The organism is Chitinasiproducens palmae (genome assembly GCF_900095735.1).
Taxonomy (GTDB): Bacteria; Pseudomonadota; Gammaproteobacteria; order Burkholderiales; family Burkholderiaceae; genus Chitinasiproducens; species Chitinasiproducens palmae.
The window spans coordinates 85765-143435 of sequence record NZ_FNLO01000010.1; the positions used below are offsets into that span (position 1 = coordinate 85765).

The 57671-nt window shown below is 67.7% G+C and carries 42 protein-coding genes and 1 tRNA gene (2 of these 43 only partly in view); 21 read left to right on the top strand and 22 right to left on the bottom strand.

Annotated features, from left to right (window positions below):
- From purD to BLU54_RS16280, 8 genes are all read left to right on the top strand, one after another.
- On the top strand, positions 1-150 hold the 3' end of the coding sequence (gene purD / locus BLU54_RS16245) for a phosphoribosylamine--glycine ligase (RefSeq protein WP_091910714.1). Its footprint begins 1152 nt before the window's first position; only the last 150 of its 1302 coding nucleotides appear in the window; its start codon lies off the left edge, out of view; the stop codon is at positions 148-150.
- Positions 151-270: 120 nt separating this feature from the next.
- Positions 271-1197 (top strand): oxygen-dependent coproporphyrinogen oxidase, encoded by a 927-nt coding sequence (gene hemF, locus BLU54_RS16250; protein ID WP_091910716.1) that lies wholly within the window; start codon positions 271-273, stop codon positions 1195-1197.
- A 137-nt stretch (positions 1198-1334) separates the two neighbouring features.
- The gene (locus tag BLU54_RS16255) at positions 1335-1979 is read left to right on the top strand and encodes a nicotinate-nucleotide adenylyltransferase (RefSeq protein WP_407919436.1); all 645 of its coding nucleotides are present in this window, start codon (positions 1335-1337) and stop codon (positions 1977-1979) included.
- A gap of 1 nt (position 1980) precedes the next feature.
- Complete coding sequence (gene rsfS / locus BLU54_RS16260) at positions 1981-2433, top strand: ribosome silencing factor (RefSeq protein WP_091910718.1); 453 nt, start codon at positions 1981-1983, stop codon at positions 2431-2433.
- A gap of 12 nt (positions 2434-2445) precedes the next feature.
- Positions 2446-2916 carry a 23S rRNA (pseudouridine(1915)-N(3))-methyltransferase RlmH gene (rlmH, locus tag BLU54_RS16265; protein ID WP_091910720.1) on the top strand — a complete coding sequence of 157 codons (471 nt, stop codon included), beginning with the start codon at positions 2446-2448 and terminating at the stop codon, positions 2914-2916.
- Between the two features lie 353 nt (positions 2917-3269).
- On the top strand, positions 3270-4142 hold the full coding sequence (locus BLU54_RS16270) for a Maf family protein (protein ID WP_091910945.1): 873 nt from the start codon (positions 3270-3272) through the stop codon (positions 4140-4142).
- Between the two features lie 72 nt (positions 4143-4214).
- Positions 4215-5678, top strand: a complete 1464-nt coding sequence (gene rng, locus BLU54_RS16275; protein WP_091910723.1) for a ribonuclease G — start codon at positions 4215-4217, stop codon at positions 5676-5678.
- A gap of 232 nt (positions 5679-5910) precedes the next feature.
- Positions 5911-6171 carry a hypothetical protein gene (locus BLU54_RS16280; protein WP_139169727.1) on the top strand — a complete coding sequence of 87 codons (261 nt, stop codon included), beginning with the start codon at positions 5911-5913 and terminating at the stop codon, positions 6169-6171.
- 409 nt (positions 6172-6580) lie between these two features.
- Here the strand turns inward: BLU54_RS16280 and BLU54_RS23420 are convergent, their stop codons facing one another.
- The 4 genes from BLU54_RS23420 to msbA all read right to left on the bottom strand — a co-directional run bounded on the left by BLU54_RS23420 (position 6581) and on the right by msbA (position 9767).
- The gene (locus BLU54_RS23420; RefSeq protein ID WP_139169728.1) at positions 6581-6769 is read right to left on the bottom strand and encodes a hypothetical protein; all 189 of its coding nucleotides are present in this window, start codon (positions 6767-6769) and stop codon (positions 6581-6583) included.
- 72 nt (positions 6770-6841) lie between these two features.
- The gene (locus BLU54_RS24490; protein ID WP_091910727.1) at positions 6842-7156 is read right to left on the bottom strand and encodes a hypothetical protein; all 315 of its coding nucleotides are present in this window, start codon (positions 7154-7156) and stop codon (positions 6842-6844) included.
- 104 nt (positions 7157-7260) lie between these two features.
- The gene (locus BLU54_RS16290) at positions 7261-7623 is read right to left on the bottom strand and encodes a hypothetical protein (protein ID WP_091910729.1); all 363 of its coding nucleotides are present in this window, start codon (positions 7621-7623) and stop codon (positions 7261-7263) included.
- Between the two features lie 425 nt (positions 7624-8048).
- Positions 8049-9767, bottom strand: coding sequence for a lipid A export permease/ATP-binding protein MsbA (msbA, locus tag BLU54_RS16295; RefSeq protein ID WP_407919437.1), 1719 nt, complete (start codon positions 9765-9767; stop codon positions 8049-8051).
- 707 nt (positions 9768-10474) lie between these two features.
- On the opposite strand from msbA, the gene BLU54_RS16305 reads away from it, so the two are divergent.
- A complete protein-coding gene (locus BLU54_RS16305) occupies positions 10475-11584 on the top strand; it encodes a glycosyltransferase family 4 protein (RefSeq protein ID WP_091910735.1) in 1110 nt (369 codons plus the stop codon).
- A gap of 93 nt (positions 11585-11677) precedes the next feature.
- Here BLU54_RS16305 and BLU54_RS16310 read toward each other — a convergent pair whose 3' ends face one another.
- Positions 11678-13009: an O-antigen ligase family protein gene (locus BLU54_RS16310; protein ID WP_235837993.1), complete on the bottom strand. Its 1332-nt coding sequence runs from the start codon at positions 13007-13009 to the stop codon at positions 11678-11680.
- 505 nt (positions 13010-13514) lie between these two features.
- On the opposite strand from BLU54_RS16310, the gene BLU54_RS16315 reads away from it, so the two are divergent.
- The 4 genes from BLU54_RS16315 to BLU54_RS16330 all read left to right on the top strand — a co-directional run bounded on the left by BLU54_RS16315 (position 13515) and on the right by BLU54_RS16330 (position 17281).
- A complete protein-coding gene (locus tag BLU54_RS16315) occupies positions 13515-14531 on the top strand; it encodes a glycosyltransferase family 2 protein (protein ID WP_091910738.1) in 1017 nt (338 codons plus the stop codon).
- A complete protein-coding gene (locus BLU54_RS16320; protein WP_091910740.1) occupies positions 14528-15490 on the top strand; it encodes a glycosyltransferase family 9 protein in 963 nt (320 codons plus the stop codon). The genes BLU54_RS16315 and BLU54_RS16320 overlap by 4 nt, the downstream gene beginning before the upstream one ends.
- Positions 15491-15510: 20 nt before the next feature.
- The gene (locus tag BLU54_RS16325; RefSeq protein WP_091910948.1) at positions 15511-16329 is read left to right on the top strand and encodes a glycosyltransferase family 2 protein; all 819 of its coding nucleotides are present in this window, start codon (positions 15511-15513) and stop codon (positions 16327-16329) included.
- A gap of 118 nt (positions 16330-16447) precedes the next feature.
- Positions 16448-17281: a bestrophin-like domain gene (locus BLU54_RS16330; protein WP_091910743.1), complete on the top strand. Its 834-nt coding sequence runs from the start codon at positions 16448-16450 to the stop codon at positions 17279-17281.
- 55 nt (positions 17282-17336) lie between these two features.
- Here BLU54_RS16330 and dnaE read toward each other — a convergent pair whose 3' ends face one another.
- A complete protein-coding gene (gene dnaE, locus BLU54_RS16335; RefSeq protein WP_091910950.1) occupies positions 17337-20858 on the bottom strand; it encodes a DNA polymerase III subunit alpha in 3522 nt (1173 codons plus the stop codon).
- 657 nt (positions 20859-21515) lie between these two features.
- Here dnaE and BLU54_RS16345 point away from each other — a divergent pair.
- Positions 21516-22370, top strand: a complete 855-nt coding sequence (locus BLU54_RS16345; protein ID WP_091910748.1) for a sulfurtransferase — start codon at positions 21516-21518, stop codon at positions 22368-22370.
- Between the two features lie 66 nt (positions 22371-22436).
- Positions 22437-23363 (top strand): tRNA glutamyl-Q(34) synthetase GluQRS, encoded by a 927-nt coding sequence (gene gluQRS, locus BLU54_RS16350; RefSeq protein ID WP_091910953.1) that lies wholly within the window; start codon positions 22437-22439, stop codon positions 23361-23363.
- A gap of 128 nt (positions 23364-23491) precedes the next feature.
- Here the strand turns inward: gluQRS and BLU54_RS16355 are convergent, their stop codons facing one another.
- The 3 genes from BLU54_RS16355 to BLU54_RS16365 all read right to left on the bottom strand — a co-directional run bounded on the left by BLU54_RS16355 (position 23492) and on the right by BLU54_RS16365 (position 27579).
- Entirely contained in the window at positions 23492-24973 is a 1482-nt protein-coding gene (locus BLU54_RS16355) for a DEAD/DEAH box helicase (protein ID WP_091910955.1), read from the bottom strand.
- Positions 24974-25493: 520 nt separating this feature from the next.
- Positions 25494-26732, bottom strand: a complete 1239-nt coding sequence (gene purT, locus BLU54_RS16360; RefSeq protein WP_091910750.1) for a formate-dependent phosphoribosylglycinamide formyltransferase — start codon at positions 26730-26732, stop codon at positions 25494-25496.
- A 310-nt stretch (positions 26733-27042) separates the two neighbouring features.
- The gene (locus BLU54_RS16365) at positions 27043-27579 is read right to left on the bottom strand and encodes an MgtC/SapB family protein (RefSeq protein WP_091910958.1); all 537 of its coding nucleotides are present in this window, start codon (positions 27577-27579) and stop codon (positions 27043-27045) included.
- Positions 27580-27847: 268 nt separating this feature from the next.
- Between BLU54_RS16365 and BLU54_RS16370 the strand changes: the two genes are divergently transcribed.
- Complete coding sequence (locus tag BLU54_RS16370; RefSeq protein ID WP_091910751.1) at positions 27848-28972, top strand: transporter substrate-binding domain-containing protein; 1125 nt, start codon at positions 27848-27850, stop codon at positions 28970-28972.
- A gap of 83 nt (positions 28973-29055) precedes the next feature.
- Here the strand turns inward: BLU54_RS16370 and selD are convergent, their stop codons facing one another.
- Both selD and BLU54_RS16380 read right to left on the bottom strand, forming a co-directional pair.
- Entirely contained in the window at positions 29056-30141 is a 1086-nt protein-coding gene (gene selD, locus BLU54_RS16375; protein WP_091910753.1) for a selenide, water dikinase SelD, read from the bottom strand.
- 302 nt (positions 30142-30443) lie between these two features.
- On the bottom strand, positions 30444-30803 hold the full coding sequence (locus BLU54_RS16380) for a four-helix bundle copper-binding protein (RefSeq protein WP_091910960.1): 360 nt from the start codon (positions 30801-30803) through the stop codon (positions 30444-30446).
- A gap of 348 nt (positions 30804-31151) precedes the next feature.
- On the opposite strand from BLU54_RS16380, the gene BLU54_RS16385 reads away from it, so the two are divergent.
- The gene (locus BLU54_RS16385; protein ID WP_091910755.1) at positions 31152-32498 is read left to right on the top strand and encodes an exonuclease SbcCD subunit D; all 1347 of its coding nucleotides are present in this window, start codon (positions 31152-31154) and stop codon (positions 32496-32498) included.
- Entirely contained in the window at positions 32495-36901 is a 4407-nt protein-coding gene (locus tag BLU54_RS16390; protein WP_091910757.1) for an AAA family ATPase, read from the top strand. Before BLU54_RS16385 ends, BLU54_RS16390 begins: the two co-directional genes overlap by 4 nt.
- Before the next feature lie 463 nt (positions 36902-37364).
- On the opposite strand, the gene BLU54_RS16395 is transcribed toward BLU54_RS16390, so the two are convergent.
- Entirely contained in the window at positions 37365-37796 is a 432-nt protein-coding gene (locus BLU54_RS16395; protein ID WP_091910759.1) for an RcnB family protein, read from the bottom strand.
- 192 nt (positions 37797-37988) lie between these two features.
- Positions 37989-38492 (bottom strand): isochorismatase family protein, encoded by a 504-nt coding sequence (locus BLU54_RS16400; RefSeq protein ID WP_235837995.1) that lies wholly within the window; start codon positions 38490-38492, stop codon positions 37989-37991.
- A gap of 1057 nt (positions 38493-39549) precedes the next feature.
- Here BLU54_RS16400 and BLU54_RS16405 point away from each other — a divergent pair.
- Positions 39550-39978 carry a response regulator gene (locus BLU54_RS16405; protein WP_091910763.1) on the top strand — a complete coding sequence of 143 codons (429 nt, stop codon included), beginning with the start codon at positions 39550-39552 and terminating at the stop codon, positions 39976-39978.
- Here the strand turns inward: BLU54_RS16405 and BLU54_RS16410 are convergent.
- From BLU54_RS16410 to fdnG, 8 genes are all read right to left on the bottom strand, one after another.
- Positions 39972-41165 (bottom strand): sensor histidine kinase, encoded by a 1194-nt coding sequence (locus BLU54_RS16410; RefSeq protein ID WP_211435366.1) that lies wholly within the window; start codon positions 41163-41165, stop codon positions 39972-39974. The two genes, BLU54_RS16405 and BLU54_RS16410, sit on opposite strands and share 7 nt — an antisense overlap.
- A 558-nt stretch (positions 41166-41723) precedes the next feature.
- A tRNA-Sec gene (locus tag BLU54_RS16415) sits at positions 41724-41819 on the bottom strand.
- A gap of 22 nt (positions 41820-41841) precedes the next feature.
- On the bottom strand, positions 41842-43953 hold the full coding sequence (gene selB, locus BLU54_RS16420) for a selenocysteine-specific translation elongation factor (RefSeq protein ID WP_091910768.1): 2112 nt from the start codon (positions 43951-43953) through the stop codon (positions 41842-41844).
- Positions 43950-45455 (bottom strand): L-seryl-tRNA(Sec) selenium transferase, encoded by a 1506-nt coding sequence (gene selA, locus BLU54_RS16425; RefSeq protein ID WP_091910770.1) that lies wholly within the window; start codon positions 45453-45455, stop codon positions 43950-43952. Before selA ends, selB begins: the two co-directional genes overlap by 4 nt.
- Positions 45456-45840: 385 nt before the next feature.
- Entirely contained in the window at positions 45841-46836 is a 996-nt protein-coding gene (gene fdhE, locus BLU54_RS16430) for a formate dehydrogenase accessory protein FdhE (RefSeq protein ID WP_091910772.1), read from the bottom strand.
- Between the two features lie 363 nt (positions 46837-47199).
- On the bottom strand, positions 47200-47883 hold the full coding sequence (locus BLU54_RS16435) for a formate dehydrogenase subunit gamma (RefSeq protein WP_091910774.1): 684 nt from the start codon (positions 47881-47883) through the stop codon (positions 47200-47202).
- Positions 47880-48839, bottom strand: a complete 960-nt coding sequence (gene fdxH / locus BLU54_RS16440) for a formate dehydrogenase subunit beta (protein WP_091910777.1) — start codon at positions 48837-48839, stop codon at positions 47880-47882. The genes BLU54_RS16435 and fdxH overlap by 4 nt, the downstream gene beginning before the upstream one ends.
- Before the next feature lie 10 nt (positions 48840-48849).
- On the bottom strand, positions 48850-51921 hold the full coding sequence (gene fdnG, locus BLU54_RS16445) for a formate dehydrogenase-N subunit alpha (RefSeq protein ID WP_091910778.1): 3072 nt from the start codon (positions 51919-51921) through the stop codon (positions 48850-48852).
- 342 nt (positions 51922-52263) lie between these two features.
- Between fdnG and BLU54_RS16450 the strand changes: the two genes are divergently transcribed.
- Both BLU54_RS16450 and BLU54_RS16455 read left to right on the top strand, forming a co-directional pair.
- Entirely contained in the window at positions 52264-53472 is a 1209-nt protein-coding gene (locus BLU54_RS16450; protein ID WP_211435367.1) for a calcium:cation antiporter, read from the top strand.
- Positions 53473-54736: 1264 nt separating this feature from the next.
- Positions 54737-55918: an MBL fold metallo-hydrolase gene (locus BLU54_RS16455; RefSeq protein WP_211435368.1), complete on the top strand. Its 1182-nt coding sequence runs from the start codon at positions 54737-54739 to the stop codon at positions 55916-55918.
- Positions 55919-56002: 84 nt separating this feature from the next.
- Here BLU54_RS16455 and rpoD read toward each other — a convergent pair whose 3' ends face one another.
- A protein-coding gene (gene rpoD, locus BLU54_RS16460; protein WP_091910964.1) for an RNA polymerase sigma factor RpoD crosses the window boundary here: on the bottom strand, positions 56003-57671 show its 3' portion. The gene runs 386 nt beyond the window's last position; the window shows 1669 of its 2055 coding nt (coding positions 387-2055); its start codon lies beyond the right edge, outside the window; its stop codon occupies positions 56003-56005.

Sequence of the window (57671 nt, forward strand, 5' to 3'; positions counted from 1 at the left end):
ACCGGCGGCCGCGTGCTGTGCGTGGTCGGACTGTCGGATTCGGTACGCGGCGCGCAGGCCACCGTCTACGATACGATCAACCAGATCTCGTTCGAAGGCATGCAGTACCGCCGTGACATCGGCTATCGGGCGCTGAACCGCAAGCACTGACGCGCGCGGCGGGCGGGCCGGCGTGGCTTGCCGGCCGGTCAGGCCCGGCCACCCGGCGGCCCTCGCGCCGCGAGCGGTGCCGACTCTCCTTTTCCATCCCCGCACCGACGCGGGACTGCCATGACCGCTCCATTCGACACGGCGCCCGTGCGGGCCTACCTGACCGACCTGCAGCACCGGATCGCCGTCGCCCTGGGCGCGGCCGACGGTCAGGCGTTCGGCGTGGACGCCTGGCACAAACCCCCTGGCGCTCGGCTGGGTGGCGACGGCATCACCCGCATCCTGGAAGACGGCGCATTGATCGAGCGCGGCGGCGTGGGCTTTTCGCATGTACGCGGCGCCGCACTGCCGCCGTCGGCCAGCGCGGCGCGTCCCGAGTTGGCCGGCTGCGGCTTCGAGGCGCTGGGTGTGTCGCTCGTCATGCACCCGCGCAATCCGTACTGTCCGACCGTCCACATGAATGTGCGTTTCTTCGTGGCGACGCGCGACGGCGCCAGCGCCGCCATGTGGTTCGGCGGCGGCATGGACCTGACGCCGTACTACGGCTTCGAGGACGACGCCCGCCATTTCCACGGCGTTTGCCGCGATGCACTGGCGCCGCACGGGGACGCGCTCTACCCGCGTTTCAAGAAGTGGTGCGACGACTACTTCTATCTCAAGCACCGCGACGAGCCGCGCGGCATCGGCGGCATCTTCTACGATGACTTCAACGAAGCCGGTTTCGACGGCGGCTTCGCAATGATGCGCGACGTCGGCGACGCGTTCCTGGCCGCCTACCTGCCGATCATCGAACGCCGGCGCGCGCTGCCCTTCGGCGAACGCGAGCGGGCGTTCCAGGCCTATCGGCGCGGGCGCTATGTCGAGTTCAACCTCGTGCTGGATCGTGGCACCCACTTCGGCCTGCAAAGCGGCGGACGGACCGAATCGATCCTAATGTCGATGCCGCCGCGTGCCGAGTGGCGCTATGACTGGCACCCGGAACCGGACAGCGCCGAGGCCGCGCTGACACGCGACTTCCTGACCGCGCGCGACTGGCTGGCCGCATGACGATGCCAACCGAAGCGCCGAGCGGCGTGGCAGCGGAAGCGCCGACGCAGCAGCCGCCGCTCCAGTCGCCGCTCCAGTCGCCGCTCCAGTCGCCGCTGCGGGCGCCGCAAACGCAGCGGGCGACGCCCTGTGTCGCGATTCTCGGCGGGACCTTCGACCCGATCCATGCCGGCCACCTGGCGATCGCTCGACATTTCGCCGCCTTGCTGCACCTCGACACGCTGGTGCTGATGCCTGCCGGTCAGCCGTGGCAGAAACGCGGCGTCTCGGCTGCCGCACACCGGCTGGCGATGACACGGCTGGCCGCCGCCGAGCTCGATCTCGGTCCGACCCGTGTCGTGGTGGCGGACGACGAGATTCAGCGCGAGGGCGCCACCTACACGGTCGAGACGATGACCGACTGGCGCACGCGGCTCGGTCCCGCCGCTTCGCTGTCGCTGATCATCGGCGCCGACCAGTTACAGGGTTTCGCCACCTGGCGCGGCTGGCAAGACCTGTTGCACCTGGGCCATCTGTGCGTCGCCGCGCGGCCGGGCTTCGCGCCGCACAGTCCCGACCCCGCGTTGCGCGCCGAGATCGTGCGGCGCCGTCACGCCGCCGACTGGCTGGAACAGCATCCGGCCGGCGGCATCCTGATCGATGAACAACTCAAGGTCGAGCTGTCCGCAACCGACATCCGACACCGCATCCAGGCCGGCATCGCCGCCGCCGACGCGCATTGCGACGGTGTGCCCCGACCGGTTTGGCACTATATTCGACAGCATCACCTCTACCACACCTAATATGGATATCCGCAAGCTCCAGCGAGCGATCGTCGACGGACTCGAAGACGTGAAGGCGCAGGACATTACCGTCTTCAACACCACTCACCTGACCGCGCTGTTCGATCGCGTGGTCATTGCCTCGGGCACGTCCAACCGGCAGACCCGCGCACTGGCCTCGAGCGTCAGCGACAAGGTCAAGGCGGGCGGCGGCACCGTGATCAGCATCGAGGGCACCGACACCGGCGAATGGGTGCTGGTCGATTGCGGCGACGCGATCGTCCACATCATGCAACCCGCGCTGCGCCAGTACTACAACCTCGAGGAAATCTGGGGCGGCAAAACCGTGCGCGTCAAGCTGGGCGGCAAGGGTGGCGGCACGGATGGCGACGACGAAGGGGCCGACGACGGCGACGATGAGGACCTCGACGCGCGTCAGTCGCCCGCCCCGCGCGCGGTTCGGCCGCGCCGCTGATCCCGGTTACCGATGAAGCTGTCGATCGTCGCGGTCGGTCATCGCATGCCGGACTGGATCGCACGCGGCTTCGACGAATACGCGCGGCGCATGCCGGCCGAGCTGCGTCTGGAACTGCGCGAAATCAAACCGGAACTGCGCGGTGCCGGCCGCTCCGCCGAGCAGGTGATGGCCATCGAGCGCACGCGTATCGAGGCCGCCATTGCCGCGAAGACGCGTCTGGTCGCACTCGACGAACGCGGCGCGGACTGGACCAGTGTCAAGCTCGCGGACGCGCTCGGCACCTGGCAGCGCGATGCGCGCGATGTCGCGTTCGTGATCGGCGGCGCCGATGGCCTGGATCCCGGGCTGAAGGCGCGCGCCGACCAGTTGCTGCGCCTGTCCAGCATGACGCTGCCGCATGCGCTGGTGCGTGTCGTGCTCGCCGAGCAACTGTACCGCGCCTGGACCATCACGCAGAACCATCCCTACCACCGCGTGTAAGGCCGCTGCGGCGGCGCCGCGCACTCCGCTCGCATGACTCATGACGCATGACTCATGACTCGCCTGCGCGGTCCGCACTGCCCGCACCGCCCGCACTACCGCTGCGTGATCGCCTGACAGCCGTACCGCACGTCCTACCGCACCTCGGACGGCCGCCTCGCCCCTGCCGCTCCCGTCTGGCCGGGGAGGACGCAAGCGCCGGCCCACGGCCTGCGGCTGGACATGCTCCGCATGGCGACCGGGCGCCACGCAGCGCGGGCGGGATGGGCGCAGAAGGCCGCCGCGCGGCAGTATGCCCGGGATGGCCGCTGCGCGCGCCGATGTCTTCAGCCTTGCAACGACCGTTCGCCACCATGCCAAATCAGCCGAAACCCGCCGACGCCCCGCACTTCGTCTATCTTGCCTCGCAAAGCCCGCGACGGCGCGAACTGCTCGACCAGTTGGGCGTCGCCCACCGTCTGTTGCTGCCTGACGATGCCCAGGCGGCCGAGGCGTTGGAAGACGTCGCACCGGACGACACGCCGGCAAGCTATGTGATCCGCGTCACCCTCGCCAAGGGCTTTGCCGCGCGCGCCCGTCGCCAGGCGTCCGGACTGCCTGTGGCGCCGATTCTGGCCGCGGATACCACCGTCACGCTCGATGACGCGATCCTGGGCAAGCCGGCCGACGCGGCGCAGGCGACCCAGATGCTGACCAGCTTGTCGGGCCGGACGCACCGGGTCCTGACCGGCGTGGCGGTCTTCGACGGCAAGTCGGCCATTGGCCCACTCACTGGCTCATTCACTGGCCGGGCGACCGGCGCAGTGACCGGCGTAGTGACCCGTGTCGCTACCGGCACGGTGTCCGAGCGCGGCACGCACGCGGCAGACGGCACGGCTGCGTCCGACCCGCTCGCGTTGGCCCGCGCCGCGCAACACGCGTTCGACGAGGGCCTCGGCCGTGCAGCCAGCGGCGCGGCCGCGCTGCAACCTCCCGGCATCGGTTGGCAAGGCCCCGCCCTGCGGCTGGCGCTGTCGGTCTCGACGGTCAGGGTGCGGGTGCTGACAGCCGAGGACATTGCGCGGTACGTCGCGTCCGGCGAACCATTCGGCAAGGCCGGTGCCTACGGCATCCAGGGGCGCGGCGCGGAATTCATCGCGGAGCTGCACGGCAGCTATTCCGGCGTGATGGGCCTGCCACTATTCGAGACAGCGGCCGCCCTGCGCCAAAGCGGGCTCTCGTTCTAAAATCCGCGGCCTGACGTACGATAAGACCTGCGCGAGGCAACGGCCTCGCGCCCGACCGCCGCCGACCGCACCATGACCGAAGAAATCCTGATCAACGTCACGCCGCAGGAAACGCGGATCGCAATCGTCCAGCAGGGCGCCGTCGAGGAATTGCACGTCGAGCGTACCGTCTCGCGCGGCCGCGTCGGCAACATCTATCTCGGCAAGGTGGTGCGCGTCCTGCCGGGCATGCAATCGGCGTTCATCGACATCGGCCTGGAACGTGCCGCCTTCCTGCACGTTGCCGACATCTGGCACCCGCGCGCCGACGGTCACACGCAACCCGCGCCGCTGCCGATCGAGCGGACCGTGTTCGAGGGCCAGGCGCTGATGGTACAGGTGACGAAGGACCCGATCGGCACCAAGGGGGCGCGCCTGTCGACGCAGATCAGCATCGCGGGCCGGACCCTGGTCTATCTGCCGCAGGAACCGCATATCGGCGTCTCGCAGAAGATCGAAAGCGAGACCGAACGCGAAGCGATTCGCGCCCGGCTCGGCGCGGTGCTGCCACCCGACGAGAAAGGCGGCTACATCGTGCGCACCATCGCCGAGGATGCCAGCAGCGAGGAACTGGCCAACGACGTCGCCTATCTGCGCAAGGCATGGGCAACGATCCAGGCGCGCGCGCAACGCTCCCCGCCCGCGACCCTGCTGTTCCGCGACCTGGACCTGGCGCAGCGCGCGCTACGCGATTTCGCCGGCGAGCACACCATCCGCATCCAGGTCGATTCGCGCGAAACGTACGACAAGCTGGCCGCCTTCGCGGGCGAATACACGCCCGCGGTCGCGGGGCTGGTGCAGCACTATGCGGGCGAACGGCCGCTGTTCGACCTGTACCACGTCGAAAGCGAAATCGAGAAGGCGCTGTCGCGCCGCGTCGACCTCAAGTCGGGCGGCTATCTGATCATCGATCAGACCGAGGCGATGACGACGATCGACGTCAACACCGGCGGCTACGTGGGCGCACGCAATTTCGAGGAAACGATCTTCAAGACGAACCTCGAGGCCGCGCAGACCATCGCGCGGCAACTTCGCCTGCGCAACCTCGGCGGCATCATCATCATCGACTTCATCGACATGGAGGACCCGGTGCATCGGGACGCCGTGCTCGGCGAACTGCGCAAGGCGCTCGCGCGCGATCGCACACGCGTCACCGTGAACGGCTTCTCGCAGTTGGGTCTGGTCGAGATGACGCGCAAGCGCACCCGCGAGTCGCTGGCGCATATTCTCTGCGAGACCTGTCCGACCTGCCAGGCGCGCGGCCAGATCAAGACACCCCGCACGCTGTGTTACGAAATCTTGCGGGAGATCATGCGCGAGGCACGCCAGTTCAACCCCCGCGAGTTCCGCGTGGTGGCCTCGCAAGCGGTGATCGACCTGTTCCTGGAGGATGAGTCGGCCCATCTCGCGATGCTGTCGGATTTCATTGGCAAGCCGGTGTCGCTCCGTGTCGAACCCAGCTTCATCCAGGAGCAGTACGACATCGTGCTGATGTGACGCGCCGACACGGCGCCGCCCCGCCGCGTGGACGAGGTGCGCCAGCTGTCGAAGGCAGTGCTGCTGACGAACCGGCCGATCGGGGCAGGCCCCGCCGACGGCACGCCGGCAATGTACATTTGCTCACGCGCTGAAACCCACTGATACCCCTCTGCCGACGCCGCGTTGTTACCGTTCCTCTATGCAGATGCGATCCGCGATGCCTCACACCGCGGCGCAGAAGGAGACGGCGATGTCGATGAAACGAATTCTGATGGGTGCATGCGCAGCGGTGACACTGGGCATTGCACTGGCGCCCGCCACGGCGAACGCCGGGTGTCGGACCGTGTGGGCCTACGATCACTGGGAACGGCAGTGCTGGGCACCGGTGGTGCCGGCCTACTATCCGGGCTATGCACCGCCGCCGCCGCGCTGGCGGCCGCCGCCACCACGTTGGCGCCATCACCACCACCCGCGCTGGCATGGCGGCCCGCCGGGGCGCCCGCACTGGTAAGCGCGGCAGCGTATGCGGCGCCTGCAAGCGCTGCGCGCCGCGTGCGGCGTCCGAGAGCCCTCCGAAGTGCCTGGGCTCTTCGAGTTGGCAGCAAAGGCAGTCTTGGAATGTTGAGCAGTTGCGCCGCACGCAACGTGACGTTCAGGCGGCCGCTGCAAGCCTGAGCCTCGCGTCAGCCGGTGCGGGCGCGTGCTGCGCCCAAATGGCACGCGAGCAAGTTGGCTGCCCGCCTGACGCGCTTATCTTATTGAAATTCACCCGCCTGCCGCCAGCGTCGATTCCGGGCAGCGATGAGGCCATGGTTGGCGGCCCACCGACAGCACGATCGGCAGCTCAATCAACAGCGCCGCCGAGACTGAACGCATTGGCCGGCCGCGGCCAGCGGCAACGCGCATGGGCCGCCATCACGTCACTCGTCCCACCGTCCCGCCGCCCCACCCTGTCGGCGTGCGACCGCCAGCCAGACACCGGCCAGCGCCGGAACCCAAACGGCGGCCGCCTCATGCAGCACCCGCGCCATGTTGCGCGGGCCGGAAGGCACGAAACCGTGTTCCCCTCGCGGGACGAACACGGCTTCGGAGTCATCTGGACGTCGCACGGCTGTCGTCTGCTCGATCCGGCAGCAAGACTGCAACAGCCGCACCGGCGTCAACACGCCGTCAACACGACGTCAATACGGCGGCGGGGGCGGCGGACCGTAGTAGTACGCGCGTTGCGGGTACACCGGACGGCCATAGTAGTCGTACGCTACCGGCGCCGGGTAGTAGACCGGTGGCGGCGGCGGCGGTGCGTAGTACACCGGCGCTGGCGACGAATACACCACTGCGGGGCCACGGCCCCAGCCGGAACCGACTACCGCACCGAGCACCGCACCGCCGAGCAGGGCGCCGGCAATGGCGCCGCCGTGCGGGCCGCGCGCGTAGCTCGGCTGGACGGCGAGCGTCAGCGTTGCCGCCACCAGTGCGGCTGACAAGGCTTTACGCATGGAAGACCTCACTCAGGTCGTGATTGGATACGGCCAATTATCAGGCAACCATTCGGCTGCGGGTGCAACCGATGGTTACTTGCGAAACAATTACCGCTGAAGTATCAATGCCACCGGCCCGGGCCAGGACCCCAGCCGTCGGCGCGCGGGCCATGCCAGCCCGGGCCGCGCCACTGCGGCCCAGGGCCGCGCACGTAGACGGGTGCCGGCTCGACATAGGCTACCGGCGCGGCGTAGACCGGCGCAGGTTCGACATAGACCGGCGCCGGCGCGACATAAGCCTGCTGATACACCGGAGCCTGCTGATAGACCGGACCCGAGTTCGCCACTGCCGTGCCTACCAGCGCACCGACGACCGCGCCGCCCAGCGCCCAGCCGAGCGCATCACCCGGGCCATGTGCCGAAGCCTGCTGAATACCACCGGCCATGCCAGCCACAATCAGTCCGGTTGCAATCCACTTCTTCATCACTCCTCCTTCGCGCCGGGCACGGCGACTCTGCTTTCGCGGCCTTGGTCGACCGCACGAATGCATTATGGAATTTAGTGAAAAGTCAGTTGCAACCGTTGTTTACAGCACATTTCAAGCGTGTCGCCGCGGCTCTACCGAAGGCCGTCGCAGGCCCGCCGGTCGGCCCTGCCGGACCGTGGCGCCCTTTCGGTGGAAGCAATTGCTTACAAAGTGTCGGGCCTAGCACACCCACCCGGACGGGTTAGTGGGCGCGACGAACGTCATCCAGGGGCGGCCGGGAGGCCATGGCGGCTGGGGCCAGTCGAGCGACGCGCGACAGGCGCGCTGGCCACCGTGCGGAATACACCGCGGGTCGTTGCGCGGACCACTGCGCGGGGCACGGCGCGCCTGCGAGCCATGGCACGCTTTGCCGCGCAAACCCGTCACCGCTGGAACTGGATGCGGTGCAGATTCGCGTAGAGGCCGCCCTTGTCGAGCAGTTCGTGGTGGGTGCCCGCCTCGACGATGCGGCCCGCATCGAGGACCAGGATACGATTGGCGCGCTCGATGGTCGACAGCCGGTGGGCGATGACCAGCGTCGTGCGGCCGCGCATCAGGCGCTCCAGGGCCGCCTGGACATGCCGCTCGGACTCCGAGTCCAGGGCCGAGGTGGCCTCGTCGAGAATCAGGATCGGTGCATCCTTGTAGATTGCGCGCGCAATCGCCAGACGCTGGCGCTGCCCGCCGGACAGCCGCATGCCGTTGTCGCCGACCCGCGTCTCCAGCCCCTGTTCCAAATGCGCAACCACCTCGCGCAGATTCGCCGCATCGATTGCCGCCTCGACCCGCGCCATGTCGATCGGCTGGCCATAGGCGACATTCGCCGCGATGGAATCGTTGAACAGCACGACGTCCTGGCTGACGAAAGCGAACTGCGCGCGCAAGTCCGCCAAGCGGTAGTCGGCGAGCGGCACACCGTCGACCAGGATACGGCCGGCGGGCGGGTCGAAGAAACGCAGCAGCAGCGTCACGAGGGTGGTTTTGCCGCTGCCCGACGGCCCGACCAGCGCCACCATCTCGCCCGGTTCGACGGAAAAATCGATGTCCTTCAGAACCAACCGTGTAGCGTCAACGTAATGGAAGTCGACGTGCTCGAAGGTCACCCGCCCGGCCACGCGGCCCGCCCGGTGCGATCCGCCTTCGGGTTCGGGCGGCTCGTCGATCAGTCCGAAGATAAGTTCGGCGGCAGTCACGCCGCGCTGCAACGGCTGGTTGATGTCGAGCAGGTGCTTGAGCGGCGAAATGACGAGCATCATCGCGGTCACGAACGAGACAAAGCCGCCTATGGTGGTCTGGTCGTTCGCAGACTGGATCACGGCAATCGTCAGGACGACCGCAAGTGCGATCGAAGCCAGCAGTTGCGTGATCGGTTGGCCCAGACCGCCCGCGATGGTCATGCGCATCGCATAGCCGCGCAAGCGCTGGCTCATCGCCTCGAAACGGCGCTGCTCGTATGCTTCCCCCCCGTGTACCTTGACGACGCGGTAGCCACCGACAACTTCTTCGACGATGTACGAGAGCTCGTTGGTCTTTGCCTGGAACTCCCGGTTGAGGCGGCGCAACCGCCGATTGATCTTGCCCACCAGCCAGCCGATCACTGGCAGGATCACCGCGACGATCAGCGTCAGCCGCCAGTTCTCGTAGAGCATGAGCACAAGCAGGCAGACCACGGTCATCGAGTCGCGCACCAGCGTGACCATCACCGTGGTCAGAACGTTGAGTACCTGATTGACCTCGAATACCACCGCGTTGATGATCGTGCTGGCGGTTTCGCGATGGAAGAACGCGGCACGCGCGTGCAGGACGCGTGAGAACATCTCGTTGCGGAGCTGCAGCAGAATGCGGTTGGTCGCATAGGAAAGCAGGTAGTTCGACGCGTATTGCGACGCGCCGCGCACCAGGGCGAGCGCGACCACCGCCGACGGGATCAGCCACCGATAGCGTGCCGCCTCGCCGCCCCGACTGCCGAAGCCGTAGTTGACCAGCGGCTTGAGCAACGCAGGGATGCCCGCCTCACATGCAGCGACAACCCCCATCGTGAGAATGGCAAGTACCCAAATCGGCCATAGCGGCAGGACGAAGCGCCGCAGCCGCTCGAACATCTGGCGTTGCGCGATCGGTTTCGCGAGGGTGGCGGATGAATCGGGTCCGGCAGTCTTCATGGAGGCTCGTGAGCAGGCCGCGCGCACGGCAACCGGCGCGAAAAAACGCCCATTGTAGCGGCATCGGCCCGCAAGCTCGCCGCCCGGACGCGGCTTGCTATAATCCGGCCGGCCAGCCGTCGGCCGGCGCGGCGCACGGCAGCGGGTCGAGGGCGAGCGCGGCGGCAGGCGATGGAGCGGAGGCCACGGAGCGAAGGCAATGCAGGCGCGCCGCCGGCGGCCGTGACGTCGCCGGACACGGCGGACACGGCGGACACGGCGGACACGGCGGACCTGGCGGACCTGGCGGACCTGGCGGGCATGGCGGCGGGCGCCACCCGGGTGACGCCGACAATGCGCTGCGGGATTTCGCTGCGGGATTTCGCTGCGGAACATTGCTGTGAAGGCGGCTCGGCACGCGCCTCCGACGCTGCCGCCGAACATGCCTGTGAATGCCGCCCGGCATGTGGTTCGCGATGCCGCTTCAGAGAATTACGCCCATGCGGCAGCCGAACCTGGCCAGCGCGCTCCCGCCCCGGCCGGTCGGGGGTCTGTGCGACACCGGCCTGCCCGCCCGGGCCCACCCACGACCGCGCCGTCCCGGCCGTCGTCCCAACCACCCTCTTGCGCGGCGCCGGCAACGGTCGCCAACGCCGCCTTCCTCAGCCATGCCCCTTTCCCGAACCGGCGCGACTTCTTCGCAAGCGAATGTCGGCATCGTTTGCCAGGCCCTCCAAAACAGCGGCGGTTTCGAGCGCTACGTACGCGACCTGATCGGCGCGCTGCATCGGCGGGCCATCACGCCCCGCGTCTACGCGCGTCGGATCGACGCCACGCTGCCCGAGGCGCGCCTGGTGGAACCGGCCGTGCTCGGTGTCCGCTGGCTGCCGGGCAAGCTGCGCGATGCCGGCTTCGCGCTGCTGCTGCAGCGTCGGCTGTCAGCCAACCGCCCGCGCCTGCTGTTGACCTGCAATCGCGGCGGCGCCGCCGACATCGCGATCTGCGGCGGCACCCACCCGGGGTTCCTGGCGCGGATCGGACGCCGCCCGCGGTTCAGCGATCGGATTCAGATCGCCCTGGAACAACGCACCTATGAACGCGCGAAGCGCGTCGTCGCGCATTCGGCCCTGATGGCGGAAGAACTGCGCCGGCACTACGCGCTGGCCGACGGCAAGGTGGTCGTCCTGCCGCCCCCGGCCGATACCCGCCGCTTCAGTCCGGTCGACGACGCGCGGCGCGCGGCGCTGCGGGCGGCGCTCGGCCTGCCGACCGACCGCCTGGTCTTCGTGTTTTCGTCGACCAGTCATGAACGCAAGGGCTATGCATTGCTGCGCGACTTCTTTGCGTCGACCGAACTGCCGGTCTGCCTGCTGGTGGTCGGCCGCCCGGTCGAGGCAGTCGATGAACGAATCCGCTATGCGGGTTACCGCGACGACATCGAGAATGTCTTCCGCGCCGCGGACTACACGGTGATCGCGTCCCAATACGAGCCGTTCGGCCTGGTTGGCGTGGAATCGGTGTTGTGCGGCACGCCGCTGGTCAGCGCGGCGAACGTCGGCTGTCTCGACGTGATCGATCCCACCGCGCGCATCGCGTTCACACGCGACACGCCCGGATCCCTGGCCGATGCGATCGGCGAAGCGGTGCGGCGGGCGGCAGCGGGCGAGGACGCCCGGCTGCGGACCCCGCGCGAAGCGCTGCGCTACGATCCCGACGTCGACCGTCATGTCGAGGCACTGCTCGCGCTCGGCGCGACGTTCGGGCACGCGGTCCGCTGACGGCGAGCTGCTGGCGTGGCCTCGTCAACACAGTCAGCCGGCGGGCACCGCCTGGCGGGACTGCTTCCGCACTGACCCTGGCGGCCGGCGCGCTCAGCCGTTGGCGGAGCCGCCCGTCTCCGCTCGCGTCGCCGTTGCATGTGCCGCCGTCGGCTCGCGCATCGGTACGCCGGCGGCACGGCGCGACTCGATGATCGCCAGGAGCGTCGCCGAGAACAGCGCGACCAGCCCGACCGCGGGCACGGCGACCAGCACGTCGATGGTCAGGCCGAAAACCGCGATCGCGACCGCATGGGCGACGCCCATGAACGCCGCGGTGCGCACGACGCGGTCGGGATTGCGCAGTTCGCGCCAGAAGTGAAAACCCAGGCCGAAATAGAACAGCGCGAGCATCGCCACGCCGATCAAGCCCATTTCGGCGAGTGTCGAAAAGAACTCACTGTGCGCCCGCTCGTTGACGATCGCCTGATCGACTTCATGGCGCGCGCTCATCGCCCGCAGGTTGCGTTCGAGGTGTCCCTTGCCGACGCCGAACACCGGTGCCTGCGCGAACAGCCGCGTCGACGCCTGCCAGAGTTGCAGGCGCAGCCCGATCGACGTGTCGCGCTGCCCTTGTAGCAACGAGGCCACGTCGTGCTCGGCCGCGTCGATGCGGGTCCGCACGCCTTGCGTGGTTGCCAGGCCGGCGCCGAGCGCCACCACCACCGCCAACAGCAACAGGCTGCGGCGCGCGTGGCGCAGCCAACCGTTCTGCAAGGCCAGCAGCAGGATCAGCAACGGGATCATCAGCCAGCCGCCGCGCGTACCCGACAGGTACGATGCATAGAGGCCCGCGAGCAACGCGATGGTCTTCGGCCACGCCGTCAGCCGAGGACGTCGGTCCCAGCCGATCGAGAGGACCGACATGAAGCCGAACATCAGGGCCGTGTTGCCGAACGGAATCGGATTCGTGTAGCTGTTGCCGAGCCGGTTGGTCGGCGTCAGCACGTTGTGCCAGGCCTGCCAGCCGCCCCAGAGACCGGCACAGATCGCACCGAGCACGCAGCCCCAGCCGAGCCAGCACAGACGTTGCGCCGGCAGCCTGCACAACAGCAGGAAGATCGGCAGGATCATCACCAGCCGCGACCAGGCATCGAACTGGCGCGGCAGGAAGCTGCCGAACAGCAGTTGCTGCACCGCCACGGTGCACAGCGGCGCGCACATCGCCGCGGTGTACCACCGGTAGCGTACAAGCGGCGCAAGATAGCCACGCGTCCAGCCGGCACGGCTGCCGACGTAAAGGGCCAGCGCAAAGAGCAGGAACAGTGCATAACCGTTGCCTCCCCGGACGGCCAGCGTCGTGCCGACGCCGAGGCTCGCCACCAGGCACGCCAGCGACGCGAGCGCGCCTGTCGAACGGGTCGTCAGCGGATCATGCATAGGCATTCAGTTCTCCGTGATGATTGCTGCGTGTGTTCAGTGCTCTGGCGACCTGCCAAGGCTTCGACAGTGGATCCGCTATCGAGCCGCTGTCGGACCCACTATCGGCGCCACCGGCGCCACCGGCGACGGCGCGCGGGGCAACGCAGGTCCAGCGCTTGCGGCAACCGTGCTCGCTCGTGCCCGTCGGTCCCGCTCGCGCCGTCGGCGGCCCGTGCGCCGGCGCGGCCGCTGAATGTGTCGGCGGCATGCGTTCGCGGCTGCCGGACGGGCGCGACGGGGCGCGACGGGGCGCGACGGGCACTGTTGGCCGTTGCCGGAATCGGTGCCGCGGCAGCGCCGGCTCGAAAGGACCGCGCATTATAGCCGTGTTCCCACGGCCGGCCGTATCCCTGATCCGAGGGAGCGTGGGCCGATGCTATAGTTACGCCCCATCGCTTTCCGTCGCCCGAACCGCCGTGTCCACATCGCCCCACCACCGTCGCCCGCGCATCGGGAACGAGGCCCGCCGATGACCGCGGTGTCCGCCAGGCCGGCCGACAGCGACGCCACGCCGCTGGTGAGCCTGCTGCTGATCACCTATCGGCAGCGCGACACCATCGCCGCCGCCATTGCGGGCGCGCTTGCGCAGGACTATTCGCCGCTCGAGATCATCGTCTCGGATGACGCGTCCGACGATGGCACGTTCGAGGCCGCGGCCGCCTGCCTGGCCGGCTACGCCGGTCCACACCGCATTGTGCTGCGCCGCAATGCCTGCAATCAGGGCATCAGCGCACACTTGAGCGCGCTCGCGGCACTCGCGCAAGGCGAACTGCTGTTCGTCGCGGCTGGCGACGACATCTCGGTGCCGGACCGCTGCAGCCAGGTGGTCGCATTCTGGCTGGCTGACGCGCGCCGCCCGGACCTGATCGCGACCGACCTCGTCGACATGGACGAGCATGGCGGACTGCACGCCACCCTCTCGCCGACCACCCTGGACGACTACCGTGGCTTCGAGGATTGGGCAGCGCGCCGCCCGCATCTGATCGGCGCGTCGCACACCTGGACGCGCCGCCTGTTCGACCGGTTTGGTCCGATGCAGCCGGGCCTGTTCGGCGAAGATCAGATCATGACCTTTCGCGCGATCATGTCGGGCGGCGCGCGCTCGCTGCACGCGCCGCTGGTCCATTACCGGCGCGGCGGTCTGTCGGCGCGACGCGCCCGTTATCGGCTCGACGACTACATTGCGCGGCTGCGCTTCACGAACCGGCACGGGCTCAGCGAAATCGAGCAGCTGCGCGCCGACGCCGCGCGCGCGGGCTGCGGCGAACGGATGCGCGACATCACCGCGTCGAAGTACGCCCGCGAACGCTTCATGCAGCAGCAGTTCGACAGCAGCGATTGGCGTACGCGCGTGGCGCTCCTGTTCGGCAGCCGCGAGGTCGGCCTGCCCTGGCGGATCCGCGTGTTCCTCTATGCGAACTGCCCGGCGATCTACCGCCCCTTCTTCTTCCTGCGCCGCCTGACCCGGCGGCGCGACCGCCGATGACCGAGATTTCGACGACGCGCCTCGCCCCTGGACAGACGATCGCCTTCATGATGTCGCCTCGCCTGGGCGACTCGCTGTTGTCGATGATCGTCGTCAACAACCTGGTGCGCAACGGTTACCGCGTGACCGTGTTCGGCAGCTACATGCATGCGCTGCGCGACTGGTTCGCCGACTTCGACATTCGCCCGGCGCTGGCCGACGCGCAGACCCGCGACGTGCTCGCCGGTTTCGATGTGGTGATGCAGGCCTATCCGCCCGACAGCCCGCCCAGCGTACGCGGCTGGCACCCGCGCGTGCTGGTGATGGACGAATGGCCGAGCTATCGGCGTCTGCAGAACATGACCGACACGCAGATGGCGATCTGCCGCGACGAATTCGGCCTGCACGACGTGGTGCGCGAAAACGGTCTGCGCGCGCCGGCCGGGCTGGTGGCACGGCGGCATGGGCTGCGCGTCGCGATCCATCCGAGCGCCAACCTGCCACGCAAATGCTGGCTGCCGCGCCGCTTCCTGCGGCTTGCGCGGCGGCTGCAGGCGAGCGGCCTAGAAACCGCCTTCATCGTCGCGCCGGAGGAGCGGGCCGAATGGTCGTGGCTCGACGACGAAGGCATGGCGATGCCCGTCTTCGGATCGATCTCGGCGCTGGCCGCCTGGCTGTACGAATCCGGCTGGATGATCGGCAACGACTCCGGCATCGCGCATCTGGCCTCCAACCTCGGCGTGCCGGCCATCTCGCTGGCGGTACGACGCAAGATCGCGATCCGCTGGCGGCCGGGCTGGGCCGCCAGCCGCGCGGTGCTGCCGCTGCCCGTACTGCCGGGCAAGATTGCGAAGGACCGGCTGTGGAAGTTCTTCCTGCCGGTCGGCCGCGTGCTGGCGGCCTATGAAGACCTGCGCCGCGAAACCGGCGCGGCGCCGCTGCCGGCGGCGCGAACCGCCGCGGCGGACGGTCGGCGATGAGCGCGCCGATCACCGCGCCGATGCCTGCGCCGATCACCGCGACAGACGCGCCGCGCGCGGACGCGGGAACGCCGACGCTGGGCGTCGCGATCATCACACGCGACGCCGGTCCGCGCTTCGCCGAGTGCCTGGCGGCGGTGGCCTTCGCGGACCGCATCGTCGTGCTCGACTCCGGCAGCCGGGACGGCACGGTGGCGCTGGCCCGCGCGGCCGGCGGCACCGTGCTGGAGCACAGCGACTGGCCCGGCTTCGGACCGCAGAAGAACCGCGCGATCGAGCAACTCGATACCGACTGGATTCTGGTGGTCGACAGCGACGAAGTGGTCAGCGCCGCGCTGCGCGACGCGATCGGCGCGGCGTTACGGCGCGAGGATGCGGACGTGTTCGCGCTCGATCGCCTGTCGTCTTTCTGCGGACACTGGATGCACCATGCCGGCTGGTATCCGGACTGGGTGCCGAGACTGTTCCGGCGCGGCCGCGCCCGCTTCTCGGACGATCTGGTGCACGAACGGCTGGTCTACTCGGGCGCTGCGACACGGCTGTCCGGTCAACTGCTGCACTACTCTTACGAGGACAGTGCGAGCGTGCTGCGTAAGATGGCCGCCTATGCGGAAGCCGGCGCGCGGCAGCGCTTCGCGCGCGGCGAGCGCGCGACCCTCGGCAAGGCGGGCGCGCGCGGCGCCTGGGCATTCGTGCGCACCTATGTGCTCAAGCGCGGCTTTCTCGACGGCAAGGCGGGCTTGCTGGTCGCGCTGTTCAATGCGCAGACCGTGTTCTATCGCTTCGTCCGGCTCGCCGAACTGGGCCGAGGGGCCGACGACAGTGCGTCGCCGCGCTAGCCGGAGCATGGTCGCGCGCATCGTCCGGCGTTCCGGTCGGCCGCCCGCGTGCGCGGGGGTGCGCTAAGCTCGGCGAAGTGGCGAGCCGGTTCGCGCGACGACAGGAGTCGAGGAATCCATGAAAAGCATCGACACGCACGACTTTCTGGTGGCGTTGGGCGTTCTTCTCTGGCTGGTCGTCGCATCGCACGCCGGCATGCGGATGCGCCGCGTGATGCCCGAATCGTATCGCTCGAAGGAGACCTCCACCGTGCTGCAAGCGGTGATCCTGATGCAGGTCACGTTCGCGGCGATCGTGCTCGGCGTGCTGATCAGCACGGCCAAGAGCGAATTCGACGATCTCGGCCATGTCGTGCAGCGCTATGCCGTCAACCTGATCGAAGTCGACCGCGACTTGCGCGAGATCGGTTCGCCGGCGGCGGAGCTTCGCGCGACCCTGACCGCCTATGTCGGCACGTCGGCAGGCCGCCCATGGGGCCGGGGCAACGAACGCACCGAGGTTGGCGACGCCGCCGAAGCGGCCGCGCGCAACGGTTTCGACCGGCAGTTGATCACGCGGGTGGGTTCGCGGCAGCAAGGGCAACGTCTGGACAGCGTGCTGCACGGCCTCGCCCAGTTGACCGACCTGCCGGCCGCGGTGCGCGCGCCGCGCGACCATGCGCTGCAGCTGATGCAGCAGACCATCGCGCTGCGCGACGCGGTGATCGCGCAGTCCGGCACCGGCGTGAACCTGCCGTTCTATGCGGCGCTGATCTTCTGGTTCAGCGTGATCTTCTTCATGATGGGCTTGCTGTCACCCTATAACACGCTGATCCACGTCGTCTCGGTGCTCGGCGCGCTGACAGTATGCTCGGCGTTCTTCGTCATGATCGAGATGCGCACGCCGTTCGGCGGCCTGATCCAGATCTCGAAGGATCCGCTGCTCGACGCGCTGCGCTACCTGCGGCGCTGAACGACCGCGCCGGACGCTGGCGCGGCCACGCTACACACTACCCTCCGCGCCGCGGTCAGACGTAGGCGATCGCCACCGATTCGGTCGAGTAGGCGGCCGATAGTTCGGCCAACAGCGCGTCGGCCGGATTCACCCGCCATGCATCGCCAAGCGTGATCTCGGTTTCCGCGCGCGGACCACGATAGAACACGCGCACCGGCAAGCCCGGCGGCCCCAGCTCCTCCTCCACCGCGCGGCCCCGGCCCTGTCGCGCGTGCGCCGGTGCCGAGTCCCGCGCCGGTACAGGACTCGCCGCGCAGCGATGCCGCGCCAGCAGTTCCGCGAGCCGCGCCGGATCGGCGCTGGCGTCCAGCCGCAACGCCAGCGCACGCGCGAAGCGGCTGCGCGCCGAGGCCAGATTCATCACCGCTTCGGCATTGAAGCGAATGCCGCCGGTAAAGCTGTCGTTGCGTGCCTGACCGCGCACGATCAACAGCTCGTCTTCCTTGAAGCAGTCGCGGTTCGCGTCGAACACCTCGTTGAACACGGTGATCTCGACCTGAGCGGTGCCGTCGTCGAGCAGCGCAATGATCATCTTTCCCCGGCCGGTCATCTGCGTTCGCACACCGATCAACACGCCGGCGATGGTCTTGTCGCGGCCCTCCTTCAGGTCGGCGATCGACTGCCTGACGAACTGCCGCACTTCCGCCGCATACCCGTCGAACAGGTGACCCGACAGGAAGAAGCCGATGGCCGCCTTCTCCTCCTGCAGCCGTCGCTTGTCGGTCCACGGCTCGGCGGCGACCAGTTCGTGGGCCGGCGTCTCGCCGCCCATTTCGAACAGCCCGACCTGCAGCGCATTGGCGCTGGCCTGGTCGGCCGCCTCCACGGCGAGCGACAGCGAGGCAAGCAACGTCGCGCGTTCCGCGCCCAGCCCATCGAGCGCGCCCGCGCGAATCAGCGCCTCGATCGTGCGCCGGTTGACAACCTTGCGGTCGATGCGCGCGCAGAAGTCGAACAGGTCCTTGAACGGCCCGTCGGCGCGCGCGCGCAAGATTTCCTCGATCGCACCCTGCCCGCTGCCCTTGATCGCGCCCAGGCCATAGCGGATCGTCATCGAACGCGGCTTGCCGTCGGCAACCGGCTCGAAGCGATAGGCCGAAGCGTTGATGTCCGGCGGCAGCACTTCGATCTTGTTCACCTTGCAATCCTCGAACAGGATCTTCACCTTGTCGGTGTCATCCATCGCCAGGCTCATGTTCGCGGCCATGAATTCGGCGGGATGGTGGGCCTTCAGCCAGGCGGTGTAATAGGCAAGGAGCGCGTATGCGGCCGCGTGCGACTTGTTGAAGCCGTAGCCGGCGAACTTCTCCATCAAGTCGAAGATCTCGTCGGCCTTCTCGGCGGTCAGGCCGTTCTTGGCGGCGCCTTCGCGGAACAGCTCGCGATGCTTGGCCATCTCCTCGGCCTTCTTCTTGCCCATCGCGCGGCGCAGCAGGTCGGCGCCACCCAGCGAATAGCCGCCGATGATCTGCGCCATCTGCATGACCTGCTCCTGGTAGACCATGATGCCGTAGGTCTCCTTAAGCACCGGCTCGACGCGCGGGTCCGGATATTCGACCCGCTCGCGGCCGTGCTTGCGGGCGCAGAAGCTCGGGATCAGGTCCATCGGACCGGGGCGGTACAGCGACACCAGCGCGATGATGTCCTCGAAGCGGTCCGGCTGCGCATCCTTCAGCATGCCCTGCATGCCGCGGCTTTCCAGCTGGAACACGGCGACGGTGTTCGCCTTCTTCAGGATCGCGAAGGCGGCCGGATCGTCGAGCGGCACGTCGGCCAGCTTCCAGTCCGCCTTGGCCGGATCGAGACGGCGGATGTAGCGCTCGGCCCAGTCGAGAATCGTCAGCGTGGTGAGGCCGAGGAAGTCGAACTTGACCAGGCCGACCGCTTCGACGTCGTCCTTGTCGTACTGGCTGACCACGCCGCTTTCGTCGCCCTGCGTGTAGAGCGGGCAGAAGTCGGTCAGCTTGCCGGGCGCGATCAGCACGCCGCCGGCGTGCATGCCGACGTTGCGGGTCAGCCCCTCGACACGCTGCGCCAGATCGAGCAGCGTGCGCACCTCGTCCTCGTTCTGATAGCGCTCCGCCAGCAGCGGCTCCTCCTTCATCGCATCGTCGATCGTCACATGCTTGCCCGGCTTGAACGGGATCAGCTTCGCGATGCCATCGGTGAAGGTGTAACCGAGGTCGAGCACGCGCCCGACGTCGCGCACCGCGGCCTTCGCGGCCATCGTGCCGAAGGTCGCGATCTGCGACACCGCGTCCGCGCCGTACTTGCGCTTCACGTACTGGATGACCTTGTCGCGCCCGTCCTGGCAGAAGTCGATGTCGAAGTCGGGCATCGAGACCCGTTCCGGATTCAGGAAACGCTCGAACAGCAGGTTGTAGCGCAGCGGATCCAGGTCGGTGATGCCGAGCGAATACGCAACCAGCGAACCGGCGCCCGATCCGCGTCCCGGTCCGACCGGCACGCCGTTGTGCTTGGCCCAGTTGATGAAGTCCGCAACGATCAGGAAGTAGCCCGGGAAGCCCATCTTCTTGATGGTGCCGGTCTCGAATTCGAGCCGTTCGAGATAGGTCGGACGCTGCGCATCGCGTTCGGTGGCATCCGGATACAGGGTCGCGAGACGGGCTTCGAGGCCTTCGCGCGCCTGGGCGACCAGATAATCGTCGAGCGTCATGCCGTCGGGCGTCGGAAACTGCGGCAGCTTCGGCTGCCCCAGCTCCAGCGTCAGATTGCAACGCTTGGCGATCTCGACGGTGTTCTCTAGTGCCGACGGCAGGTCGGCGAACATCTCGACCATGTCCGCTTGCGTGCGGAAGAACTGGTCCTCGCCGAAGCGCCGGCCACGGCGCGGGTTGGCCAGCATGTCGCCTTCCGAGATGCACACGCGCGCTTCGTGCGCGGTGAAGTCGTCCTGGGTCATGAACTGCACCGGATGCGTCGCGACGATCGGCAGGCCCAACTCGGCGGCCACGGCCACCGACTGGCGCAGCAGCGGCTCGGCACCCGCGCCGACCCGCTGTACCTCGATGTAGAACGCATCCGGGAACAGTGCGGCCCAGCGCTGCGCGTGCTGCCGCGCCGCCGCCGGGTTGCCGTTCGCAAGCGCGATGCCGACATTGCCGAATTGCCCGCCCGAGAGCGCCAGCAGCCCCTCGCCCAAGCCTTCCTCGAACCAGGCCGGATCGACCTCGGCACGGCCACGATGCTGGTTGCGCAGCCAGGCGCGACTGAGCAGTTCGCACAGGTTCAGGTAGCCCCGGCGGTCGCGCACCAGCAACAACAAGCGCGACGCCTTGTCAGGATCGTCCGGATTGGCGATCCACACATCGCAGCCCGCGATCGGCTTCAGGCCGGCGTCGCGCGCCGCCTTGTAGAAGCGCACCAGCCCGAACGCGTTGCTCAGGTCGGTCAGCGCCAACGCGCCTTGACCGTCGGCCGCGGCAGCCGCGATCGCGTCGTCGATGCGGACGATGCCATCGGCGATCGAGTACTCGGAGTGGAGGCGAAGATGGACGAAACGAGGATCTGACATGCGGTTGGGACCGGTGAAAACGGAAGAGTCTGCGACGCGCCGAAGCGGCCGCGGCCAGCGCGGCCGTGCCCGAAGCGAATACGAACCTGCGACCAAGCGGCGACGCAGCGGCGACAAATCAGCCACGAGCCGGCCACGCAGCGGCCGGACCGAAGCCACCGAAGCCACCGAACCGACCGAAGCAACGATAACGCGGCAACGCCGCACTGCCCGAACGCCAATCTGCGACGGCCAAAGCGACGGACAGCAGCGCGGCGTAACGGCGGCTTAACGGCGGCGTTACGGGCGACGTAACGGCGGCGCAATGGCGGCGCAATGGCGGCAAACGGTCGCGAAGCGTGCCTGCGGCCACGACGGCCATCCTGCCCACCCCGGCTGCAGGTCGGAGCGAACGGTGCTCGCCGCGCGGACCGCGCTGCATCGAGGCGCGCCGCGCACGCCGACCGCTGCCGACGGCATCCCTACGCGCCCCGCGCCGCTGGCGCCCGGCGGACCTGACGGGCCGTGCGCGCCTGCCGCTCGGGCGCCGCGCCGGCGTCCCATCGCCCCACCTCGCTCGCAAGGCTGGCCGAATGCGAGATAATACCGCCGCCGGCGCCCCGGTGGGAACTTGCCCGGCGCTGCGCCGGCGCGCTCCTGTTCCGTCCCGAAGTCATCATGTCGATCGTCAACCTCGCGGGCTATCTGTTCGCGCCCATTCCCGATACCGCCGTCCTGCGCGCACCTTTGAAAGCCCGCTGCGATGCGCTGGGCCTGCGCGGCACCATCCTGCTGGCCGGCGAGGGCATCAACCTGTTCGTCGCCGGGCGTGCCGAAGACTGCGACGCGCTGCTCGACTTCCTGCGCAACGACCCGTTGTTCGAAGGCCGTTTCGCCGCACTCACGGTGAAGCGCAGCCTGTCCGACGCGCAGCCGTTTCGCCGCATGCTGGTCAAGCTGAAGAAGGAAATCATCACGATGAAACATCCGGCCATCGCGCCTGCCGCCGGACGGGCGCCGGCGGTGGCCCCGGCCACGCTCAAACGCTGGCTCGATCAGGGAAGCGACGACAGCGGCCGGCCGGTGGTGATGCTCGACACGCGCAATGCGTTCGAAGTGGACGTCGGCACGTTCGAGGGCGCGCTGGACTGGCGGCTCGACAAATTCAGCGACTTTCCCGCCGCCCTGGCCGCGCACCGCGACGAACTGACCGGCAAGACGGTGGTGTCGTTCTGCACCGGCGGCATCCGCTGCGAGAAGGCCGGGCTCTATATGGACGAGATCGGCATCGACAACAGTTATCAGCTCGACGGCGGCATCCTCGGCTACTTCGAACATGTCGGCGGGGCGCACTATCGAGGCGACTGTTTCGTATTCGACCACCGCACCGCGCTGGATGCGCAGCTGCAGCCCGCCAGCGCCGCGCAGTGCTTCGCCTGCCGCACCGTGCTGGACGCCGGTGAGCAGGCGTCGCCGCTCTACATCCATGGCGAGCAATGTCCGCACTGCGCGCCGCGCGGCCCGGCCAGTTGAGCGTCGGCACCGGACAATGCACGCCCGTCGATGCACGCGCTGACACCTCATTCGATGCGCCAGTCGATGCCCCGGCTGGCTAGCGCGCAGGACGGCAATCGAACGCCCGCTCGACGACGCTACCGGGGACGCTTCGCGCCCTCACCGACCGGTCCGCTCCATCAGGGCTCGCTGGTGGGCGCGCTAGCCAGCTATCTGGACGCGCGTGCCCATCGCGGTGACTGGCTGCTGCGCATCGAGGACATCGACGGCCCGCGTACCATGCCGGGTGCCGACCGAGAAATACTCGCGACGCTGCGCCACTTCGGTTTCCACTGGGACGAAACGCCGCTCTGGCAGAGCCGGCTCACCGCGCGGTACCAGCGGGCCTTCGGCCGACTCAATGCAGACGGCTGGATCTACCCGTGTGGCTGCACGCGACGCGAAATCGCCGATTCGCTGGCGGCCGCGCAGCTGCGTCACGCCACCCTGGCCTATCCCGGCACCTGTCGCTGCGGGCTGCGCGGCCGGCCGGCGCGGGCCTGGCGGGTCCGTGTCGATGCGTGGCCCGGTCCGCTCTGCTATCACGACCGCTACGGCGGCCAGCTTTGCCAGGATCTGGCGACCGAAGTCGGGGATTTCGTCCTCAAGCGTGCTGACGGGCAGTGGGCCTACCAGTTGGCGGTGGTGGTCGACGATGGCGCGGCCGGCATCACCGATGTGGTGCGCGGCGAGGATCTGCGCGATTCGACACCGCGTCAGCTTTATCTGCAACGCCTGCTGGGTCTGCCAGCGCCCCGCTACCTGCACGTGCCGGTGGTGCGCGAAGCGAACGGCGACAAGTTGAGCAAGCAGACCGGCGCGCCGGCGCTCGATCGCCACGGCGATCCGCTGCCGGCGCTACGCGCGGCGGCACGTCATCTCGGTCTGGATATCGGCGCAAGCAGCCTGGCGGCATTTCACCGCGAGGCGGTGCCGGCCTGGGCGCAACGTTGGCTGACACGCCCGCGTTGAACGTCGGTCCCCGCCGGTGCTTCGGCTGGGAATACTTGGCAGCGCTGCGATACGGACGCAGCACTGGCGCATCAATGAAGCAGTATCGACGCGGCACTGACGTGCCCCCCTCGGCCTTTGCTTCGGCCTTACTTCGGCGTTCCGCCGCCGAGCAGGGCGGCCAGTTGCCGCTTCGGCGCCTTGCGCGCTTGGTCGCCCGCTGCGTCGGCCGCATCGGCGGCGGCTTCGACCTTGGCCGGTGCCGCCTCGTAGGGCCGCAGGAAGAAGTCGTCCACCGGCGCCGGACGTGCCCGGGACGGCGCATGGCCATTGCGGCCGCCCCGCTCACCCCGGTCGCTCCACTCGCGACGGCCTTCGCCGCCGCGGTACTCGTCCCGGCGCGGCGCGCGGCTGCGCCGTTCCATCACCAGCGGCAGCTTGTCGATCTCGCGGCCGATCAACTTCTCGATGTCGGCCAGCAGACGCTTGTCGTCGGGCGCACACAGCGAGAGCGCATCGCCGGACGCCCCCGCGCGGCCGGTACGGCCGATCCGGTGCACGTAGTCTTCGGCGTTGAACGGCAGATCGTAGTTGATCACCGCCGGCAGGTCGGCGATGTCGATGCCGCGCGCGGCGACGTCGGTGGCAACCAGCGTGCTGACCTCGCCGCGTTTGAACGCCTCAAGCGCCTGCATCCGCTCGAGTTGCGACTTGTCGCCATGGATCGCCGCCGCGGCGATGCCCTCGCGCTCCAGCCGGCGCGCCAGGCGCGAGGCGCCCAGCTTGCTGTTGCAGAAGACGATCACTTGCGTCAGCCCACGCTCGCGCATCAGCTGCACCAGTGCGCCCTCGCGGTCGCTGCCGTCGATCTCGTAGATCGTCTGCGTGACGTTGGTGGCCGTCGCGTTGCGGCGCGCCACCTCGATGGTGACCGGGTCGCGCAGGTAGCTGGCGGCGAGCCGCTTGATCTCGTTGGAGAACGTCGCGGAAAACAACAGCGTCTGCCGGCTCGCCGGCAACAGGTTCAGGATGCGCTGCAGGTCGGGCAGGAAACCCATGTCGAGCATGCGGTCCGCCTCGTCCAGCACCAGCATCTGAACCTGCGAGAGCTGCGTGTTGCGTTGCTCGATATGATCGAGCAGGCGGCCCGGCGTCGCGATCAGAATTTCGACGCCGCCGCGCAACTCGGCCGCTTGCGGCTTGATGTCGACGCCGCCGAATACCACCGCGCTGCGCAGCCCGGTGTGTGCGGCATAGCTCTGCACGTTCGCCGCCACCTGGTCGGCCAGTTCGCGGGTGGGCGTCAGGATCAACGCCCGCACCGGATGGCGCGCCGGCGAGACGCTGCGATTCGCATGCGGCAGCAGGCGCTGGATAATCGGCAGCGAGAAGCTGGCTGTCTTGCCGGTGCCCGTCTGGGCAGCCCCCATCAGGTCGCGTCCGGCCAGCACGATCGGAATCGACTGCGCCTGGATTGGCGTCGGCGTGGTATAGCCCTGCTGCGCGATCGCGCGCAGGATATCGGCGCTCAGCCCGAACGCGTCGAAGCGTTCGATCGGAGCCGCGGCGGAGGATTCGGTCGAACCCGCGTTCGGCGTGGTTTGCGACGGATGCGTTGCGTTATCTGACATCTTGCCCATGCTTGAGGTGCCGCCCGGCGCGGGCGATCGCGCAGCGGCAGCGGCTTCCGCCGTGTCGGCGCGGAGCGCGTCGGCAGCAACGGCATAATCCACCGGAGGAAACGAAACGCGGCGGATGCCGGCGCGCGACGGGTCGCGAGGAACGTTGCGAGCGGCCAGTCAACCCTGGAAACGGCAGACCAGCGTCTGGCATGCGTGAGCTTCGCCGACGGCACCCGTCGGGGGCGACGACCTGTCCGGTGTGTCAGGTTCGTCGCGCACGCAGTCCAGCGAAAGAGGCGGCGGGTGCAGGATCGCGGACAGCCACGTCTCGCGCGGCGCCGCTGCCCGCACTCGCGTAGGAGACGGGCCAAAGGAAGATTGTAACACCGTTGGGCATGCGTCCCGCATGCTCGATGCCGCACCCGCATCGCACTACGGCTTCGCTACACCGAGGCCAACGCCGTCTGCCGCGGCCAGCGCATGCGGCGACACGGATCCAGCGGCGACACGGATCGAGCGGCGAGACGGCTCAGTCGGCGGCGATCGGCTTGACGCAGGCGGCGGCGCGGCGCGCGCGGTCGCGGGCTTCTTCGACGTCGGCACCGGTGGCCAGTGCGACGCCCATGCGCCGCTTGACGAAGCTCTCCGGCTTGCCGAACAGGCGCAGGTCGGCCCCGGGCACGGCCAGCGCGTCGGCCACGCCCGTGAAGCGCACGCCCTGCGCGTCCATGCCGCCGTAGATCACCGCCGATGCGGCCACCTCGCGCAGCGCCGTATCGACTGGCAGGCCCAGGATGGCGCGCGCATGCAGGTCGAATTCGGAATAACGTTGGCTGGCCAGCGTGACCAGGCCGGTATCGTGCGGGCGCGGGCTGACTTCCGAAAACCACACGTCGTCGCCACGCACGAACAGTTCAACGCCGAACAAGCCGTAGCCGCCGAGCGCCTCGGTCACCGCGTGGGCGACGTCGCGCGCGCGCGCCAGCGCCGCGGCTGGCATCGCCTGCGGTTGCCAGGACTCGACATAGTCGCCATCCACCTGCCGGTGGCCGATCGGCTCGCAGAAGGCGGTGGCGGGCTTGCCATCGGCGCCGGCGTGGCGGACGGTCAACAGCGTGATTTCGTACTCGAAGTCGACGAATCCCTCGACAATGATGCGGCTGCCGGCCACCCGGCCGCCCGCCATCGCATGCGCCCACGCCGGCCCAATGTCGTCGGCGGAACGCAGCACCGATTGCCCCTTGCCCGACGACGACATGACCGGCTTGACCACGCAGGGAAAACCGATGCCGGCGTCGATGGCCGCGCGCAATGCTGCCTCGGAGTCGGCGAACGCATAGCGCGACGTCGGCAGGCCAAGCGTCTCGGCCGCCAAGCGGCGAATGCCTTCACGGTTCATCGTCAATTGCGTCGCGCGCGCGGTCGGCACGACGCGCGCCGTCCCCGCCGCCTCGATGGCGGCCAGCGCATCGGTGGCGATGGCCTCGATCTCGGGCACGATCAGGTGCGGCTTGACCCGTTCGATCAACGCCGTCAACGCAGCGCCATCGGTCATCGGCAGAACGTAGGCTTGGTGGGCCACCTGGTGGCCCGGCGCGTTCTCGTAACGGTCTACCGCGATCACCTCGACGCCCAGGCGTTGCAAGGCGATCACGACCTCCTTGCCCAGTTCGCCGGCGCCCAGCAGCATCACGCGCGTCGCATGCGGCGAGCGCGGCGTGCCGAGCACGATGCCGCGCGAAGGATCGATCAGGGTGTCGGTGGTCATGGACGGGCTCACGGTCTGCAAAGGGAACGGCGGCGATTTTACCCGTTCTTGTCCGGCGCACGTCGACATTGCGCCTCCGATTCGCCGCCAGGACCGGACCAGCGCCCCGCGACATCGAGTGCATCGCCTGCTTGCTTCCCGCACGCGGCGCCACCGCGCGTCGCGCACGGCACCGGTACACGACATCTCGGACAGCCGTGCCTGCGACGGCGCTGCGTGCGTAGGCTACCGACAGGCGCTCTCGTCCGGCGCGACGACCCGCCGCCCTTGCCCTTGCATCACGCGAGGCGACGCGACCGCAGTCACTCCCCTACTCCTCCTCGCGCGCGCCGCCGCGGTCATTGCGCTGGCCATCCCGCGCGTCGTCCGAGCCGATGCGCCGCTCGATCGGCCTTAGCACCGCCAGGATCGCGAGCGCAACCAGCGTCGTCACCACTGCCGTCGTCTCCCGGCCCAGCCCCGCGGCCACGCCGATGGCGGCGGTGGTCCAGATGCTCGCCGCGGTCGTCAGTCCCTGCACCTGGCGTGTCGCACTGAGCTTGATGATTGCGCCAGCGCCCAAAAAGCCAATGCCCGACACCAGACCCTGCAGGACGCGGCTGACATCGCTGCGCTCGAAGCCGGCTTCCAGCGGCACGAATGTGAAAAGCGCCGCGCCCAGCGCAACCAGCATATGCGTGCGCAAGCCAGCCGGATGTCCGCGACGCTCGCGCTCGACACCGATCAACCCGCCGAGCGTGAGCGCGACGCCGAGACGCAACAGCAGCCGCGTCAGTTGCGACGCATCGCTGAGATCGCTGAATTCGCTCACCACGGTCGTCCACGCTTCGTGCAGCCATGCGTCCATCGTCTTCCACGCCATTGTCTTTGTGCAACGATGCTACCCGGAAGCGCGGCGGTCGTCCCGGTGCGTTCGGGTGCATCCCGTCGCGGCTCGGCGCGTGTGCGTGTGCAGCGATGGCGCGCGCCATCGGCATAACGACAGACGACCAACCGGCGCGGCCCTTGCTTAAGGCAATGGCGGGGCGCATCCTGGGCAGGTCGGCGACCCGCCAGGAAGGTGGCAACAGCGCGCCGTCCCTTGGCTACGTCGGAGTGTCTCAGGTGGGGAAAGCATGAAGTCGTCGCGCAATGCGGAGCGTCAGATCGAGCGCGCGGACCCGCCGTGCGCCTCCACTTCCGACCGAAGGGGCGGCGGGGACGGCGCATGGGCCAGGCGCATCGCGTGGTGCTGTCGCGATTGGCGGACCCTGCGCGGTCGACGCACACGGACGGGTGGCTGGCTGCAACGCGCCTGCCGACCGCTCGCCGTCCTGCTGTGCGTGAGCCTTGCGCCGATCGCATTGGCTCAGGCCAGCGATCCCCGCTCGAATGCATCGCCGCCGTCGTCCCCGTCGGGCTCGGCGGACGCCACCCTGCAAGGCACACTGAAAAAGATCAGTGACAGCGGCGAGATCGTGTTGGGCGTCAGGGCCTCGTCGGCACCGCTGTCTTACGCCGACGCGCAAGGCAATACCATCGGCTATTCGCAGGACATTGCGCTACGCATCGTCGATGCGATCAAGATCCGGCTGCACATGCCGGACCTGCGCGTCGTCAACCTGCCAATCACCTCTGCGAACCGGATGGCTCTGCTCGGTGCCGGTCGCTTCGACCTCGAATGCGGCTCCACGACGCATACATTGGAGCGAGAACAGACGGCGTCCTTTTCGAACAACATCTTTTTGTACGGCATCAAGATCGCCACCCGGCGCAGCGGGTCGATCCGCGATTTCGGCGACCTCGACGGGCAGCGGGTCGTGACGACGGCCGGCACCACCTCCGAAACGCTGCTGCGGCGCATGCTCGACGTGTATCACGACAACTTCGACCTGACCACGCAAGCCGATCACGACCAGTCCTTCGCGGCGCTGGTTCGTGGCGAGGCGGATGCCTTCGTGGTCGATGAACCTTTGCTCTACGCGGAACGCTCGCGCACCGCCAAGCCTTCGGATTACGTGATTACCGGCACGCCGTTGGCGTTCGAGAACTATGCATGCATGTTCCGGCGCGGCGACACGCAGTTCAAGCAACTGGTCGACGAGACCATCGCCCGGCTGCAACGATCGGGACAGGCGGCGGCAATCTATCGCAAATGGTTCGAACAGCCGGTGCCGCCGAATGGCAACAACCTACGCTATCCGATGTCGCAGGAACTGCGCGAGCTGTTCGCGCATCCGAATGACCGGGCGCAGCACTGACACCGCACCGCACGCCCGGCTCGGTCCTTCGAAAGCCGCTGCCTGCCCCTCGACCGCGCAGTCAGCGCAAGATCAGCGCACAATCAGCGTACCACTACGCCCGCCGGCCCTTCGGCAACTTCGCCCACCACCGTGGCCTCGGCGAAGCCATGCTCGCGGAATATCGCCAACACCCGTTCGCGCGCCGCCGGCGCGCACGCGACCAACAGGCCGCCCGCGGTCTGCGGATCGGTCAACAAGGCCTGGCGTATCGGATCCTCGGCTGCGGCCCAGGTCACCGACGCTCCGTAAGAGGCCCAATTGCGACGCGATGCACCGGTAATTCTGCCAGCCGCCGCATGCGCGGCCACGCCCGGCAGCAGCGGAATCGCCGCGCCATCGAGCTGGATCGTCGCATTCGCCCCGCGGCTCATTTCCAGCGCATGCCCGAGGACACCGAAACCGGTCACGTCGGTGATCGCGTGCACATCATCAAGCGCGGCGAGCTTCGGTCCGGGCGTGTTGAGCCGGGTTGTCGCATCGATCATCGCCGCGTAACCGTCCGCGTCGAGCAGGTCCTGCTTCAATGCGGCCGACAGGATACCGACACCGATCGGTTTGCCCAGCACGAGCACATCGCCAGGCCGCGCGCCGGAATTCCGCTTCAGACGCTTCGGATCGACCAGGCCGATCGCCACCAGCCCGTAGATCGGCTCGACCGAGTCGATCGAGTGCCCGCCGGCCAGCGGGATGCCGGCCGCGTGGCAGACCGACTCGCCGCCTTCGAGAATCCGCGCGATCGTGGTCGGCGGCAGCACGTTGATCGGCATGCCGACCACCGCCAGCGCGAAGAGCGGTTGCCCACCCATCGCGTACACGTCCGATAACGCATTGGTGGCGGCGATGCGGCCGAAGTCGAAAGGATCGTCGACGATCGGCATGAAGAAGTCGGTCGTCGCGACAATCGCCTGATCGTCGTTGATCTGGTAGACCGCCGCATCGTCCGCCGTCTCCGTGCCGACCAGCAGCGCAGGTGGCACCGGCCACGGACTGGCGCGTTCGAGCAGTTTGGCCAGCACGCCGGGCGCGATCTTGCAGCCGCAACCGCCGCCGTGGGAAAGGCTGGTCAGGCGCGGTGCACTGGCTTCGCTGCTGGCAGCGGACTGGTTGAGATCGGGCGTAACGGACATCGTTGATCGGCTCTGGCAGGCAAGCGACGGAAGGAAGGCGCAGGGACAAATGACACGGCAGGCGGCACGGCAAGCGACACGGCAAGCAACACGGCAGGCAGCGAGCAAGGTAGCAAGGGCTAGCCGAACGAGCGGCCGCGCCCGCCGCCTGGCGGACCACCAGGTGAGACGCCGGGCAGACGGGCGGGCCAGTACCCAAGCAAACATCCGAGCAGGCACCCGAACAAACGGCCGATATGGCGCGGCCGCCACCACGCGCCATTATCGCCCGGACACCGTCGCGCGTGCAGGCGAGCGCGGAATCACAGCGTGCGGCAGGCTTCCGCGCAGCCGCGACAGGCATCGGCGCACGCCTGGCAGTGATCCACCGTGTGGCGCGCGCACTCGTCCGCACAGGCATCGCAGATGCGCGCGCACAGCGCGGCGAACTCCTGCGACGACTGGCTTTGCCGCGCAAGCGCGGCCGACGTGAAGCGGCACAGCGCCGCGCAATCCAGGTCTAGCCGGATGCATTTGAGCATCATCTTGACGTCCGCCTCGTCCAGACAGGCTGACGCGCACCTGTCGCAGGCGGCCGCGCAGGCATCGAGCGCCTCGATCACGCGTTCATAGCCTCTCGAAACGGCGGGGTCGTGGCTGGCGGCGGCGTGCAGTTCTGACATGACTTTCTCCTGTTCGGTGGCCGCGCACGCATCGCGCGAGACGGCTTCTGAAAGAGCGTTCCGCCGCAACCGGCGTGCCACCGCCTGCCAGGACTGCGATCGGGTGCCATTCGTTGTCACCGGTTGCCATTGCATGCCACTGCTTGCCAAGGCGACGAGCGGCTATCAGCCGAAACCACTGGCGGAGCTGCCATCCAGACGCCGCGCGCAGCCGGGCGACGCCGGGCAGCGCCGCGCGATCGCGAGGTCGCCGCGCCCGGCCACCAGCGCTGACGGCCTGACGCAATGGCGTACTGGCGCGCGGCCGGCCGCCAGTGGTACGGTGACGTTTGTTACAGGACCCTCCCCATGCGTTTGCTGCACACCGCCGACTGGCATCTCGGCCAGACCTTGCACGGCTTCGATCGAAGCGTCGAGCATCAGGCCTTTCTGGACTGGCTGCTGGACGTGCTGACCAATGAGGACATCGACGTGCTGTTGCTCGCCGGCGACATCTTCGATACGGCCAATCCCCCGTCCGCCGCGCAACATCAGTTCTACCGCTTCGTCGCCGCTGCACAGGCGCGCCAGCCAGGGCTGGCGATCGTTGCAATCGCCGGCAATCACGACTCGGCCGGGCGTCTCGAAGCCCCGTTGCCCCTGCTCGAACTATGCCGCGTCAACGTGGTTGGACAGACCCGGCGCCTACCCGACGGCGCGGTCGACCTGGAGCGGTTGCTCGTCCCACTGCACGACCGAAGCGGTGCGCTGCGCGCCTGGTGCCTGGCCGTGCCGTTCCTGCGCCCGGGCGACGTCCCGCGCGTCACAGATGCCCCTGCCGCTGCCCCTGCCGCCGCCGACGTGTCCGCCGCGGAGGACCGCGCAACCCATGAGCCGGCCGCTGGGCACGCGCGCGATCCCTATCTCGACGGCGTCGTACGCCTGTACCGCGACACACTGACCCTGGCCTGCGCGCGCCGGGCGCCCGATCAGGCGATCATCGCGCTTGGCCACTGCCACTTGAGCCGTGGCCAGATCTCCGAGGCCTCCGAGCGGCCATTGGTCATTGGCGGGGCCGAGGCGCTTGACGCGGCGCTGTTCGACGATCGCCTCGCCTATGTCGCACTCGGGCACCTGCATCGGCCACAGGTACTCGGCACGCACCCGGTGATTCGCTACAGTGGCAGCCCGCTGCCGATGTCATTCAGCGAACGCGAGTACCCGCATCAGGTGGTGGTGGTCGAACTGGATGGCGCCGCGTTGGCCGCCAGCGACCCGGTCCGTTCGATCCGCGTGCCGCGCCGCGTCGATTTGCTGCGCATCCCGCCGCAACCCCGTCCGCTCGACGAGGTGCTTGCCGCACTCGCCGCATGGTCTGGCGGCGACCCTGCGCTGCCTGACACCGAATGGCCGTACCTGTCGGTTGCCGTGTTGCTCGACGGTCCCGAACCCACGCTGCGGCAGCAAGTGGAGCACGTGCTGGCCGGCAAGGCGGTCCGTCTGGCGCGCATCGACGTTCAGCCGCGCGTTCGGGCTGGCGACAACGCGCCCACCGACGCGCTGTCGCTCGATGCGCTCGCGCAACTCGATCCGCGCGCCGTGTACACCGCCGCCTATCGGAACCGGTTCGCCGCCGAGCCGCCGCCGGAGACGCTGGCCGCGCTGACGCAACTGATGAACGCAAGCGACGATGCATCGGCCGGAGATCGGCGATGAAGATCCTGGCAATCCGTGGCGCCAACCTCGCTTCCCTGGCCGGCGAGTTCGAGGTCGATTTCGCGGCCGAGCCGCTTGCGTCGGCCGGACTGTTCGCGATCAGCGGCCCCACCGGCGCCGGCAAGAGCACCCTGCTCGACGCGCTGTGCCTGGCGCTCTACGATTACACCCCGCGTCTGGCCAAGGCACAGGCCAAGGGCATCGGCCTGCCCGACGTCGCGGACGAGACGGTCGCGCCCGGCGACCCGCGTACGCTGTTGCGTCGTGGCGCGGCTGCCGGTCACGCGGAGGTCGACTTCCTCGGCAACGACGGCGTCGCCTACCGCAGTCGCTGGTCGGTGCGACGCGCGCACAACCGCCCGCGCGGTCGTCTGCAGTCGACCGAGATGAGCTTGCTGCGCATCGCCGACGGACAACCGGTCGCCGGCCGCCTGAAAACCGAAGTACTGCAGGCCGTCGTCTCCCTGGTCGGGTTGAGTTTCGATCAGTTCACGCGCGCCGTGCTGCTGGCGCAGAACGAGTTCTTCGCGTTTCTGAAGGCGCCGGACGACGAACGTGCCGCGCTGCTGCAAACCCTGACCGGCACCGAACGCTTCAGTCGCCTGTCAGTGTCGGCTTTCGAGCGCGCGCGCGACGAAGCGCAGGCGGTGCGCGCATTGGAAGAACAGATGGCCGGACAGGCGCCGCTGAGTGACGAAGCGCGGGCGGCATGCATCGCCAACGCGCAGCGGGAGGGCGACGCCGTCGACGAGTGTGACAGCCACCTCGCGGCAATCGCACGCGCCCGTCAGTGGCATGATGCTCGCGCGGATGCGCTACGCGCCGTCGCCGCTGCGGGGCGCGCATTCGAAGACGCAGCGGCCCGCCACCAGGCCGCCGAGGCGCGCCGCCGGTATCTGGCGCGCGTGGCAGACGTACAGCCGGCGCGGCCGCTGCTGACCGACTGTGCGAGGACCGGCGAGCAGGTCGTCAAAAACCAGGCGAGCTTGCAGGATTGCAGCGCGCAACGTGCGCGCAGCGCCACGCGCCTGGCGGCAGCCGATACCCGCGCGGAGGCCGCGGCACGCGCGCTGGCCGAGGCCCAGACACGGCAGCTTGCCGTGCAACCCATGCTCGCCGAGGCCAAGCGTCTCGACGCGACACTCGCCGCGCGCCTGCCGGTCGCGGAGCGCGAACAACAGCGTACTCGCGACGCGCGCGAACGGGCGGACGCGCTGGCCAAGCAGCGCGACGCGCGTTTGAAAGCCTTGGGCGCGGCACGCCAGGCGCTGAAGCAGGCCGAGACGCAAGCAGCCACCCTGGCACCGGCGGAACCGTTGGCGAGCGACTGGCGGCACTACGACGCGCTGTTCGAACAGGCGCAGCAGGTGCGCGGCACCCTGCTGACCGCGCACGAACAGCACACGCAGGCGCGCCGTCAATTCGATAGCGCGCAACAGCGCTGCACCGAACGTGAGCGCGACGCCACCGCTGCGGAAACGCGCGCGAACGCGGCAATGCACGCATCGCGACTGGCCGATGCGGCAGTGCTTGCCTGCGATGCCGACGCGCTCGCAACGGCGCGACGCAATCGCGACGTGAGCGACGAAGCGTGGCGCAGTGCGCACGGTGCGTGGCAGGCACTGTCACGGTGTCGGGCGGACGAAACGGCGCATCGCCGCCAACAGGCGAGCGCAGCCGCCGAGCGCGAGGCGGCAGATGCCGCACTGGCACAGGCACAAACCGCGCATCCTGCCGCGCTCGAACAGGCGGCGCAGGCCGAGCGCTGCCTGCGCATCGCAACCCTCGCGTGCGGCGACGCTCGTGTGCTGCGCGAACAACTGGAGCCGGACCTGCCCTGCCCGGTATGCGGCAGCGTCGCTCACCCATACGTGGCGCACGGCAGCGAGCCACTCGATGCCCCGTCTCAGGCGGCACTGGTCGCCTTGCGCAGCGAGTCGAAAGAGCGGCATGCGGCCGTCGCGCAACTGAACACGGCCATTGCGGTTGCGACGGGCGACATCGCGCGACTGGACCGCCAACTCGCCGACGGCAACGTGACGCGCGATACGCTGCACGCGCAATTGACTCAGGCTCTTGCGACGTGGCGTTCACATCGGCAACCCGCCCTCGCGCATGCCTGCGATGTGTCGCTCGATACTTTCGACGCGACCGACGACCCGACTGCGATCGACGCGGCGTTGACCCGTGGCCGGCGTCGGCTGGACGAAGATGCCGCGAGTTTGCAAGCGCGCCAGTCGCGGCTGCACGACGCGGAACGTGCACGCGACCGCGCCCGCGACACCGCGCAGACTGCACGCGATGCATGGGCTGCAGCGGCGCGCGAGCGCGATCTGGCTTTCGCCGCGCTCGACGCCGCGCGCGGCGCTGTCGAGCGTGCGGCTAGCCGCATCGAAGACGCTCGGACGACACTCGATGGCTTGCTGAACGGACTCGACGGCGCGCAGCTTGAGACGCTGTTTGCGACGCTGCCTGAGACCCTAGCAGGGGCGGCGATGTCGGCAAGCGCGGGGGGCGCGGCGTTGACACGCGCTGGCAACCGCGACGACGCCAGCGAGGACCACGGCCGGAGGGGCGGCCTGGATGGTGGCCCGCAGGGTGACCTTGATTACGACAGGAAGCACGGCTGGGAAGGCGGCTCGGAAGGCGGCTGGCGGACAGTGTGGCGCGCCGATCCGGCCGCGTTCCGGCAGGCCTGCCACGGTTTGGCCGAACGCTGTCGCGCCGTCGCGCAAACGGCTGCACAACTGCGGACCGACATTGCCGCACTTGTGCCTGAGACCGAGCAATTGCACGAGACGGCGCGCACCGCGCGAGACGACGCGGAAGCGGCGAGTCGCGAAGCGGCAGAGCGCGCCACCGAGGTTGCCGAACTCCGCGACCACCGCACCGCCGTATTCGCCGGGCCGCCGTACACGGCGTGGACCACGGCGGCGATCGAAAATGATCTTGCCGCGCGCTTGGCCGAGACGACGAAGGCGCGCGATAGTGCATTGCAGGAACGCGCCACATGCGAGGGCGACCACCGTGCAATCATCGAACGCGAAGATTCGGCGACGCGCGCGCTGGACGACGCACAACGTGCCGCGCACGCCGCGCAACGGGCACTCGACGACTGGATCGACGCGTTCAACCATCGGTCGTCGCTAGTCATGGAGTCTGCCGCACCGAGCGACGCGATCGGCCACAACGCGGATGTCAGCAGCAGCGGCATTTTCACCGACACGCGCGACGCGCAGGACGGCTCGGTAGCAGCGATGGTTCGCTCGCCCTTGGCGGCACCGCTCGGGTCATTCGAACCACTGTCACCGACCGCGCTGAACGCATTGCTCGCCCATGATCCCGACTGGTTCGAGAAGGAACGGCATGCGCTTGAACATCTGGCACGCGACCTCGCCGGTGCACGGTCGGTGCTGGACGATCGGCGCGCTGCGAGCGCGCGATTCGACGCGCTGCCTGAAGTGCTTGCCGCGTTGGTCCGATCGGCGGCCCAGGCTGCGGCGTTGAACCGAGGGCACGACCCGCAGCACGACGCGCAACAACGCGAGCCACAAAGCGTGCAACAAAGCGTGCAACAAAGCGTGCAACGAGACGCGCAAGCAGACGCGCGGCTAGACCCACAGCATGACGGCACAGGCGCCACCTCGATCGAGGACCACGCGTCCAGCGCCGCGCTGCCGTCGCGCCAAGCGGCATTGGATCCGGTGCCAGTCGTCACCGACGACGGCGCGGACACGCCGGACGAGGCGGCGCTGCCTGCTCTTGCCGAGACCCTGTCGGCGCACCGCGCCGCGGCACAAGACCGTTTGACGGAAGCGAAGGTTGCGCTTCGCAGCGACGATGCGCGGCGTACCGCGACCGCCGACCTGCTGCGCGAGATTGCTACGCAGCAGCAGGCAGCGCAGCCGTGGCAAACGCTCGCCGACGTGATCGGCTCCGCCGACGGACGGCGCTTTCGCAATCTCGCGCAGCAGACGACGCTCGACGTCCTGCTGGGCTACGCCAACGCACAATTGCGTCTGCTGACGCAGCGCTACCGTCTGCAACGCATCCCCGACAGCCTCGCCCTGCTGGTCGTCGATCAATACATGGCCGACGAAGTGCGCTCGGTGCACTCGCTGTCCGGCGGGGAATCGTTTCTCGTCTCACTCGCGTTGGCACTCGGCCTGGCTTCGCTCTCGTCGCATCGAGTGCGGGTTGAATCGCTGTTCATCGACGAAGGGTTCGGCACGCTCGACGCCGAGACGCTGGCGGTCGCAATGGACGCACTCGACAGCCTGCAGGCGCAGGGACGAAAGGTCGGCGTGATTTCGCACGTGGCCGAGATGACCGAACGGATCGGGACGCGGATCGAAGTCACACGTCTGGAGGGAGGGCGCAGCCGTGTGCGCGTCGCCAATTGACGTGCAGCATTGGCACCACGCTGGCGAACCCGCTGAGGCGGTCGCGGCAAGCCGGCCGCCAATGTGTCCGTCATCGTGCATTGGACGTGCATGCGAGCGCATGCGGGCGTCTTGGGTGCGGCCGTCTTGCTTGCCGACCTCGTGCACGCGAGCTGCGACCCCCTAGGCAGTGCACCACCTAGGCGTGCCCTGCTTCAGCCTGCTCGCGAGCCAACTGCTTCATTTGGACGCGCGGCTCGCAGAGGTTGAGTGCAGGCCGAGCAACGAGCGGAAGCATCGCGCCCCCTTCGACCGCGCAGCCGTCACAACAGGCGCGGTGTCGGAAAGGGTTGCAGCCACCTCGCTGCTTGCCCGCGACTCACCCGTTGCTTGTTCGCATCACCATTGGCGGCCGCGTGCCGCTAGTTCGATGCTGGCTACCCGCGCCCCGCCCGCATGACGCGGCCGGGGTCCATCACCGGACTTAACGGCCGCCGGTGACGATTTGGGCGATCACGCCCGACGCGATGGCGACCAGCAGGTAGTCGCCGTTCACGCCGACCCAATGATAGCCACGCGGCGGACGGTTCAGGTTGTAGCCGTGCCAGTCATCCACCACATATTGACGGTTCCGATAGTCGTTCGGCAAACGCTCACCACGTCGGAAATTCGGGCCACCCGGGCCAGGACCACGCTCGGCGTGCATCGGCTGGCCTTGCCGGCCCGGACCGTCGTGCATGTCGCCGCGGCCGGGGCCACCAGGGCCACCAGGGCCACCAGGGCCATTACCGCCGCCCTGCCAGCCGGAGCCGCCGCGCGAATTCGGACCATTCGGTCCAGGTGCCTGCGCCGACGCGAGCGACGAGAATGCCAGTCCGGCTGCCATCGTCAGGGCCAACAGAGTCTTTGATTTCATGTTTCCTCCTCTTGTTGCTGTCAGATTGACGCGACTGACATGCTGCAAGACGCGTTCCAAAATGACCGAAGGCAAGATTACAAACGGTAACGGCGTCATCGTCTGCCTGTCACGTGCACTGCCACCGCGATGCGTTCGGCATAGACGCACGCCCCGAAGCAGTCCGGCCTCGGGGCGTCATGCATCGAGCCGTCAGGCCGGAAGCAAGTCCTCGGGCCGGGCCACCACCGCATGTGCACCGAAGTGATGGCGCCACAAGCGCTCGCCCAGCGCCGCCGAGCGGTCGAGGGACGAGCCGACGGTCAGCCACCTGAGCAACGTCGGATGCAAGCCCGCGTCGAACAGCATGAAGCCCGCCGCGAGGCAGCAGGTGTCGGCCTGGATGCCGCATACGAAAACGCGCTCGACGCCCCGGGCGCGAAGATGGTCGATCAGAGAGACGGGCGGGAGGTAGCCATGCTTGATCACGACATGGTCAGCCTCGACCAGGCTCACGTCGTCGGTGCCGGGCCTCCAACCGAGCTGCGCCTCGAACGGCGTGACGCGCTCGTCATGCCGCTCTACGGTCGCCACGGTGTAGATGCGAGGCACGAGCCCGCGAATGCCGGAAAGCACAGCGTCCGGCAACGGAAAACTCGATTGCACGTCGACCACGAGCAGCGCATCACTTGCGGGAAGCCGTACAGCATCCGTCAACTCTCTGCTCCTCAGAATATGCCGACGAAGCGGCACGCACATTCAAGCCCACGCCGGAACCGGGAACCCACGCGATCGGCACGGCCGCCCGGCCTCGCTTGCCAGCCGGGCGGCACTCACGTGCTGCGCAAGACTGGCGTGGCGTCGCGCCGCGCTCAACGCTTGACGAATGCCCTCGGTCCGGTTCTAACGACGTCGGCAGTCGGCGGGCCGGCGCGGCTGAAAACGCAGTCCCCGGATGCGCGAACCAAAGGACCCGTTGTCGGCACAGGGCACAGGGCACAGTCGAAAGATAGGCCGGCACGGCATGCCACGCAAGGCTTCGACGGTTGCGTAAAGCCGTTGCCCTGTCGTATGCCGATGCCCTGTCGTATGCCGTTGCCCTGTCGTATGCCGTTGCCCTGTCGTATGCCGATGCCCTGTCGTATGCCGATGCCTGTGAGCAGGGCCCGGCAGGCGACGGAAATCGGCGATGTCGACGATCCCGAAGATCCCACGAGCCACCGAGATACCCCGTCTCGGTTCGTCTGGACGGTCGGCGTACTGCCTTGCCCCGCTTCGCGAATCCGCGCTCGCATTGGCCTCGGCGAGCCAACAGCGCCAAGCCGCACGCCGCCCGCCTGTGCAGCGATCGTTGATCGGATACGCGGCTGACGAGTTCCCTGGGCGCGGTCCGCCTATCCTCGAATATCGGTAACGACGGCGGATCAGCCGCCTTCGCGCTGGCAGTTCCGTTGACGTCGGGCGCGCCTGAGCTCGGCCTCAAGTCGATTTCGCCGACCAGGGCTGGGACAGATCGATTGCCTTGACGTCAAGCCTTGCGGCGAAGCCAAAGCGACTCGGCGCTTCGATCGGGCATGCGCCCTCCGACCGCCGATGATCGACGAATGGTCCGCAGTCTCATGCAGGGCATTGGGTCAAGTCCGACAGTCATCGTCTCATCGCCCGCGAGGCCCGCCCCGGTGCCGCCGCTGCCACCGCAATTCTCGAGCCGTCTCGCCACCGGTAGCGGCCCACTTTTTGCGCTGATAAATCAAACGGCGCAACAGGAGGAGACATGCACGCAGGAACGCGACGACTCGAGCAGACATGCGAAATTTGGGCGGACCGCCTGAACAGCGACGGGGAAGTCGCGCGGGTCTTGGTTGTTGACGACTTCCGCGACCTTGCGGATGCCGTTGCGGAAGCGTTGACCCGCCCCAATGTGCGCAGCAGATGCGCTTACTCAGGCGAGCAAGCGCTCGGCTTGATCACGCGGTGGCAGCCGCACGTAGTGCTTTTAGACCTGTCGTTGCCCGGTACCGACGGCTTCAAGGTGGCAGAGCAGATCGCTCGTATGCCTGGCGGCGACCGCCCTGTTCTGATCGCCCACACCGGCTTGAACCGTGCGGAAAACATCGAACGGGTGCGGGCACTGGGCTTCAGCGGCTTCTGCTCGAAGCCACTTTCGTTCGGCCCCGTGCTTCGCTTCCTGAACGTTCACTGAGACGGGTCGTCGACGGCATTCGAGGGTGGGAAAACGGCTTCGAACATGACACCGTCACGGACCGATGACAACACCTTCAGGTCGCCGCCGTGCGCCTCGACGATATGTCGGCAAATGAAGAGGCCAAGTCCCAGCCCCTCGCGCCGACCACCCGCTTCCGCCTGCCAGAACGGTTCGAACATACGCACTAGCGCGGATTCGTCGATCAACGGGCCGCCGTTGGTCACCGCGATATGCAGCGCGCCCTCCTCCACTTCGCATCTCACTTTGACAGGCACGTCGGCGGCACCATGGCGAAACGCATTCGAGACGAGATTCGACAGCAGTTGCTGCAGACGCGCCGCATCGCAGACGACCGTTTCGTTGATGGCGATACGAATATCGACCAGCCGATCCGGGTGCGCGGCGGTGATCTCGTCGACAGTCAATTCCAGCAAGCGTCCTAGATCCGCGCAGGGTTTGATCTCCAGGGCAATGCCGCCGCCCAGCCTAGCCCGGGTGAAATCGATGACGTCGTCGATCATGTATGACATGCGCGCGACCGACGCAGTCATCCGCTTGCCAATTTCCGGCACCCGCGTGACGGGCACCGCGTTGGCGGTCAGCACCTCGGCCAATGCGCCAATCGCCGCCAACGGGTTGCGCAAGTCATGAGCGAGGACGCCGAGGAACTGCTCACGAAGCACTGCATCGTCCGCCAGTGTCAGCGCACGTTGCTCGTCGGCACCCTGCTGCTGGTTGTTGTCGAGCTGGACGACAATGAGATCGGCAGCCAACTGCAACATCGCGATCTCCTGTTTCAGATCGCCGACACGTGGCTTCCGGTCCAACGCACAGAGATTGCCAAAATAGCTGCCGTCTGGCCGATAGATCGGGACCGATATGCCACTTCGCAAGCCGTATTCGCTCGTGAGGAACTGGCAGGCCGCGTTCGATTCATCCGCCATGTCCGCGTGAGCCACCACGTCCCCGATCGATTGCGCGGCGAAACACACGGTCTGATGCAACTCGAGGGTATCGCCAACGGCAATGCCCAAGACCACGGAATTATGCGCAACCATCGCTTGCCACCGTGCATCCGCAAGCGACGCGAGGATCACGCTTTCCATGCCAATTGACTGGCTTACGCGCTCCAGGATCATCGGGATCGCACGCAGCCGGTTCAGCAGGTCAATTTCAAGCCGCACAGCCATGTTCCCCGCGAAAGCCGATCAAAACGAGAGGATAGTAGTAACTACATGTTCGCTGTCGATGAACCGCACCGTCCGGTAAAGATGTCTCGAAACGGCTGGGGAGAATTTGGAAAATGCAGCAATGCTTGCGGCGGCAACATGAATGACCACGCGCGACGCGGCGCGTGAGGGCGACCAGTACCTGTTCAGCGAAGACGGCCAATTCGTTCAGATGATCTGGCTTCGGGCAATGGGCATCGAACCCTGCCAGCCTTACTCGATCAACGCCAGGCGACCAGCTAGCTTCAAACATCGGCGTACGCAATGTTCGTCGCGATCGCGGCGGGGAATCACCGGCACGTCGCGGCATGGCCTGGATGGCCGCATCGCGGGATGGCGACGCGCAGTCCCTTCCCAGGGATTGAGGCACACATCGCACGCTGCGACTGCCCGGGCAAGAGCGGCAAGCAGCAAGAAGGCTATTACCCACAAAGCCCCATCAAATCAGGCAATTGCAGACCGACGCGAGACGGTGCGGGACGGGGCGGGGCGGGACAACGCGGCAGAAGCGAATGGCGGAAGGCAGCAGGAGTCGAACCTACCCGGGAACGTCTGACGCCCCCTACTGGGTTTGAAGCCCAGCCGCGCCACCGGGCGCGCATGCCTTCCATTGAAGCAGATGACGAAGGCGTCAGTCGCTACCGCGTGCCTGCCATTGACTGTCGCTGCGCAACAGGTGGCGCTCGCGATGAAAGCGAGTATACCCAAGGCGGTCGAAGAACTCCAAAACCTGGATCGCGCGCTTGCGGCCGAGGCCGGTGGCGTCGCGGAAGGCGGCGGCGCTCACGCCGCCGGCACCGGGCTGCGGCGCCGCGGCGGCGTTACGGCCGTCGTGGCGGCGGTTGTCGTCGCCGGCCGATACCGCGCGACGCGCTGCCATGCCATTGGCTTGACCGGCCGGCCCGTACAGTTTCTCCGTCACGCCATTTGCATCTGCCGACCAGGCGACCGCTGTCGCGTCGATGCGCTCGCCGCCGGGTCCGCCTGCCAATTTGGCGATGAGCGCCGCGAGCCGTTCGATGACCGCTCGGGCATAGAACAGGTCCCGCACGATCTGGAAGACCTCGCCGCGCTGCGCCATCTTGCGCAGCAGCTGTCGGGTGGCTTCTTCGCCGCCGCGCGTCTCGCGGGCAAGGTCGCGGACCCAAGGCGGATTGACGTCGCCGGCGGTCAGGCGGCGCAACAGATCGGCGGCGCTGGCCTCCTCGTCGGCATTGAAGCTGACGCGGTGATCCGGCAGATGCAACCACGGACCGCTGCGCGCCACCACGTCCTGGCCGATCAAGGCATCGACCACGGCGCGCCAGACTGCGGCATCCAGCGTCGGATAGGCGATGCGACGCAGGCGCGACAGCTCGACACCGGGTTCATCGGGCGTGCGTCGATGACAGTCGTCGAGGGCGGCCAACACGCCGTCCCGCAACGCCCGCCAGGCATCCGCCGCGAACAGATGGGCCTGCTCGCTGCCGCGCAACGGCAGGCGTACCGCGTCAGGCGGCAGCGACAGGCGGTCCGGTGCCACACCACTCAGGTGCGCGAGCCGTGCCGCGGAGAGCCCGAGCGGCGCCCGTGCCAGCAGTGCATCGATGCCACCGCCTTCGATCAGCGCATGCAGCGCGTCGAGCCAGGCATGCCGTTCCGGTGTGCGACGCTTGCGCGCGACGCCGAAAGGATCCAGTACCCGGCCGCCACCGATCGTTCGATTGGCCTGCGCATTGCGCATCACGAAGCGGTCGCCCGGCACGGCAAGCACTTCCTGCCCGAACACCAGCTGGACACGGCCGCGGCTGCCCGGCCCCAGCGTTTCCGCGTCGAGCAACACCACTTGCGCCACCGCGTGCATGGTGCCGAGATGCACGTGTACCGGCGTCCAATGCACGAGTGTCGTGTCCGCATCCTGCAGCAGCGCGAGTTCGACGTCGAGACGCGGCGAAGTCGTCGACAGCCGTGGATCGACCAGGGCGTCGCCACGCGCCAGCCAGCGCTTGTCGGCGCCAGCCAGGTTCACCGCGCACCGTTCGCCAGCGTGGCCGAGCTCGGCCGGCCGGTTTTGCACGTGCAGTCCTCGTACACGCGCTTCACGCGGACCGGCGGTGCCCGGGACGATCAGCAGCGTGTCGCCGACCGCGACACGGCCCGCGATCAGCGTGCCGGTGGCCACGGTGCCCAATCCCGCGAGGGTGAAGACACGATCGACCGCCAGCCGGCACAGCGCGTCGTCGCGACGGCGCCCGGTCGCTTGCGCCGCGTCGGCGAGATGCGCCCGCAGCGCTGCCACGCCGGGATCGTCCGGCGCCGTCGCGTTGGTCGCGATGATCGCCGCCGCCTGCATCCGGTAGGTCGGCAGCAGTGCCGCGATGCTGGACTCGACCGCGGCCAGGCGCGCGGCGTCCACGCGGTCCGCCTTGGTGAGCGCTACGACCGCCCGGTCGACGCCGAGCATCTGCAGAATCGCCAGATGTTCCAGCGTCTGCGGCATCGGGCCGTCGTCGGCCGCGACCACCAGCAGCGCGTAGTCGATGCCGGACGCGCCGGCGGTCATCGTATGGATCAACCGCTCGTGCCCCGGTACGTCGATGATGCCGAGCACCTGCCCGTCGGGCAACGGTGTGTAGGCGTAGCCGAGCTCGATCGAAATGCCGCGGGCCTTCTCCTCCTTCAGCCGGTCCGTGTCGACACCGGTCAGCGCGCGCACCAGCGTCGTCTTGCCGTGGTCGATGTGGCCCGCGGTACCGACGATCATCGACGCGACTCCGATTGCGTGGTGGCCTGCAACTGCGCGACGAAAGCCGTTTCGTGCTCGCTTTCGAGACAACGCAGGTCGAGCCACAGCGCGTCATTGGCGATCCGCCCGATGACCGGACGCGGTAGTCCCCGCAGCAGCCGCTCGACGGCTTGCAAGGCCCGCGCGCGCCGCTTGCCGGACGCCGGCGTCACGCACAACGCGTAGCTCGGCAACCGGTCGACCGGCAGTGCTCCGCTGCCGATCTGGCTGTGGCACGGCATCGGCGCCACCGTCAATGCCTCGCCCGGCAACAGCGCATGCAGTGCCGCCGCCACCGGCCCGGCCAGCCGTTCCGCCTGCGCGTGGATTTCCGCTGGCGCGCGGCTCAGCAGACGCAAGGTCGTCAGCCGTTGTGGCAGCAGTTCCGGCGAGCGGTACAGCTTCAGCACCGGCTCGAGCGCGGCCAGCGTCAGCTTGCCGACGCGCAGCGCGCGCTTCAGCGGATGCTTCTTGATCTTGCGGATGAGGTCGCGCCTGCCGACGATCAGGCCGGCCTGCGGCCCGCCGAGCAGTTTGTCGCCGCTGAACGTGACCAGGTCGGCGCCCGCCGCCACGGTCTCCGCGACCGTCGTTTCATGCGGCAGGCCGTAGCGGCTCATGTCGACCAGCGTGCCGCTGCCGAGATCCACGGCAACGGGCACGCCGTGCTGGCGCGCCAGCGGCACCAACTCCTGAACCTCGACCGCGCGGGTGAAGCCGCTGATCGCGTAGTTGCTGCAATGCACCTTCATCAGCAGCGCGGTGCGCTCGCCGATCGCATCGGTGTAATCGGTCGGATGCGTGCGGTTGGTGGTGCCTACTTCGCGCAGCCGCGCGCCGGCCCGCGCCATGATGTCCGGAATGCGGAACGCGCCGCCGATCTCGACCAGTTCGCCGCGCGAGACGACGACTTCGCGCCGATAGGCGAGCGCGCTGAGACTGAGCAGGACCGCGGCCGCGTTGTTGTTGACCACCGTGGCCGCTTCGGCACCGGTCAGCTCGGTGAGGATGCCGTCGATCAGGTCGTCGCGATCGCCGCGTCCGCCGGAGGACAGGTCGAATTCGAGATTGGTCGGCGCGCCCAGCGCCGCGATCACCGACGCCACCGCGGCATCGGGCAGCAGCGCGCGGCCGAGATTGGTGTGAAGCACCGTACCGGTCAGATTGTAGACGGCGCGCAGGCGCGGCTGGTCTTCCCGTTCGATTGCCGCTGCCGCCGTCGCGACGAAGGCGCCATCGTCGCTGACGCCCAGCTCGCGGCCGGCCTGCAGCGCTTCGTTCAAGGCGGCGCGGCGCGCTTCGACACTGCGCCGGAGATGCGTGACGACGCGGGTGCGGCCGTGCAGTTCGATCAACGCGGCGCTCTGCGGCAACGCCAGCAAGCGATCCACCGAGGGCAAGGCGGCGAGGCCGGACCGTGACGGCACCGCATCGGGGGTCGCGGACGGTTGGGAATCGACGGGCGTGCCGTGAACCGGCATCGAATCTGTGGACAAGATAGGAGTTCCGCTGTGCATCGCCGCGGCGGCCCGGGGCGGCAGCGCGCGCCCGAGACTCACCCGTTCGCGACCATGCGCATCCGAGCCGATCCTCGGCATCGAAGATTCAAGCCTAGCAGTTTCGTCGGCGCCCGTCGCGGCCGGCCGGCGACAGCCGAGCGCGCACCCGGTAAGCGCACAAGCCAAGCGCACCACATAAGCGCACGCCCGCAAGCGTACACCCCGGATGCGCGCGCGCGGCCAGGCCGCGCATCACTCGCCCGGCCCGACCAGCTGTCAAGCGTGCGCAAGCGCCAAGGGGTCGGCGGGTCACGTCGGCGGGTCACGTCGGCGGCTTAGCTCGGCGGGTCTCGCCGGTGGTGGCGCTCTAGGTGCCCTGCCGGTCCGACGTACCCGGCGTGGCCTGCCGGCCCTGCGCTTCCTGATCGTCTTCGTCCTGCTCGGCTTGCCACAGGAACGGATGCCCGCTGCTGCGCTTGAACCCGGCCTCGGTCACCATCAGGTCCAGCGGCAGGCTGGCCAGATCGTCGGCGAAGGCTTCGCCGTTCATGTCTTTTTCCAGATAGACGATTTTACGGTAGGTGCCGCAGTGGTCGCAGGTCTCGGCCTTCAACGCGTCCGAAGTGCCCTCGATACCGTGGTAGGCGATGCCCTCGGTCGAATCGCAGTGGCTGCACTTGATCCGCACCATGTGCCACTCGGTGGCGCACAGGCCGCATTGCAGGAAGCGATAGCCCTGATATACCCCGCCGATGCGAACGACGCTGGCGACCGGGAGGCTGCCGCAGCACGGGCAGTGCCCCGGCGTATCGAGATACGGGACCTCGGCGGGCGCCAGACGGCTGGCCAGATCGGTCCACACTACCTGCAGCGCGGCCATCACGAACGGCGCACTGGCGGGGTCGACGCCGCGCGCGCTGCCGCCAGACTGGGCGTTCAGCACGGCGTCGGCCAGCTGTTCCAACGCTTCTCCGTCGAGCCCGCGGACTTGCGCGATCAGCGCCTGCAGCGGCGGGGGCAGTGTGTCCGCCGCCATCAGGTCGAGCAGGCGCGACAGCACGTCGCGCCATAGCGGCGGCCGGGCCCCCATCGCCGGCAGCACCGGCATCGAATGCCGCTGCGCCACGGCGATCGATTCGGCCGACGGCATCGGGGTCTCGAATTCGGCCAGCAACGTCTGCTGCGCGCCGACCAGACGCGCGACGAAGCGAAGGTAATCGCCAATCGTCGAGTTGTCCGCCAGCTGCTGCAACCGTGCGGCGCGCTCGCCAAACACCGTCGCGCGCGCGGGCATGCGCAGACGCGGGACGACAGCGGCGTTCATCGCGGCGATCTGTTCGGGTTCCATCAGGCGCGAAGCCATGTGCTTACTCCTGGCGCGTCCGTGTGAGCGCGCGTCGATTCAATTGCAGCGTGACGGCGTGAACGGCGCGCCGTCGGACCTGCTCGGTGTTAATCGGGGTTTCGCCGTGCATCGAACGTGCCGGCCGTTGATCGCTACATGCAGGCGCTTTCGCACCGGGCGAGGCGTCCGGTATCGCAGCGTAGCGCCCTGTGGACCGGTCGTCACGTCCAGCACTTCCAGTACGCCTGCGCGCTGGTCCGACGGTTCGGCAGCCCGCTCGGCGGCAGCGCCGCCGCTCAGGTCAGGTCCGGTCAAGCGGAGCTGCAGTCGCGGCGTCGCCGCAGCCAGCCTGTGGCGGGCGGCGACGCTCGTGCCGCCCCTTCAGTTGCGGCGTTCCCGGATGTCCTCGACGCTCATCCGGCCCTCGGCCTTGCCGGAGGCGACGTCGCGGAACCACAGCGGATGATGCTTGCGCGCCCAGCCGTAGCTGACCGTGCCGCGCACCATCGCGCCGATCGACCCTTTGACCCACAGCGCGGCGTAGATGTGCACGATGATCCCGACGATCAGCGCGAATGCGCAGAACGCGTGGACCACGGCCGCGAAACGGATCACGGTGATCGGGAAGTAGAAGGAGAAATAGCGGCGCCAGATCACGATGCCGGACAGCAGCAGCCCGATCAGGCACAGCACCATCACGAAGAACAGCAGCTTCTGTCCGGCATTGTACTTGCCGATCTTGGGCAGCCTTTCCTCACGATTGGTCAGCACGTCGCGAAACTGCTTGAGCCACTGAACGTCGTATTTCTCGATCTTGTTGTGATGCCAGAAGCGGATCGCCAGCGAGCCGAACGACAGGAACATCACCACACCGATGAACGGGTGCAGGATGCGCGTCCATTGCCCGCCGCCGAGGATCGCGTACATCCAGGCCATCGACGGGTGGAACATCGCCAGGCCCGACAGCGCGAGCAGCACGAAGGTGATCGCAGTCACCCAGTGATTGCTGCGCTCGTTCGGGCTATAGCGACGGATCATGCGCGGATAACGGGGATGATCGCTCATGGCCGGGTCTCCTCGGTCGGGTTCACACGTGCACGGTCGCTGCGCGCCGCGTCGTCCTCGAGGCGGCGCGCGTCCTCGTCGGCCTCGCGTTCGTCCTCGTCGCTCACCTCGTTCGGACCGACACGGGTGTAGTGGAAGAAGCCCGCCATCGCCGAGAGCACGATGCCGGCAACCGCCAGCGGCTTGCTGACGCCTTTCCACAAGCGCACCAGCGGACTGATGCGCGGGTTGTCCGCCAGCCCGTGATACAGCGACGGCTTGTCCGCGTGGTGCAGCACGTACATCACGTGCGTGCCGCCGACGCCCGCCGGGTCGTACAAGCCGGCATTGTCGAAGCCGCGCGACTTCAGGTCGACCACGCGATCCGCCGCCTGCTCCTTCATGTCCTCCTTGGTGCCGAACATGATCGCGCCGGTCGGACAGGTCTTCACGCAGGCCGGCTCCTGGCCGACCGCGACGCGGTCGGAGCACAGCGTGCACTTGTACGCACGGTTGTCCTTCTTCGAGATCCGCGGGATGTTGAACGGGCAGCCGGTGATGCAATAGCCGCAACCGATGCAGTTCTCCTCGTGGAAATCGACGATGCCGTTGGTGTACTGGATGATCGCCCCAGGCGCCGGACACGCCTTCAGGCAGCCCGGATCCTCGCAATGCATGCAGCCGTCCTTGCGGATCAGCCACTCGAGGTCGCCCTTCGGATTCTCGTACTCGGTGAACCGCATCACCGTCCACGACTGGTCCGACAGGTCGCGCGGATTGTCGTAGACGCCCGTGGTCGTACCGACCTCGTCGCGCAGATCGTTCCACTCCATGCACGCGGTCTGGCACGCCTTGCAGCCGATGCACTTGGTGACGTCGATCAGCTTCGCGACGGTTCCAGTGACCGGCGTACGCGCCGCGGGCGGCTGCGTGGTGGTCGCGGAGAGGCGCTTGATGTCTAGAGATTGCAAAGCCATGTTTCGCTCCTTACGCCTTTTCCACCTTCACCAGGAAGGACTTGAACTCCGGTGTCTGGGAGTTCCCGTCGCCTACCGATGGCGTCAGCGTGTTCGCGATGTAACCCGGCTTGGCAATGCCCTTGAAGCCCCAGTGAATCGGCACGCCGACCGTCTGGACCTTCTTGCCCTCGATCATCAACGGCTTGATGCGCTTGGTAACCAGCGCGACGGCCTCGATGTGGCCGCGCTTGGAACTGACGCGCACGCGGTCGCCAGCCACCACGCCAACTTCCCTGGCCAGGTCCTCGCCGATCTCCACGAACTGCTCCGGCTGGATGATCGCGTTCAGACGCGCATGCTTGGTCCAATAGTGGAAGTGCTCGGTGAGCCGATAGGTCGTGGCCGTGTGCGGGAACTCGGCGGCCGTGCCGAAATCGGCACGGTCGTCGGCGAACACGCGCGCCACCGGCGAACTGGTGACCTGCGCATTGTTCGGATGCAACGGGTTGTGACCGATCGGCGTCTCGAACGGCTCGTAGTGCTCCGGGAAAGGCCCTTCGTTCAGCCCGTCGCGCGAGAAGAAGCGCGCGACCCCTTCCGGATTCATGATGAACGGGCCCATGCCGTTCTCGGGCGGCTCGTCGACCTTGTAGTCCGGCACGTCGAAGCCGCTCCATGCGCTGCCGTTCCAACCGATCAGCTTACGGCGCGCGTCGAACGGACGCCCGTCCGGCGCGGCCGAAGCACGGTTGTACAGGATGCGCCGGTTGACCGGCCAGGCCCACGACCAGTTCAGCGTCTGGCCGAGGCCCGACGGATCGGCGTTGTCGCGCCGCGCCATCTGGTTGCCGGCCTGTGTCCAGGCCCCGCAATAGATCCAGCAGCCGCTCGAGGTCGTGCCATCGTCGCGCAGCAGCGCGAAGCTGGGCAACTGCTCGCCCTTCTTCGCCAGGATCTTGGTCGGATCCTTCGGATCGGTGATGTCGGCGAGCGCGCGGCCGTTGAACTCCTTGGCCAGCTCTTCCGGCAACGGGCTTTCCGGCTCGATGTACGGCCAGTCCAGATTGACGATCGGGTCGGGGTACTTGCCGCCCTCGGCCTGATAGGCCTTGCGCATGCGAAGGAACAGCCCGGACATGATCTCGATGTCGCTGCGCGCTTCGTACGGCGGTTCGGCGCCCTGCCAGTGCCACTGCAGCCAGCGCGACGAGTTCGTCAGCGAGCCCTGCTCCTCGGCGAAGCAGGTGGTCGGCAGACGGAACACCTCGGTCTGGATCTTGGTCGGATCGACATCGTTGTGCTCGCCGAAATTGCGCCAGAATTCGGACGATTCGGTGGCGAGCGGGTCCATCACGACCAGGAACTTCAGCTTGGCCAGCCCGGCACCGACCTTCGCCTTGTTCGGCGCGGCCGCCAGCGGATTGAAGCCCTGCAGGATGTAGCCGTTCATCTTGCCTTGCGCCATCAGTTCGATGGCCTGCAGCAAGTCGTACGACTTGTCGAGCTTCGGCAGGTAGTCGTAGCCCCAGTTGTTCTCCGCGGTCGCCGCCTTGCCCCACCACGACTTCATCATGCTGACGTAGAACGCGCGGTAATTCTTCCAGTAGCTCAGCTGGTTCGGCCGCAACGGCTTCTGCGCACGCTTGTCGATGTAGGCCTCGTAGTCCTGCTCCCCTTCCATCGGCAACGTCATGTAGCCGGGCAGCAGGTTGGACATCAGGCCCAGGTCGGTCAGGCCCTGGATGTTCGAGTGGCCGCGCAGCGCGTTCATGCCGCCACCGGCGATGCCGATGTTGCCCAGCAGCAGCTGGACCATCGCGCCGGTGCGGATGATCTGCGAGCCGATCGAATGGTGCGTCCAGCCCAGCGCGTACAGGATCGTGCCGGCACGATCCGGCGACGCGGTCGAGGCGAGCATCTCGCACACCGTCAGGAATTTCTCCTTCGGCGTGCCGCAAGCCTTTTCCACCATCTCCGGCGTATAGCGCGCGTAGTGGGCCTTCATCAGGTTGTAGACGCAGCGCGGATGCTGCAGCGTCATGTCGACCTTCACGTAGCCGTCGTCGCCGCGCTCGTAGTCCCAGCTCGACTTGTCCGCGTACGCGCGCTTCTCAGCGTCGTAGCCGCTGTAGAGACCATCCTCGAACGCGAAGTCCTCGCGCACGATGAACGGCATGTCCGTGTAGTTACGGACGTACTCATGCTGGATCTTGTCGTTGGTCAGCAGGTAGTTGATCACCCCGCCGAGGAACACGATGTCCGAGCCGGTTCGGATGGGCGCGTAATAATCCGCGACCGATGCCGTCCGCGTAAAGCGCGGGTCCACCACGAGCAAGCGCGCCTTGTTGTGCGCCTTGGCTTCCGTGACCCACTTGAAACCGCAAGGGTGTGCTTCTGCGGCATTGCCGCCCATCACCAGGATTACGTCCGCGTTCTTGATGTCGACCCAATGGTTCGTCATCGCGCCACGGCCAAACGTCGGGGCAAGACCTGCCACCGTCGGGCCGTGTCAGACACGTGCCTGGTTATCGAATGCGAGCATCCCGGTGCTACGGACGACCTTGTGGGTCAGGTAGCCGGTTTCGTTGCTGGCGGCCGACGCGGCAAGCATGCCGGTCGTCAGCCATCGATTGACCTTCTGGCCCTTGTCGTTGTTCTCGACGAAGTTGGCGTCCCGGTCCGTCTTCATCAACTTCGCGATGCGATCAAGCGCGTCGTCCCAGCTGATGCGCTGCCATTCGGTCGAGCCTGGCGCGCGGTATTCGGGGAATTTCAGGCGCGACTCGCTGTGGACGAAGTCCAGCAGGCTCGCGCCCTTCGGGCAGAGCGTGCCGCGATTGACCGGATGGTCGGGATCGCCTTCGATATGGATGATGCTGCGCTTCGCATTCTTGGCGCCGTCACCGAGGCTGTACATCAGGATGCCGCAGGCGACAGAGCAATACGTGCAGGTATTGCGCGTTTCAACAGTGCGCGACAGTTTGTATTGACGCACCTCGGCCAAAGCGGTGGCGGGCGAGAAGCCCATCAACGCAAGGCTCGACCCCGCAAGCGAGGTAGCGGTGACCTTCAGAAACTGGCGCCGGGAGAGTTGCAACATGTGGGGCTCCGGCTTTTTTAAAAACACGCGAAGTATAGGCCGTTCGGTCGCTTCGCGCCCGCCCGAGAGCAGGCTTACGAGACAAGAAAATGTCGTGCCAGCAATGACTTAGGTTTTTCCCGACCGGGCGGACGGCCACTGCGGCTATCCGCCGCATCGCACCGGCGCCACGGCTCGCGACGCCGGCGGCGCGATGCTTGCGCAGTGTAAGATTTTGCTTCCGCCGGTGTCCGGTCGTCGTATCCTTGATATCCCTGCCCTGTTGCAGGCTGCCGACACCGCACGCACGGGACTTCGAACGCACGGGACTTCGACCGATCCACCGCCTGGACAACTTCGATGATGACTGCACTGAGATTGGCGATCGGCTGGCTGGCGGTCCTCGCCGTGAAGACCTTGGGCCCGGCGTTCGGGCTGACGCCCTCCCCGTTAGTCTCGGCACTTTGCCTGGCATTGTTGCTGGCCGTGATCGTCTGGACCGCCTTCGGTGTGGTCCACGAGGCGGAAGCCCTGGCCGAATTGCTCGGCGACCTGCTGGGCACGCTGGTGCTGACCTTGTCCGTCGTGATCATCGAGGTGGCACTGGTGGCGGCGGTGATGCTCGGCGCGGAGGGCGCGCCGACGCTCGGCCGCGACACCATGTTCGCGGTGCAGATGATCGTGCTGAACGGCGTCGTCGGCCTGAAGCTGCTGATCGGTGGCTTCCGCTACCGCGAGCAGACGTACAACCTGCAGGGCGCCACCGCCTACCTGACGGTGCTGATCCCACTCACCGTGTTTCCGCTGGTGCTGCCGAACTTCACCCGTTCGACCGCTGACGGGACGATGACGGTCACGCAGGCCGCTGCGTTCTCGCTGATGACGATCGTCCTGTATGGGGTATTCCTGATCCTGCAGACGGGTCGGCACCGCGATCACTTCCAGCAGCCGGCCGGCGGCCAGGGTCAGGACCTGCCGCCATCGGCGGCAGCAGCCGCCATCGAAGCCGACCACCCGAGTCACGACGCCGCCGCGACGCCGCGGCGGCCGCATCTGCCGCTGGACAGCGGCAGCGACAGCGGCAACGGCAACGGCGGCGGCGGCGGCGGCGGCAGGCGCAGCCGGATCGTCGTACATTGCGTGCGGCTGCTGGCAAGCATTCTGGTGATCGTGCTGCTCGCCAAGGGCATGGCGCAACTGCTCGACCAGGTCATCGTCGCGCTGGACGCACCGGCAGCGCTGGGGGGCGTGCTGATCGCGGCGATCGTATTTACCCCCGAGGCCATCACCGCGTTGCGCGCGGCGAACAACAACGAACTGCAGCGCGCGATCAATCTGTGCCTCGGCGCGGCGACGTCGACGGTCGGGCTGACGGTGCCCGCCGTGCTTGGTATCGGTCTGCTGACTGGACAGCCCGCCATCCTCGGCCTGCCGCCGACCGAGATGGTGCTGCTCGCGGTGACACTGCTGATGAGTGCCCTGACCTTCTCCGGAAGTCGCACGACGATGCTCGGTGGCGCAACGCATCTGGTCGTTTTCTTCGCCTACTTGGTGCTGATCTTCAGCCCGTGAGGCATTGCGTCGATGCGAGCGCGGCGATGTCGTGCGTCACGCCGTGGCGCTACCGTTCACGCTGCACCGCCGCGCGCAAGCCGCCTCACCGCGCGAGCCGGTCGGGCGGCCGATCGCCGCATAGCACGGGCCGGGCTGTTGCAAGCAGCGGTGGAATCGGCAGCCGCTTCCGCCCTCACGCGGCAGCGAGCGCGAGCGCACGGCGCATGCAACGAGGTTCAGGCAAGGATTGGGGGATCACGGGGATTAAGGTGGGCCTGGTGACAGGCGCAGCGCCCGTGGCGAACACCACGGTTTGGCTTCGTGAGCTACGTTGGCTACCGCGAGCCCGCCGGATGACGCATGATGCATGACACATGACGCATGCGGTCGACGGGGACAACCGTCGGGCGCGGACTGAGCGACGCTCCGAGGCGAACCGACCACGCGCGACGCGGTCGGCAGGCGGACACGCGTGTGAAAGCCCGCGCGTTGGATTATGGTGGGCCGTGTTGGACTTGAACCAACGACCAAAGGATTATGCCTACCACTTCGGCTTTCGCCGCCCGTTTCCGGTTCGTGGCCTGGACTCTGTCTTGCCTTTCGGCCTTCCCGTCGAGTCTCTACACGTTCTCCCGCAAGGGAGCTTCGCTCGGCGTTGGCATGGCGCGATGCGCGTTAGCGTTCACCGAATTTGAGAAGTTCTACGTCAAGGCAGAGCGAACTTACCTTGCGCAACCCGATCGGCGTCGTCCGTGCGCAATCGACACAACTGGATGCGTTTAGGCAGACACCGCTTAAGTCCTCTGCTCTAACCAACTGAGCTAACGGCCCATAGCCGGCAATTATCGCATGCGCCGGGCAATCGGGACAAGACTAGTCGGTGCATGTGCTCGGAAGCTTGTCCCCATGAATGCCAGTCGGAGCCTACTTTTCCAATGCAGAAATCGGCCATGTCGAGTCATCGTTTTTGTGACGCTATGCCCCGCGCTATGCCCCATTCCGGACCATCCAGCCGCACGGAGCGGCGCAATCCGTACTGCGTAGCAAATCCGCGCGGAGAGATCGCAGGCGCCATAACCGCGGTGCCGGCGCGACGGACCCGTCGTCAGCCCGCGCAGCATGGCCTCGCGGCAGGCATGGCGATGACGGCGAGAAGGGACGCCGACCTGCCACGCTCACAGGCGTTCAGCGACGAAGTCGGGATCGCCTGCATGGGCGTCCGGCCACGTGCTGGCGTGCGCGCACGGGCAGCCGCCCCGTCCCTCCGTCGGTTGTCAGTCTGATGCGCAAGAACACTACGCCTGACGCGCGTTCGGGCAAGACGCCGCCGCTCGGCGGCGCGGCCGACCGGCGGCCGCCTCGGCGTGTCAAACATTGGCGGCGCCATGCGATGCTGGGGCTGGGGCTGGCCGGTGTCGGCGCGGCAGCGTTGTTTGCAATCCGCACCGGCGTGGCTGGTTTCGACGGTTGGGGGCTGAGCAGCCGTCCCTACCGCGGTCCGGTCACCGATCACTTCGACGGCCAACGCTTCCATTCAGTGCCGCCCACGCCGCGCACCTCGTTCTTCGACGTTCTCCGCTGGCAACGCGGGCGGCCGGCCGACGACTGGCGCGAGGAAGCGGCTGATCCGACCGGCGCGCAGCCGGCGCGACGCGTCGACGGCGCGGCGCTGACCGTGACGCTCGTCAATCATGCGACGCTGCTGATCCAGCATCGCGGTCTCAATATCCTGACCGATCCGATCTATTCGGCGCATGCGGGCCCGTTCGGCCGTTTCGGGCCACGCCGCTACACGCCGCCGGGCATCGCCTTCGATGCGCTGCCGCCGATCGATGCGATCCTGATCAGCCACAATCACTACGATCACCTCGACGCTGGCACGCTGTCCGATCTCGCGCGACGTTTCCCGTCGGCACGCGTGTTCACTGGTCTTGGCAACGGTCACCAACTCCGGCATGCCGGTTTTCGGGATATGGTCGAGCTCGATTGGTGGCAGGCCGCGCCGCTGTCGGCGGGCGTCGCGGTACAGGCAGTGCCTGCGCGGCACTGGTCCGAACGCATGCCATGGAATGTCAATGCGACGCTGGTCGCCGGCTTTGTACTGACTTCGCCCGACGGATCGGTCTACTTCGCCGGCGATACCGCGGCGGGCGGCCATTTTGCCGAGATCGCGGCTCGCCTCGGGCCGATCCGGTTCGCCGCCTTGCCGATTGGCGCGTACGCGCCACGCTGGTTCATGCAACGCAGCCACATGTCGCCGGCGGAAGCGGTTCAGGCCGCGCTTGCGCTCGATGCCCGCCAGTCGATGGCGATCCATTTCGGCACGTTCCGGCTATCGGACGAGGCCCAGCATGCGCCCGAAGCCGCGCTGGCCGATGCGCTGCGCCGCACCGGCTTCGACGCCGAACGCTTCGTCGCGTTGCGCCCGGGGGGACGCCTCGCGGTGCCGCCGCTGCCGTCGTGAACCCGGCGCGCCAATGAAAAAAGGCGAGGCCCTGGGGCCTCGCCTTTTCATCGGTCAGCCGCGTTGTGGGCGGCTGACGATGCATCAATTGCCTTCGAGGAAGCTCTTCAGCTTGTCCGACCGGCTCGGGTGACGCAGCTTGCGCAGCGCCTTCGCCTCGATCTGACGGATGCGCTCGCGGGTGACGTCGAACTGCTTGCCGACCTCTTCCAGCGTGTGGTCCGTGTTCATCTCGATGCCAAAGCGCATCCGCAGCACCTTCGCTTCGCGCGGCGTGAGCGAATCGAGCACGTCCTTCACCACGTCGCGCATGCTGCCATGCAGGGCGGCTTCGGCCGGTGCCACGGTGTTGCTGTCCTCGATGAAGTCGCCCAGATGCGAGTCGTCGTCGTCACCGATCGGCGTCTCCATCGAGATCGGCTCCTTCGCGATCTTCATGATCTTCCGGATCTTGTCCTCCGGCATTTCCATCTTCTCGGCCAGCGTCGCCGGATCGGGTTCCAGCCCCGTTTCCTGCAGGATCTGGCGCGAGATCCGGTTCATCTTGTTGATCGTTTCGATCATGTGGACCGGAATCCGGATGGTCCGTGCCTGGTCGGCGATCGAACGCGTAATCGCCTGCCGGATCCACCACGTCGCATACGTCGAGAACTTGTAGCCGCGACGATATTCGAACTTGTCCACCGCCTTCATCAGGCCGATGTTGCCTTCCTGGATCAGATCCAGGAATTGCAGGCCGCGATTCGTGTACTTCTTCGCGATCGAGATCACCAGACGCAGGTTGGCCTCGGTCATCTCACGCTTGGCCTGGCGCGCCTTTAGTTCGCCTGCCGCCATCTGGCGGTTGGTTTCCTTCAGGTCCTGCAGCGGCAGCACGACCCGCGCCTGCAGATCGATCAGCTTCTGCTGCTGCTCGCGAATCGCCGGCACATTGCGCTCGAGCACGGCGCTGTACGAATGGCCCTCGGCAATGATGCGCGGCGCCCAGTCCAGGTCGGTCTCGCTGCCCGGCAGGCGCGTGATGAACTCGGTGCGCGGCATGCCGCACTTGTCGACCACGATGCCAAGGATTTGACGCTCGACCGAACGCACTTCCTCGACCTGCGCGCGCAGCGTGTCGCACAACCGCTCGACGGTCTTCGCGGTGAAGCGGATCGTCATCAATTCGGACTGGATCGCTTCCTGCGCTTCGAGATAAGGACGCGACTTGTAGCCTTCCTTCTCGTAGGCATCGCGCATCTTCTCGAACAGGTCGCTGATGCGCGCGAACTTTTCGAGCGACGCGGTGCGCAGCTTTTCCATCTGCGCGGCCGACGCCGAGGCCGACGCGGCACGGCCGCCGTCGTCCTCTTCCTCGCCGTCGCCTTCCTCGTCCGAGTCTTCGTCGGCCGCTGCCTCGTCGTCCTCGTCGTCGGCGGCCACGGCCACCTCTTCCTCGACGATTTCCTCGCCGGTCGTCTCGTCGAGCAGACCGTCGACGAGTTCGTCGATGCGCGACTCGTCATTCGCGACGCGTTCGGCCAGGCCAAGGATGTCGGCAATGGTCGTCGGGCAGGCCGAGATCGCCTGCACCATGTGCTTCAGGCCGTCCTCGATCCGCTTCGCGATCTCGATTTCGCCTTCGCGGGTCAGCAGTTCGACCGTGCCCATCTCGCGCATGTACATGCGCACCGGGTCGGTCGTACGGCCGAATTCGGAGTCGACGGTAGAGAGCGCGACTTCCGCTTCTTCCTCGACTTCGTCGTCGCTGGCG

Bases quoted from the DNA above. Each gene is read 5' to 3' on its own strand.
- fdxH (WP_091910777.1), bottom strand. From the start codon at position 48,839: ATGGCTTTGCAATCTCTAGACATCAAGCGCCTCTCCGCGACCACCACG.
- BLU54_RS16390 (WP_091910757.1), top strand. From the start codon at position 32,495: ATGAAGATCCTGGCAATCCGTGGCGCCAACCTCGCTTCCCTGGCCGGC.
- selD (WP_091910753.1), bottom strand. From the start codon at position 30,141: ATGTCCGTTACGCCCGATCTCAACCAGTCCGCTGCCAGCAGCGAAGCC.
- gluQRS (WP_091910953.1), top strand. From the start codon at position 22,437: ATGCCCCGGCTGGCTAGCGCGCAGGACGGCAATCGAACGCCCGCTCGA.
- rng (WP_091910723.1), top strand. From the start codon at position 4,215: ATGACCGAAGAAATCCTGATCAACGTCACGCCGCAGGAAACGCGGATC.
- selB (WP_091910768.1), bottom strand. From the start codon at position 43,953: ATGATCGTCGGTACCGCGGGCCACATCGACCACGGCAAGACGACGCTG.
- BLU54_RS16345 (WP_091910748.1), top strand. From the start codon at position 21,516: ATGTCGATCGTCAACCTCGCGGGCTATCTGTTCGCGCCCATTCCCGAT.
- BLU54_RS16330 (WP_091910743.1), top strand. From the start codon at position 16,448: ATGAAAAGCATCGACACGCACGACTTTCTGGTGGCGTTGGGCGTTCTT.
- BLU54_RS16310 (WP_235837993.1), bottom strand. From the start codon at position 13,009: ATGCCTATGCATGATCCGCTGACGACCCGTTCGACAGGCGCGCTCGCG.
- BLU54_RS24490 (WP_091910727.1), bottom strand. From the start codon at position 7,156: ATGCGTAAAGCCTTGTCAGCCGCACTGGTGGCGGCAACGCTGACGCTC.
- BLU54_RS16320 (WP_091910740.1), top strand. From the start codon at position 14,528: ATGACCGAGATTTCGACGACGCGCCTCGCCCCTGGACAGACGATCGCC.
- BLU54_RS16370 (WP_091910751.1), top strand. From the start codon at position 27,848: ATGAAGTCGTCGCGCAATGCGGAGCGTCAGATCGAGCGCGCGGACCCG.
- selA (WP_091910770.1), bottom strand. From the start codon at position 45,455: ATGCCGGTTCACGGCACGCCCGTCGATTCCCAACCGTCCGCGACCCCC.
- rsfS (WP_091910718.1), top strand. From the start codon at position 1,981: ATGGATATCCGCAAGCTCCAGCGAGCGATCGTCGACGGACTCGAAGAC.
- hemF (WP_091910716.1), top strand. From the start codon at position 271: ATGACCGCTCCATTCGACACGGCGCCCGTGCGGGCCTACCTGACCGAC.
- rlmH (WP_091910720.1), top strand. From the start codon at position 2,446: ATGAAGCTGTCGATCGTCGCGGTCGGTCATCGCATGCCGGACTGGATC.
- dnaE (WP_091910950.1), bottom strand. From the start codon at position 20,858: ATGTCAGATCCTCGTTTCGTCCATCTTCGCCTCCACTCCGAGTACTCG.
- purT (WP_091910750.1), bottom strand. From the start codon at position 26,732: ATGACCACCGACACCCTGATCGATCCTTCGCGCGGCATCGTGCTCGGC.
- BLU54_RS16325 (WP_091910948.1), top strand. From the start codon at position 15,511: ATGCCTGCGCCGATCACCGCGACAGACGCGCCGCGCGCGGACGCGGGA.
- BLU54_RS16450 (WP_211435367.1), top strand. From the start codon at position 52,264: ATGACTGCACTGAGATTGGCGATCGGCTGGCTGGCGGTCCTCGCCGTG.
- BLU54_RS16355 (WP_091910955.1), bottom strand. From the start codon at position 24,973: ATGTCAGATAACGCAACGCATCCGTCGCAAACCACGCCGAACGCGGGT.
- BLU54_RS16365 (WP_091910958.1), bottom strand. From the start codon at position 27,579: ATGGACGCATGGCTGCACGAAGCGTGGACGACCGTGGTGAGCGAATTC.
- BLU54_RS16380 (WP_091910960.1), bottom strand. From the start codon at position 30,803: ATGTCAGAACTGCACGCCGCCGCCAGCCACGACCCCGCCGTTTCGAGA.
- BLU54_RS16455 (WP_211435368.1), top strand. From the start codon at position 54,737: ATGCGCAAGAACACTACGCCTGACGCGCGTTCGGGCAAGACGCCGCCG.
- BLU54_RS16290 (WP_091910729.1), bottom strand. From the start codon at position 7,623: ATGAAGAAGTGGATTGCAACCGGACTGATTGTGGCTGGCATGGCCGGT.
- BLU54_RS16305 (WP_091910735.1), top strand. From the start codon at position 10,475: ATGCCCCTTTCCCGAACCGGCGCGACTTCTTCGCAAGCGAATGTCGGC.
- BLU54_RS16435 (WP_091910774.1), bottom strand. From the start codon at position 47,883: ATGAGCGATCATCCCCGTTATCCGCGCATGATCCGTCGCTATAGCCCG.
- BLU54_RS16395 (WP_091910759.1), bottom strand. From the start codon at position 37,796: ATGAAATCAAAGACTCTGTTGGCCCTGACGATGGCAGCCGGACTGGCA.
- BLU54_RS16315 (WP_091910738.1), top strand. From the start codon at position 13,515: ATGACCGCGGTGTCCGCCAGGCCGGCCGACAGCGACGCCACGCCGCTG.
- msbA (WP_407919437.1), bottom strand. From the start codon at position 9,767: ATGTTCGAGCGGCTGCGGCGCTTCGTCCTGCCGCTATGGCCGATTTGG.
- BLU54_RS16405 (WP_091910763.1), top strand. From the start codon at position 39,550: ATGCACGCAGGAACGCGACGACTCGAGCAGACATGCGAAATTTGGGCG.
- fdhE (WP_091910772.1), bottom strand. From the start codon at position 46,836: ATGGCTTCGCGCCTGATGGAACCCGAACAGATCGCCGCGATGAACGCC.
- BLU54_RS16385 (WP_091910755.1), top strand. From the start codon at position 31,152: ATGCGTTTGCTGCACACCGCCGACTGGCATCTCGGCCAGACCTTGCAC.
- BLU54_RS16280 (WP_139169727.1), top strand. From the start codon at position 5,911: ATGTCGATGAAACGAATTCTGATGGGTGCATGCGCAGCGGTGACACTG.
- BLU54_RS16270 (WP_091910945.1), top strand. From the start codon at position 3,270: ATGCCAAATCAGCCGAAACCCGCCGACGCCCCGCACTTCGTCTATCTT.